This window comes from Geomonas sp. RF6, from assembly GCF_021044625.1.
Lineage (GTDB): Bacteria > Desulfobacterota > Desulfuromonadia > Geobacterales > Geobacteraceae > RF6.
This window is the reverse complement of the sequence record NZ_CP087999.1, coordinates 1,819,019-1,874,916: the sequence shown is the minus strand read 5'-3', so window position 1 is coordinate 1,874,916 and position 55,898 is coordinate 1,819,019. Positions and strand designations below refer to the sequence as shown.

Genomic DNA, 55,898 nt, shown 5'->3' with positions numbered 1-55,898 from the left:
TGTTCCGCGGCGACTTCCTGAAGGACGGCTGGCGCTCGAAAGAGGTCCTGGAGGCGCTGGAGTACTGCCTCTCCTGCAAGGGGTGCAAGGGGGAGTGCCCGGTGAACGTGGATGTGGCGACCTACAAGGCCGAGTTTCTCTCCCACTATTACCGCTCCCGCCTTCGCCCGCGCCCCGCGTACTCCATGGGGCTGATCGGGAGGTGGGGGAGGATCGGTGCGAGGATGCCGCGGATGGCGAACTTCTTCTCTCGCACCCCGGGGCTGAGCACCGTTGCGAAGGGGATAGGGGGGATCGCGCAGGAGCGCACCATCCCCCTCTTCGCCGCGGAGACCTTCACCGCCTGGTACCGGCGCACGAAGAGGGAGCCGCGCGGCAACCGCCGCGTCGTCCTCTACACCGACATATTCAACGACTCCTTCTTTCCCGAAACGCTGAAGGCCGCCCTGGAGGTCCTGGAGCGCTACGGCTACGCGGTGACCCTGCTGCCGCACTCCCCCCCCGCGGTGCGCCCCCCCATCGACTACGGCATGATCGACCTGGCGAGGCGGGAGATGCTGCGCGCAGTCGAGCTCCTGAGCCCTTTCGTGCGCCAGGGGGTCCCGGTGGTGATCCTGGAGCCGAGCACCGCGGCGGCCTTTCGCGACGAGCTCCCGGGGCTCCTCCCCCAGCACCAGGACGGGCGCCGGGTAACGGACCTCACCTTTGTGCTGAGCGAGTTCATGCTGCGGGAAGGGCTGCGGCCGCCGAAACTCTCCGGAAATGCGCTCTTGCAGACGCACTGCCATCAGAAGGCGGTCCTCGACGGGGCGGCCGGTCGAAGGCTCCTTACCGACATGGGGCTCACGGTACAGGAGCCGCAGCAGAGCTGCTGCGGCATGGCTGGGTCGTTCGGCTTTGAGTCCGGAAAGTACGAGATCTCTCAAAAGATCGCCGAGCTTGCCCTTTTCCCCGCGGTGCGCAGGGCGAGCATCACCGACTATATCGTCGCCGACGGCTTCAGCTGCCGCACCCAGATCATGGAAGGCACCAGCCGTCAGGTACTGCACAGCGCCGAGCTCCTCCTCCTCGCCTTCAGGAGCGCGGCTCAGGGCGACGAAAATGATTAGCGCCGCCAGCATAAAGAAGCACCCGCTCCACCCGATGCTGATACCACTCCCGATCGGGTTGTGGCTCTTTTCCCTCTTTTGCGACGTGATGACGCTGCGTACCGGGAGCGGCGTCTGGAAAAGCTGCGCCTTCTACACCATGGCGGGGGGGGTCGCCGGTGCGCTCCTCGCCGCCCTGCCCGGAGCGTGGGACCTGTACCGGATGCGCCCCTCGCGTGCGAAGAGGATAGGGATCTGGCACATGTGCATCAATCTCACCGTTGTCACTCTGTACGCGGTCAATCTCTGGTGGCGCTGGCGATTCTGCTCCTGGAGCATCAGGCCGCTGGAGCTGGGACTCTCGGTCCTCGCGGTCCTTCTCCTCGCCGTTTCCGGCTGGCTCGGGGGGGAGATGGTGTACGTGCACGGGGTAGCGGTCGATCCGGTCGACGAGGGTGCACAGGGGAGGAAGGAGTGAAAAGGAAAGAGGGGAAGAAGGAGACAGTGGTGGTGACGGGTGCTTCGGCCGGCGTCGGGCGTGCCGTCGCCTGCGCTTTCGGCCGCACCGGCGCCCGGGTGGCGCTTCTGGCGCGGGACCGCGAGCGTCTCGAGTCGGTGCGGCGGGAAGTGGAGGCGGCCGGGGGTGAAGGTCTTGTGGTTGTCACCGACGTCGCCGATCCCGGGCAGGTGGAGCGCGCAGCACAGGAGACGGAGGAGGCCTTCGGCCCGATCGACATCTGGGTGAACAACGCCATGACTTCCGTCTTCTCACCCTTCACCGAGATGACCCCGGAGGAGTTCCGGCGGGTGACTGAGGTGACGTATCTCGGGACGGTGTACGGCACCTGGTCGGCGCTGAAGCGGATGATGCCGCGCGACCGCGGGGTGATTGTCCAGGTCGGCTCCGCGCTGGCGGACCGGAGCATCCCGCTTCAGTCCGCCTACTGCGGCGGAAAGCACGCCATTCGCGGCTTCACCGACTCGCTCCGCTGCGAGCTCCTGCACAGCTGCTCCGGTGTGCACCTCACCATGGTGCAGCTTCCCGCCATGAACACCCCGCAGTTCGCTTGGGTGAAGTCGCGCCTCCCCTTCAAGGCGCAGCCGGTCCCTCCGATCTATCAGCCGGAGGTGGCGGCGCGCGCCATCGTCTGGGCGGCGCACCACAGGAGGCGTGAGCTCTGGGTCGGGGTGCCGACGGTGGAGTCGTTCCTCGGAAACCGTCTTTTCCCCGGACTCCTCGACCGTTACCTGGCCCGCAAGGGGTATGCGGCGCAACAGACCGATGAGCCGGAGGTACCGGATCGGCCGAACAACCTGTGGGAAACTGTTCCCGGCCCCTTCGGAGCTCGGGGCACCTTCGATGAGAGGGCGCAGGAGGGCAGCCCCGAAGTGTGGATGGCGGAGCACAAATGGCAACTGGCCCTGGCCGCCGCGGGGAGCGCCGGGCTCCTCCTCTCTCTCGCCAGGTGCCGCAGGAAGAAGCGACGCAGGTTCAGAATTTTCCGCTGAGAAAGAGTGAGGAGGGGCGATGGCATACGGGAACGGTTATGGAAGGCTGCTTGCGATTGCCCTCTCCTGGGTATGCTTTTCCGGCTGCTACCTCCTCCTTGCCGGGAGCAAAAGTCCCGAGGAAATCGTAGCTGCGGCCGCCGCTTCGTCCTTTCTCATCTTCCTCGTGCTGCATCTGAAGCACCCCTTCAAGACCCCCCTGCGGCTGAAGCCCTCCTGGCTTCTCCTTTTGCTGCGTATCCCGTGGGCGATGCTGGAGGAATCCTGGCTCCTCCTCTTCCCCCTCCTGCGACGCCTGCGGGGAGAGGAGGTAGAGGGGGTCCTCCTGGAGCATCCCTTTCCACCGCCGAGAGACTACCACGACGCCGCACGTCGCGCCTTCATGACCTTCGGGGTATGCGTCACTCCCAACAGCTACCTGCTCCTGGAAGACCGCGAGCGCGACACCGCGCTCGTCCGGCAGCTGGTGGGAAAGGAGATCTCGAAGGTAGACCGCCTTTTCCTGGAGCTCCCATGAATCCCTGGCTCCTTACCGCCGCCGTCCTTCTCCTGGCCATTCTCCCCTGCGGCTGGGTCTGCCTGAGGGGCAGGCTCATGGAGCGCTTCGCGGCCCTGCAGATGGCGCAGCTCCTCTCGGTCATCGTCCTCATCCTCCTGGCGGAGGGGTACGGCAGGGAAAACTACTTCGACCTCGCCATCATCCTTGCCATCCTCTCCTTCGCCTCGGCCCTCGTGTACATCCGGTTTCTCGAGCGCTGGCTATGAGTGCGCCCGGGAACCCGAGCACCCTCTGTCTCGTCCTCCTCGGCTTCACCGCCGTCGTCGGCGTACTGTGCGCCCTCGGCATTCTGGTGATGAAGGATTTCTACACGAAGATCCACTACCTTGCCCCTGTAGCGGTCCTCGGCACCGCAGCCGTTGCCGGCGCCGTCCTGCTGCAGGAAGGGATTGGTACCGCGGCGTTCAAGACGCTGCTCGTCCTCGTCATCATGCTGGCCAGCAACCCCGTCCTCACCTATGCCGCGGCGCGTGCCCATTACCTGAGGGAGGCCCGCATAAGGCAGGGAAAGATGAGGGAAACGGAGGGGGAGGGGTAGGGAGGGCTCTTATGGATGTGGTACAGCTTGTCAGCTTTATCCTGGTCGCCGCGGGGGGGACCGCGGTCGTGGCAACGCGTGACCCGCTGAGGCAGTCTATGGTGGCGAGCCTCTACGGGCTCCTGCTGACCGTTCTCTTTCTGGCGCTGCAGGCACCCGACGTAGCCCTGTCGGAGCTCGTGGTGGGGGCGGTTGCCTATCCTCTCATGGTGATGCTGACGGTGGCGAAGACATCCTCCGGGGGTGCGGAATGAGCGGCCGGCTCCGGGTAATTCTCTTTCTCGCCGCCGCGGCCGCCTTCGGCTGGGGGCTCCTGGATGCCCTGGCCGGCATCCCCCCCTTCGGGGATTACCGCGGGCCCTATGGGGACGTGGTGCTGCAGACCATGGGGGAGTTGCGCCACACGCAGCAGGGGGTGGCGGCGGTGACCTTCGATTACCGCGGCTTCGACACCCTTGGCGAGGAATTCATCCTCTTCGCCGCCGTTGCAGGCGCACTCCTCCTGATGCGCCGCCAGCCATCGGAAAAGGAGAGGGGGGCGCACGACCAGGCGCCGGGACACCCCGCAGCGCGGATCGGCCCGGCGTGCCGAGTGTCGGGACTCATCATGTTCCCCTTCACTCTCCTTTTGGGCATCTACGTCGTCCTGCACGGACATCTCTCCCCCGGAGGGGGATTCCAGGGTGGAGTACTTCTCGCCAGCGCCTTCTATTTCGTGTACCTCAGCGGCGAATTCGAGGACCTTGCGTCCTTTGTGAAGGAACACCCGGTCGAGCTCACAGAATCGGCCGGAGCTGCCGCCTTCGCACTCCTGGCGGCCATTCCCCTCCTTCTCGGCGAGCCGTGCATGAAAAACATCCTCCCGTTCGGGGAAAAGGGTGAGCTCCTCTCCTCGGGGATGCTCCCCCTCTTCAACATCGCCGTCGGAATCGAGGTTGGTGCCGGCTTCCTCCTTCTCGTCCACGCTTTCCTGAAGCAGGTGCTCCTGATCCGCAAGGAGGGGAAAAAATGACTCTGCTGCCATTTGCCGTGACGGTCTGGCTCTTCCTGGTGGGGCTCTACGGTGTCGCCACCAGCAGGAACACCATTCACCTGGTGAGCTGCCTCTTCGTGGCGCAGTCCTCCACCTACGTCCTTCTCCTCTCCATCGGGTACCGGAAGGGGGGGACCGCGCCGATCGTGGACAAGCTCCCGTCCGGGGCTCCCCTCGTCGACCCGGTCGTCCAGTCCCTCGCCCTCACCGATATCGTGGTGGGGGCTACCGTCTCCGCGCTCATCCTCATCTGCGCGCTCCAGGCCCACAAGAAGGGGGGAACGCTCGACCCGCGGCGCGAGACGCCGATGAGAGGGTGACGTGGAAAGCGCCGCTCCCCTCCCGGTAATAATCCCGCTCATCATGGCGGCACTGATCGTCGTCCTCGAGAAGACGCCGGCAAAGCACCGGCTCCTCGATCTCCTGGCGATAGGGGTGGCGCTGGCGGTTTTTGCCCTCGACCTCTTTCTCCTTCATGCCTCCCTGCAGCGGACCCTCGTCTACTGGTTCGGGGGGTGGACCCCCGTGCACGGCTTCACCGTCGGGATCGCCTTTGTCATAGATCCTGCCGGCGCAGGGCTCGCCTCATTCGCCGCCTTTCTGACCGTCATGGGGCTTCTCTTCTCCTGGCACTATTTCAAGATCATCGGGACCTTCTACCACACCCTCATGCTCCTCTTCCTCGCCTCCATGGAGGGTTTCTGCCTCACCGGCGACCTTTTCAACATGTTCGTCTTTTTCGAGCTCATGGGTGTCGTCGCCTACGCCCTGACCGGATACAAGATAGAGGACACCGGCCCCCTGGAGGGGGCGCTGAACTTCGCCGTCATGAACAGCATCGGCGCCTTCCTCGTCCTCATGGGGATCGGGATCCTCTACGCGAGGACCGGCGCCCTGAACCTCGCACTCATCGGGAGCTCCGTTGCTCTCCACGGCGCCGACACGACGGTGCTGGTCGCCTTCATGCTGCTGGCGACCGGCTTCCTGGTGAAGGGGGCGATCGTCCCCTTCCACTTCTGGCTCCCCGATGCACATGCGGTCGCCCCCACCCCCGCGTCGGTCCTCTTCTCCGGGGTCATGGTAGAACTCGGCCTCTACGCGGTGGCGCGGATCTACTGGGCAGCCTTCAGCGACTCGGCACCTACCGATCTCCTGCGCACGCTCTTCCTCTCCATGGGGATCGCCACCGCGGTCGTCGGCGCCTCCCTCGCATTCCTGCAGCGCCACATGAAGCGGCTCCTCGCCTATTCCACCGTCAGCCACGCCGGGATCATGCTGGCGGGAATCGCCCTCCTCGACCGCTCCGCCCTTGCCGGAACCCTTCTTTATGTCATCGGGCACGGCTGCGTCAAGGGCGCGCTTTTCATCGGGACCGGGATCGTCCTGTACCACTGCGGCTCGGTAGACGAGGAGACGCTGCGCGGCAAATGCGGACGTGCAGCCCCTGTTGTACCGCTCCTCTACCTCGTCTGCGGCCTCGCCCTGGCCGGGCTCCCCCCCTTTGCCGGGTCTGCCGGTGAATCGGCCATAGGATCGGCCGCCGCATCGTACGGATGGAGCTTCGTCTCACCCCTTTTCACCGGGTGCGCCGCCCTGACCGGCGCCGCGGTTCTGCGCAGCGGCGGCAGCGTCTTCTACGGACTCGGCTCCGCGGACTTCCTCTCCGCCTCCGCCCCCTCGACGGGAGACTCGGAACTCCCGGAGGTGCTCGGCAAGGAGAAGAGGACGCCGGCGACGATGTGGGTCCCCCTCCTTCTTCTCGTCCTTTGCGCCCTGGCGGCCGGCGTGGTCCCCGGTGCAAGCCGCCTCGCCGGCGCGGCAGCGTGGCATCTCAGCGACACGGCCGGATACCGCGCCGCGGTCCTTCGGACCGGAACGATCCGCCCGATTCCGCCGCAGGGGACGATCTCCCCCGAATTCGCCACCGGAATAGCGGGTGCTTCACTCGCTGCAATACTCGCGGCCGCAGCCCTTTTCGGTATCCCGTGCGCGGCGCCCCTGAAAAAGGGGGCACAGAGGGTGCTCATGCCGGTGGCGCGGCTCCTGCGGCGGATTCACAGCGGCTACATCGGCGACTACATGACGTGGTTCATGATCGGCGCCGCGATCCTGCTCTCGCTGGCTGTGGCGCGCGTTAACCCTCCCTTTGCAGCAGCCTGCCGTGACGCTATCATTGCAGTAGCCCCCCAGTGTGAGAAAGCCATGCTTCTGCACGAAGTCGTCACCACCTCGAAAGAACTCTCCCGCACCGCCAGTCGCCTCGCAAAGATCGCGCTCCTCTCCGGCTGCATCGCCAGATTCGCCCCGGAGGAAGTCGCCGCAGGGATCAGCTACCTCTCGGGGATGTTGCGCCAGGGGCGCATCGGGGTCGGCTTTGCCAGAGTCTTCGCGGCGCGTGTCCCCCCCGCTCACCTCCCGACCCTCACCCTTCTGGAGGTCGATTCCGTCTTCAGCCGCGTCGCCGCCACCGTCGGCTCAGGATCCGCTGCGCGCCGGGCCGAGATCCTCCAGGCACTCCTTCGTCGTGCCACGGGGGAGGAGCAGGATTTCCTGGCCCGCCTGGTCGTCGGGGAGCTGCGTCAGGGGGCGCTGGAGGGGATCATGGCAGAGGCGGTGGCCAAAGCGGCGGATGTCCCGCCAGCGCTTCTGCGCCGGGCCGCCATGTTCGCCGGGGACCTTGCCACCGTCGCCGCAGCAGCACTGCGCGAAGGGAGGGGCGGGCTCGCCCGCTTCGACATCACGCTCTTCACGCCGGTCTCTCCGATGCTCGCCCAGCCTGCCGCCGACCTCGCCGATGCCCTCGGGCGGCTCGGGAAGGCATCCTTTGAATGGAAGCTCGACGGGGCGAGGATTCAGCTGCACAAGGAAGGGGAAGAAATCCGCATCTACAGCCGTAACCTGAACGAGGTGACTGCTGCGGTCCCGGAGCTGGTCGAATCGGCGCGGCGATTCCCCCCCCGCTCGCTCATCCTGGACGGCGAGGTCCTCGTCCTGCACCGGGACGGGTCGCCGTACCCCTTCCAGACGACGATGCGGCGCTTCGGGCGAAAGCTGGAGACGGAGGGGGCGCAAAAGCTCCACCCCCTCTCCCCCTTCTTTTTCGACTGCCTCTATCTCGACGGCGAAAGCCTGATAGACCGCCCGGAGGAGGAGCGCTTTTCACTCCTTCGAGAGGCACTCCCGGGGGAAGTGGTGATCCCGCGTCTCGTGACGGGGGAGCTGGGGGAGGCAGAGCGTTTTCTCTCCGATCTCCTGGAGCGCGGGCATGAGGGGGTGATGGCGAAGGCTCTCGATTCGCCGTACGAGGCGGGGCGCAGGGGGGCGGGATGGCTGAAGGTGAAGCCGGTGCAGACGCTCGACCTGGTCGTCCTGGCGGCGGAGTGGGGGCACGGGCGCCGGAGCGGTTTCCTGAGCAACCTGCACCTCGGGGCGCGCGACCCCGCGGGGGGCTTTGTCATGCTCGGCAAGACCTTCAAGGGGATGACCGACGCCATGCTCGCCTGGCAGACAAAGCACCTGCTCGAGCTGGAGGATTACCGCGACAGCTGGACCGTGTACGTCCGTCCCGAGCTCCTGGTGGAGGTCGCCTTCAGCGACATCCAGGCGAGCCCCCGCTACCCCGGGGGATTCGCCCTGCGCTTTGCGCGGGTGAAGCGTTATCGGCCGGACAAGTCCCCTCTCGAGGCGGATACAGTGGGCACGGTGCGCGAGCTGTACGAGGAGCAGGCGAAGGGGGGCACCCGGGAGGGGAGGGGATAGCAAGAGGTGCCTCTTCAGCGCCTGCCGAAGGTCCTGTGCAGCGCGCGGTTCATCTGTACCGCGGCGATGCCGAAGACGAGGTGGCTCACCACCGCTCCCGCAACCTGCGGCGCCCTTTGCTTCGTAATCGGTGGCATGAGCCCTGTCGCCGGGAGCCAGCCGAGATACCCCGCCCCCCACGTCACCAGCCCGAGGATGGTGCCGTCGAGCGGTACGTTCACCCTTTTCACCCGTCGCCGCATGAGGGCGTACAGAATCGTGAAGGTCGTACCGTAGCCGAGGCCAAGAAGCTGTGATACACGCTCCTTCGCCCCCGCCGAAAGTTTCCCCGCAGCCTTCTCGGGAAGGAGCGCCTGCGCCTTCTCCACCATGTATTCTCCCGGGTGCTGCCTGATCGGCGGCATCTGCGAAGGTGCGAGCTTCTGACCCGCCGTCTGCATCATCTGTATGAGGAAAGAGGCGGCGACTCCCGCCACGGCCGCGCAGCAGAGCCTCTTCCCCATCCTGTTCCGTCTCATTTCTCTACCTCCCTTTCCCGAACGAAAAAGCCGCCCATCGGGGTGCGATGGGCGGCTCGGAGATGTCGCCTGTTTCTTCGGCAGCCGGGCTATCATGTTACTCGCGTAACAGATCCACGAGCTTTGTGCCTTGAAATTGCTTTCAAGTTACCTTTTCGGAAACAGGCTGACTCTTATTGTATCGCCGTCCCGGATGATGTAAACACTATTTCTGCTATTTTTTGCGAGTCACTCTTCAGCCAGGACCGTGACGTCGAAAAGCACGGTCGCCGCGCCGGCGGGTACCTCCCGAGGGGGCTTCGCCGGAGGGTGCGGTATGGTGAGAAGGACGTCGCCGCCGTCACCGGGGCCGAAGTCGTAGCCGAACCCGGGGCGCCTGTCGCGCTGCGGAGGGGGGGGAGCGGTGCGGCTGCGCAGGAAAGCGTTCACCTCCCCGGCGGGAACAGCAATCACCCGGCGCTCGCCCGGCTCCATCCCCACGACCCCCTGCTCGAGCGTGGGCAGCATCCGCTCTCCGGGGACCACCCTCAGCCTGCCGTGCTCCCCCGGATCGAACGGCGTGCCGTCCTCGAGCCTGCAGGTGAAGCCTATGGTGACGGGACTCCCTTTTTCACATCCCATTCAGCTGCCTCCTTTCCCCTGGCTTTGCCGGACATTCTGTCATACTAGAAGGATAGAGGATTGGTGTGGGCAGTCAAGAATGCATTAGCGTTGTAAATCCGGTACTTATGGGAGGGGTGGTGCGCAGCGAAGTCGTGGAGAGCTGTTACGAGAAGTCGGTGGAGCTGCTGCGGCAAAACAGCACCCCCGACGGGGTCCTCGCCTCCAGCCGGAGCAGCAGGGCCCTCGGGAGGCACTACGCCAGCATCTTCGGCAGGGATGCCTCCATCTGCGCGATCGGGATGGCGGTCTCCGGGGACGGGGAGCTCGCCGACGCCGCCCGCGACGGACTTCTCGCACTCGGGCGGCACCAGGCGCCGAACGGGCAGATCCCCAAGTACGTGAAGCCGGAGATAGGCGAGGTGGATTTCTGGTATGCCGGGTGCATCGATGCCACCCTCTGGTGGCTGATTGCGATCTCTCTCCTGGACCGCTTCCACCCCGACGGCCGCCTCGCTATCGAACTCGCTCCCCGCATCACGCTGGCGCTGCGCTGGCTGCAGTGTCAGGAGCATCAGGTGTGGTACCTGCTGCAGCAAAACGAGGCGAGCGACTGGGCGGACATCATGCCCCGCTCCGGCTTCGTCCTGTACACGAACGCGCTGTGGTACTGGACCAAACGACTCTACGACCTTCCTGGCACCCGCGACACCCGTGAGTGGGGAAACCTCCTCTTCTGGCCCTTCGGGAATGTCGTTCCAGGCCAGCGCCGGGCGCGGCTCCTCATGCACTACATCCGCAACAAGAGCAGGCCGACCCCGTTCTATCTCAGCTTCGTCAATTTCTCCCAGTGGGGGGACGAGGTGGACATCTTCGGGAACCTCCTGGCCCACCTCACGGGCCTTGCCGACCCTTCCGCCGCGTGCCGCACGGTACGGGCGATTGTCTCCATGCAGGCGAGCCTGCCGTACCCCATCAGGGTGGTGGGGGAGCCGATCTCGCGGCAAAGCCCGATGTGGCGCCGCTACATGCAGCGGCACTGCCAGAACCTCCCGTGGCAGTACCACAACGGCGGCATCTGGCCTTTCGTCGGTGGCTTCTGGGTCATGCTCCTTGGGCGGATGGGGATGGAAAAGGAGGCGAGGCTCGAACTGGAAAAGCTCGCGCTGGCAAACCGGGTGAACGACTGGGAGTTCAACGAGTGGTTCCACGGAGAGAGCGGAGAGCCGATGGGGATGCCGGGGCAGTCGTGGAACGCCGCGCTCTTCATCATGGCCTACCACGCGCTGCTGCACAAGGTGAGGTACTTCCTGTAGGGGCGGTTCCTTGACACCCCATCGGCGCGGCTTTAAACTGAAAGAGGATGTACGGGTAATTGTCTGAAATAAAAGGAGAAAAAGATGAAGCGGAAAGCGCTTTTAGCGGCAGCAGTTTTTCTCTTCGCCGGGGTCTCCGGCTGCGCCCACAAGACGGAGGTGCAGTCCTCCACGGCGCTCCCGGCCGCTTTGGGAGAGGCACAGACTTCGCTCGACGACAACGGGAACACCCGCGTTCGCCTCGTTCTCAACCATGTGGCCCCTCCGCAGAATCTGCAACCGCCGAAAAACACATATGTCGTCTGGGTGGAGACACCGGACAAGCAGATGTACAACCTCGGGCAGTTGAAGATCGACGAGGATCGCAACGGCAAGCTCACCGGGATCACCCCCCTGAAGGTCTTCCGGCTGGTGGTGACGGCAGAGGACTACGGTACGGCGCAGACGCCGAGCTCGCAGGTGGTTCTTACCACCAAGCCGATCGAGGCTAAATAGCAGGCGCTGCCACAGTGCCGGTAACAGAAAAGCCCCGGGATACCGAGGCTTTTTCGTTGCACCTTCCTTCTTTTGTTGCTGTACGTTCCCCTCCTGGACCTTCCTTTTCAGCTACTTTACGATAATCACCTCGACAGGTCCCTCCTTGCGCAGGATGTTCACCGCGATGTCGCCGTTATAGCGCTTCAGCACTGCGTCGAGGGTGGAGTCTCCCACCCTGAGCCTCCTGATGCGCACCTCGTTCAAAAATGACGGGAGCACCGGATGGGCGAAACGCACCTGGTGTTTCTCGCCGTCGACGGTAAGCCCCATGCACCCCTGCAGGAGAAAATAGACAGACGCTGCCGCCCACGCCTGCGGTGCGCAGGCGACCGGGTAGAGGATCGGCGAGAAGTCCTCCCGCCGCTTGAAGCCGCAGAAAAGCTCCGGGAGCCGGTGGAGGTCCATCGCCAGAGAAGCGTCGAAGATCCCCTCGAAAACAGTCATCGCAGCCTCGCGGAAGCCGTACTGCGCGAGCCCCATGGCGATGAGGGCGTTGTCGTGGGGCCAGATCGACCCGTTGTGGTACGACATGGGGTTGTAGCGCTTTTCCGTGGTGGCGATGGTGCGCACCCCCCAGCCGGTGAAGAAGATGTCGGAGGTAAGCTGCGCGGCGATGAGATCGGCATGTTCGGGGGCCGCAATCCGCGACATGAGGCAGTGCCCGACGTTGGAGGATCGTACCCGGCAGGGGCGCTTTGCGCCGTCGAGGGCGAGGGCGTAGGAGGAGATGTCGTCGCACCAGAACGCCTCGCAGAATTTGCGGCGCAACGCATCCGCCTCTTCACGAAGCTGCGTCCCCCGCCCCCCTTCGCCGAGAGCCTCGGCAAGGACTGCCGCCGCCACCCGTGCCGCGTACACGTACCCCTGCACCTCGCACAGTGCTATCGGTGCGTCCGCGAGGGTGCCATCGGAGTGGAAGACGGAGTCGTTCGAATCCTTCCACCCCTGCTGCACCAGCCCCTGGTGCGAGTGCTTTGCGTACTCCACGAAGCCGTCACCGTCGGCATCGCCATAGAGGTCGATCCAGTCGAGCGCGCGCAAGACGTTGTTCCAGATCGTGGAGACGAACTCCCGGTCACCGGTGCACTTGAAATACGCTTCAGCGAGGATGATGAAGAGGGGGGTGGAATCGACGCTGCCGTAATAGCGCCCGAACGGTATCTCCCGAAGGGCCGCCATCTCTCCCATGCGCGTCTCGTGGACGATCTTCCCCGGCTCCTCGTCATTTTCCGGATCGAGGCGTTCGGCCTGGGTGGAGGCGAGGAAGGAGAGGACGCCGCGGGCTATCTCCGGATTGACCCAGAGCATCTCCAGGGCTGTTATGATCCCGTCCCTGCCGAAGGTGGTGCTGAACCAGGGGACCCCGGCGTAAGGATAGAGCCCTTGTTCCGTGCAGCTCGTCATCATGATCAGGTCGGCCTGGGAGCGTTCCAGGAGGAGATTGAAGTGATCGTTGTCGGTGGAGATCTCGCAGTAGTCGCTTCTGAGCTTCCTGCTCCCTGCGCGTGCCTCTTCCAGCGCCTCCTCATAGCCGCCGCTGAAGACTGCGCCGCCGTGGCGGTGGCAGGTGACGGTCAGGCTGAGGGTAAGGGATTCCTTCGGTTGCAGCGCGATCTGGTAGTGCGCCTCGCTGTTTTTCAGCCGCTTCGGTGCGGGCTTGAAGTTTATCTTCGTGGAACGCATGACGCCGTCGAGCCCGCCGTAGGAGAGAAGAACTGTGTCGTCGGAAACCTCGGCGGGGCGATAACTGCCACGCTCTTTCCGGTGGTTGCCGCGCACCTCGAAGATGTCGGCGAAGTCGGCGGCGAAGTGGAAGGTGAAAGGGATCTCCAGCGGGTCGAGGCTGAAGTTGGTGAAGCGCAGCTGCTCGAAGCAGCACCCCTTCCAGATGAACTTGGAGCGGTATATGTGCAGGGAGTCCCGGGGAATCTGCCGGTCCCCGGCGTAAAAGTCAGGGTTCATCAGATCGACCGCCAGAAACTCGTTCTGCTTGTTCACCGTGGAGCCGAGCTGCAGGGGGCGCTCACCGGCGAAGCGCAGCTCCATCTTGGAGAGGAAGCGGGTCCCCTCGTGGAAGATCCCCTGCTCGCCGAGGCCGATCGGCTGGATGTCGCCATGGCAATCGAAGATGGCAAAGGTCTCCCCTTCCTTCAGTACCCGGGTGCACTCCGCCGCACGGTCGGAAGTCGCCTGAATGCGATAGTCGTCTGTCTGAGTCACGTCGGTCACAGTACCCTCCGCGCGAGACCAGGAAGGGCTTACGCGAGCCTCTTCTGGTTGTCGATGACCTTCTGATAGAGGGCGAGATAGTCCTCTGCCATGCGCCGGGCGAGGAAGCGCGCCTCGAAGTATTCCCGGCAACTGCGTCTGCTGATTCCCTCCACCTTTCTGACTGCCTCGATCGCCTCCGCCTCGTCCCTTACCAGGAACCCCCCCACCCCGTTCCGCACCACCTCGGGAGCGGACCCGCGGGCAAAGACTATGGCCGGGGTGCCGCAGGCCATCGCCTCGATCATGACGAGTCCGAACGGTTCGTCCCAGTGCAGTGGCAGGAGAAGGGCGAGGGCGTTTCCCAGGAACTCCTGCTTCTCCCCCTCGCTGATCTCTCCGATGAACTCGATGTCCTTGCCGTCGATGAGCGGCCGGATCACGGTAGCGAAGTACTCTTTGTCCCACGGGTCGACCTTTGCGGCGATCTTCAGCCTGATGCCGCTCCCCCGGGCGATGGCGATGGCGCTGTCCAACCCCTTCTCCGGCGAGACGCGCCCGAGGAATGCGAGATAGGCGTCACCACGATCGTTCAACTGCAGGAGCCCGGGAGGGAGGCCGTGGTACACCGTTCCCTGCCAATTCGCGAAGGGAAGGGGGGCGCGCTGCGAGTCGGAGATCGACACCACCGGCACCTCCCGATATTCCTGATACAGCGGAAAGAGGTCGGCGAGGTCGAGGCGGCTGTGCAGGGTCGTCACGTTCGGGAAGCGGTACAGGCGGGTCAGCGGGTAGTGGAGGAACTCGATGTTGAAGTGCACCACGTCGAAGTCGGAGGCGACGCGGCAGACGCGCTGGGCCATGAGGAGGTGGTAGGCAGCGGGGTCGCGGTACGTCTTGTCGAGCCGCAGCCCCTGGGGGGAGCACGGTACAAGCCGCGCCGAGGTCCGGGAGTCACCGCTGGCAAAGAGGGTGACCTCATGTCCCTGGAGCACGAGCTCCTCCACGAGGTAGGCTACGATCCGTTCCGTTCCTCCATACAGTCGTGGCGGTACGCTTTCATAAAGCGGCGAAACAAGGGCGATTCTCATCGGTGCTTCATCTCCGTTACTAAGGAAAAGCTTAACATACTTCGACCCCGGCACCACAGAGGATGCCCCTCCCCAGGAGCAGTAGCGCCCCCTTTCCTGTCGCTCCCGGAGCGGTAAAAATAAAGGCGCCGCTACCTCCTTCGAGATAGGGCGCCTTTTGAACTCATCAGGGTGGAGTGTCCGGTACGTCCCGCAGCGGCACCGGAGAGCTTCCTTCTCTAGCGAGACTTCTTCTTCGATCCGCCTCCGCCGGAGGGGGAAGGATGCAGTTTTTCCTTCTCCTGCATACACTTCATGGCGATGTCGCGCAGCTGGTCGTCGCTTATGAAATCGCTGGTGCGCTTGAAGACCTTGCTCTCCTCCTCCTTCACATGGTGCTGAACGGATTCCTTGAATTCGGAGAGTGCTGACTGGAATTCATCATCGTCGTCGATAACGTCTTCCAGCTGTACCAGCAGCTCCTTCGCCTGGGAGTGCTCTTCAAGCGCATCCTGAACGAGATCCTTCAGCTCGTTGATCTTTTTCATCTGCGGGTAGAAGAACTTCTCCTCGAGCTGGCAGTGCTCGGTGAACTCTTCCTGCAGTGTGGAGAAGAGCTCCTCACGCTGATCCTCGGACCCCCCCTCCAGCTGGGACAAGAGCTGGTCGACCTCGCGGTGGTCCTTCTTCAGAAGTTCGAAAAGTTGCGGCTGCTTTTGCTGGGCCATGGCGCTTCCTCCTTTCGGGTCGGTTGGTGTGCCTGCTGGTCAGTGCGTCGCCTGACTTGCTGCCAGGGGATTCATCACGATCTTGATGCACCCCTCTTCCTTGTGGTCGAATATCCGGTAACCCATCGGTGCGTCCTCGAGGGGGAGACGATGGGTGATGATGAAGGTGGTGTCGATCGCCCCCCTTTCCACGAGCCTCATGAGGGGAGGGACGTACTTCTGCACGTGGGTCTGTCCGGTGCGCAGAGTGAGTCCCTTGGCGAAGACGGCCCCCATCGGCATCTTGTCCACAAAACCGCTGTACACCCCCGGGATGGAGATGGTCCCCCCCTTGCGGCATGCCTTGATGAGCTGGCGCAGCGCCATGGGGCGGTCGTTCTCGATCTTCAGCGTCTGCTTCACGTTGTCGTACGCCGCCTCGATACCGGTCCCCTGCGCCTCCATCCCGACCGCGTCGATGCAGGCGTCTGGCCCGCGCCCCCCGGTCATGTTGTGCAACGTTTCCACCACGTCCGTCTCTTCGTAGTTGATGACCTCCGCCTGGCACTCGCGCGCGGCGAGCTCCAGGCGTTTCGGGAACCTGTCGATACCGACGACCTTGTGCGCCCCGAGAAGTCGCGCGCTCTTCAGCGCCAGGAGCCCGACGGGGCCGCACCCCCATACCGCAACGGTGTCCCCTTCCCTGATGCCGCACTGCTCGGCGGCCTGATAGGCGGTGGGGAAGATGTCGGTGAGAAAGATGACCTGTTCCCAGTCCAGCTGGTCCGGGATCTTCTTCAGCCCCACGTCGGCGAAGGGAACCCGCACGTACTCCGCCTGCCCGCCGGAATACCCGCCGTACAGGTGGGAGTAGCCGAAGATCCCTGCTCCCGTGTCGCCGTACATCTTTTCCATGGCCCAGGAGTTGGGGTTTGAGTTGTCGCAGAGGGAGTACATCTCCTGCTTGCAATACCAGCAGTCGCCGCAGGCGATGGGGAAGGGGACCACCACGCGGTCCCCGCGGGCGACGCCGGAGACCCCGCTGCCGATCTCGACTACCTCGCCCACGAATTCGTGTCCGAGGATGTCGCCGTCCTTCATCGACGGGATGTACCCGTTGTACAGGTGGAGGTCGGAGCCGCAGATGCAGGTGAGGGCCACCCGGACGATGGCGTCGCGAGGGTTGAGGATCTGCGGATCGGGCACTGTATCTACTTGGATGTTATGTTTTCCGTGCCAGCAAACTGCTCTCATCGATCTCTCCTTCCAGCCCCGCGCCTACATCGCCCACGACTCGGCGGTCGCTGTCACCCCGGTCTCCAGGATCTGTTTCAGGCGCTTCAGGTCCTGCTCCAGTTGCACGGCGTTCACCGTTTGCAGGAAGCGTGCTGCCGCCTTGCCGACTGCGCCACCCGGAGGGGTGTAGCTGATCAGCACGTGGACCTCCGTCCCGCGGTTCCCCGGAGCCTCCTCGAAGCGCACCGTCCCCTCGTTCGCGACGTCCGCCTCGCCGATCGACTGCCAGCTGATCTTTTGCCCGGGGATGTCCTGCACGATCTCGGCGTCCCACTCAACGGAGAGGCCGCCCGCCCCTACCGCCTTCCAGTGGGAGATCACCGGTCCCCGTACCTGTACCGACTCGAGATGGTTCATGAACTTCGGCAGGTTCTCCAGGTCGCGCCAGAAGTCGTACACCTGCTGCGGCGTCCGGTTTATGGTCACCACCTTTTCAAGGCGTATCGGGGTCTGCACGTCGCGTGCAGTGTTTACCCCCATCTTCTGGTACATGTTGCAGTGGCCGCTTTTCCCGCGGTTGTAGAACATTCCGCCGCTGGCGAGCATGAGGAGCCCCGAGAGGATATTCCCCTGGGTCAGTTTTTTCACCCCTGTTATAGCGAGGGCGGCGCCACCTATCATCGACGCCTTCCGCTCTTTGCTGCCGACGTTGATCTGTCGTCCTTTGCTGTCTTCTTCGAACGAGCTGCCGTACCGTGTCACCATTATTTACTTCCTCCTTATGGGGTAAAAGTCTCTTCACCGTAACAAAACGTTAACATTGTGGGGCGCATTTGCAATGGCGGGAGGTGCTTCTAAGGAGTTGAAAGATGGTGGCTTTTTTGTTGGGACGACGTCCTGTTTCAACACCCTCTGCGGTGTCTGTGCAGCCGGACGGGTGGCGGTGAAAGGACCGCCGGGGGGAGAGGGAAAACCATCTCCCCCCGGCGGCGGCTGGGGTCTGCGAACCGCTCCTACAGCGCCTGCATGAAGGCCACGAGGTTTGCCTTCTCCTGTGCGGTAAGCTTCAGACAGAGGACGAGATTGAAGAACTCCACGGTGTCCTCCAGAGTAAAGCAGCGACCGTCGTGCAGATACGGCGGGCTGTCCTTGATCCCCCTGAGGGTGAAGGTCTTGATCGGGCCGTCCGGCGGGTCTTTCAGGAAGCGCTCCAGCTGCAGGTCGTGCATCTGGTGGTCGAGATAGAAGGGGGGGGTGTGGCACGCGGCGCATTTTCCCTTGCCGAAGAAGAGGTCTTCACCGGCGATCTCGCTCTGGGTCGCTTTCGTGCGGTCGAGGCGCCCCATCGGATCGAGCTTCGGCGCGGGGGGGACGTCGAACATGTTCTGCATCTGTGCCATGTGGGCCACGTTGAGGCGCGGCATCTCCACCATCCCCTTTTTCGCGGCATGGATCTGGTCGCCGTTGAAGTAGGCGGTACGCTGCTCGAACTCGGTGAAGTCCTCGACGGAGCGCAGGCTTCTCTTGGAGGCATGCACCTGCTGGTTGTACATGCCCCGAAGGCTCGTCGTGTCGAGTCGGAAGCGACGCTCCTGCGGGCGAATGTCGGGGCTCAGGTGGAACTGCGCGGTGGTGTGGCCGTTAATGTGGCAGTCGAGACAGGCAACGCCGAGGCTCGGGGCGACGGTCTTGCGGTCGTCGGTGGCATTGAACTCTTCCTGCGGGATGGGGGTGAGGAGCATGCGCAGGCCGTCGAGCTGGACCGGCGTGAGGATGTCCTTGAAGAGGCGCTCGAAGTTGTTTATAGAGACGACCTCGCCGCGGGAGACGTCACCGAGCTCCGGCCGGTTCTGAAGGAAGATCGCCGGCGGGAACTCCGGAATGAAGGCGTCGGGAAGGTCGAAGTCCACATCGAAACGCTGCAGACGCGGGAACATGTCGATCTGGATCTGGGGGAATACCTGCCCGCCGGTCACCTGCTTCGGATGCGGGAGCGGAGGGTAGGGAAAGAGGTTCCCCCCCTTGATATCCTCAGGCTTCATGTCGCCCAGTTTCTCCCAGGTCACTCCGCGCAGCCGCGCAGTGGGGCCGACCGCAACCGGTTTCCCCCTGGACATCTTCACCGTGGTGGAGAGCTTGGGGGTAAGGATATACCTGCTCGACAGGAGCGCGCGCTGGTCATCCATGACCTTTCCCTTTGCCGCCACGTCAGCCTTGTAGACTTCCTCGAACGTCATCATCGGCTGTTTCGCGTTGAGCGGGTCGCGATAGAAGTCGAAGCCGGTGATCTTCCCCCCCTCGGGTTGATTGTTGATAGCATCGGATGCAGGCTGTGCCTTCGTCGCCTTGTAGACGTCGGAGAGGTCGTGATCGGTCTTTTGCTGCTCCGGCCGGGTGCGCTTCACGTCCTTCGGGGTCTGGGCGTCCAGAACGGCATCCTGCGGCGCCTTGGCGGTCTGCGTCCAGGAAGGGGAGGAAACCAGTGCGAGACCAGTGACAACAACGAGTGAGACGACAGCAAATCGTGTAGTCGCTTTCATCTGGCAAGCTCCTTTTGTGACGGTTGGTGAGAAAGATTAAATTTAGCTAATTCTGTCACAGGTGGGGGCGAAGTCAATGCACTATCCAAGCCGAAGGCGTGGCGGAAAAGGAGACAAATGGAAGAGGTGTGAGGGCTTCGGAGTACGTCATAGAAAGGTCACGGGAGAGTAGGCAGGAAGTTAGGGGAGGGGAAAGTCGGGGTGAGGTCTTGGCTGCAAGGAAAAGAAAAAGGGCACGGCGTAAAACCGTACCCTTTCCTGGTGGCGCGCTCGGAGAGATTCGAACTCCCGACCTACGGATTCGTAGTCCGTTGCTCTATCCAGCTGAGCTACGAGCGCAATCTGTATTATGCCGGCTGGTACCCGACGAGGGTGAAGCCGTACTGCGGATGCTGGAACGCATGGGTGGTGGGGAAGTTCGCGAAGAGCCACCCCTTGAAGATCTCTCTCCCCCCTTCCTCGATCCGGATCTGCACCGCAGGATTCTTCGGGTCGTTGGAGCGGGAGGTGAGGGCGGTCCCTTCCATGACGAAGTGCGGGAGGAAATCACCCACCTTGAGGAGCAGACCGGAGTTGGGAATGGGGAACTCGGAGTTCACCGGGACCGAGTAGACCGACTGCTTGCCGCTGTTCTTGTCGATAACGGCGATCTTTACGGCCTTCCACTTTCCCTTCACGTTTTCCGGAACAACGACCTGCGATTCCTTCTTCGCCTGCTGGGACTTCGGTGCTGCCTGGTTCTTCTCTTCCTTCTGGGTGCATCCGACAAACGCAATAAGCGCAAGTAGCGGCAAAAAGAGGAGTCTCATACGTCGCGTCACTCGATGCCTCCATTGCGGATACTGCTACTTCTTTGCCAGGCACAAAAGGGTGGCGGAGAGAAAGGGATTCGAACCCTTGATACCGGTTTCCCAGTATACTCGCTTAGCAGGCGAGCGCCTTCGACCTACTCGGCCATCTCTCCATTTACTCTTATATTCTATTGGCGGAGGAAGTAGGATTCGAACCCACGGAACTTTCGTTCAACGGTTTTCAAGACCGCCGCCTTCAACCACTCGGCCATTCCTCCAGAGCTTAGCTGATACGTTCCAGGCCGCCCATGTAGGGCCTGAGCACTTCGGGAATCAGTACGGAGCCATCGGCCTGCTGGTAGTTCTCCAGCACCGCCACGACCGTTCGTCCTACTGCCAGACCGGATCCGTTCAGTGTGTGAACAAATTCCGGCTTTCCCTTCTCCTCACGCCTGAACTTGATCCCGGCGCGTCGTGCCTGGAAGTCCTCAAAGCAGCTGCATGAGGAGATTTCCCGGTAGCAATTCTGTCCCGGCAGCCAGACCTCGATGTCGTACGTCTTGGCGGCAGAGAATCCGAGGTCGCCGGTGCAAAGCTCAACCACCCGGTAGTGGATCCCAAGCCGGCGCAAGACCTCCTCGGCGTTCGCCAGGAGCTTCTGCAACTCGTCGTATGATGTCTCGGGAGTAGTGAACTTGACCAGCTCGACCTTGTTGAACTGGTGCTGCCTGATCAGCCCCCGCGTGTCCTTTCCGTAGGACCCGGCTTCTTTCCTGAAGCAGGGGGTGTAGGCTGCGTAGTAGATCGGCAGATCCGTCCCCTTCAGTATATCGCTGCGGTGGACGTTGGTGATCGGCACCTCTGCGGTCGGGATCAGGAAGTAGTCAACCCCTTCCAGGTGGAACAGGTCCTCCTCGAACTTCGGGAGCTGCCCGGTCCCGGTCATGCTTTCCCTGTTTACCATAAAGGGTGGGAGCATTTCAATATAATTATGCTCTTGCGTGTGCAGGTCGAGCATAAAATTAATGAGAGCCCTTTCCAGGCGCGCGCCGGCGCCGCGGTAAAGGGTGAAACGTGCACCGGTGAGCTTCGTGCCGGTCTCGAAGTCGAGAATACCGAGCCCTTCGCCGATGTCCCAGTGCGCCTTCGCTTCGAAACCGAATTCCGGGGGGGCTCCCCAGGTGCGGTACGTCACGTTGTCGTTCTCGGAGGAGCCGACGGGAACGGAAGGGTGCGGCATGTTCGGAACGCTCAAAAGGAAGAGCTGGAGCTCCTCGTCCACCACGCGCAAAGATTCGTCGATCGACTTGATCTTCTGCGAAACCTCGCGCATCTCCGCCATCTGCCCCTGCGCCTGGCTCTTGTCCTTCAGGCGGCTGATCTCCTCGGAGACCTTGTTGCGCAGCGCCTTCAGAGTCTCGCTCTGCTGCAGGAGTTCACGGCGACGCCCGTCCAGTTCCCTGAAAAGAGCGAGGGAAACGCCAGGGCCTCTGCTTCCGAGTCTTGCCTCAACGGCATCCAGATTTTCGCGTAGGTACTTTGCGTCGAGCATTGGTGCGCCTTTACATAGCGTTGACGAAAGCTATACTCTTTAGCACCCGACAGGGGATTAGTCAAATCCTTTTGCGAATTTTTTTGTCCCCTTTAGTGTGGAGGAAGCCATGAGACTCTTTGTCGCAGCGGACCTGCCCGAATGTGCGAAGGAAGCGATCGCCGAGCTGCGCTTTGAGCTCCCGGCGGCGCGCTGGGTGCCGGTGGAACAGCTCCACCTGACGCTGCGTTTCATAGGTGAGGTGGACCCGGCGACGTTCCAGTTGATCAGGAAGGCGCTCGCGGCGGTCCCGGTCGAGGGGTTCTCCCTCACGCTGCGCGGTGTCGGCCACTTTCCACCGGGGAAACATCCGCGGGTCCTGTGGGTAGGAATGGACCCGTCTCCGCCGCTGATCCGGATGCAGCAGCACATCGAGGGGACCATGAGGGAGCTGGGGATCCCCGGTGAAGAGCGGCGCTTCTCCCCCCACATCACTCTCGCCCGCCTGCAGGATGCGCCAGTCTCTGCGGTGAACGCCTTCGAGGCGAGGCACCAGGCTTTTGCCTGCCCTCCGTTCGAGGTGCGCGAGTTCCACCTCTACTCCAGCGTCCTCAGCGGGAAAGGGGCGACCCACCGCCGGGAGGCCACCTACCACCACAAGGGGGCGTGAGCGCCCCTACACGAAATCCTCTTTCCGCAAAAACTCCAGCAGCAGCCGGTTCACCTCTTCCGCATGGGTCCAGTTCAGTCCGTGGGGACCGCCGTTCACCACCTCCAGGCGGCTCCCCTGAATTGCATCGTGGGTCCGTTTCCCCGTCACGCCAAGGGGGAGGATACGGTCGGCGTCACCGTGCAGCACCAGTGTCGGTATTTCCACACGTTTCAGATCCTCCCTGAAGTCGGTCAGCCACGCCTGCACGCAATCGAGCGTTCCCTTCGGCGAGGCGGCCGCGGCTATGTTCCAGCTCAGCCTGAGCACTTCCTCGCTCACCTTCTTCCCGTTCAGCTGATCGAAGTTGTAGAAATCCTGGAGAAATTCCGAAAGAAAGGCCGGCCGGTCCGTTTCCACACCTCTTTTAATACCCTCGAAAACAGTGCCGTCGACCCCTGCGGGATTTTCCGCCGTCTTTAGCAGGTAGGGGGTGACGGCGGCCATGAAAACCGCCTTCTCCACCCGCTCTCCCCCATGCACCCCGAGGTAGCGGGCTACCTCTCCCCCTCCCATGGAAAACCCCACGAGGATGGCGTCGCGCAGGTCGAGCCTGGAGAGGAGCTTGTGCAGGTCCTCGGAGAGGGTGAAGTAGTCGTACCCCGTGCTCGGCTTGCTCGACCTGCCGAACCCCCTGCGGTCGTAGGTAATGACGCGGTAGCCGGCATTGAGGAGGACCGGAACCTGCTTCTCCCACGAGGCGCTGCTAAGGGGCCAGCCGTGAATCAGCACCACGGGCTGCCCCGTGCCGTGGTCCTCATAGTAGAGGTTGATGTCGCAGGAATTTTCCTTTCCCACGGTGAAATAGTTCATGGCGCTTCTCCTTCGGTCTTGGCGGATCTTGAAAGGAAAGAGTCCGTGCCCGGCGCTCGGCGGCTGCTGCACGTCCTTTGATAAGTCGAAAGGGGAAAGGTCAAGGAGGCGGAACTGTCCTGATAACCTTCCGGTATACAAAAGGAAGTGTAATCTGAAACTTTCCCTATTCAATGAGGGAATGGTGAGACGGGAAAATGGTGCGGGAACGTCCCTGCCGCACAGGGTTCGGTCGCGCCGGTTATCTCGCGTAAAAGGGAGGGGAGGGGCTTGGGCGTGTCGACGTCGGTGTGGCAGAAGGGGCGCTTACGGTGCGCCGTGAGAGCCGGTCCCCTTCTGCACTTTCGCGTGCGACTTCGCGTAGTGCTGTGCGAGCACCGCGCAGACCATGAGCTGGATCTGGTGGAAAAGCATGAGAGGGAGGACGATGCTGCCGACGGCATGTCCGGTGAAGAGGACCTTCGCGATGGGGACACCGCTGGCGAGGCTCTTTTTCGAACCGCAGAAGACGATGCTGATGCGGTCCTCGCGGCAGAAGTGGAAGAGCCTGCCGCAGAGGGTGGTGATCAGCAGGAGGAGCCCGAGGAGAATGCAGCAGACCACGAAGAGCCCCGCGAGGTCCAACGGGGCGATCTGGCGCCAGAGCCCTTCATTTACCGCCTCGCTAAAGGCGGTGTAGACCACGAGGAGGATGGAGCCCTGGTCGACCGGCCGCAGCAGCGCCTTGTGCCTGTCCACCCACCCACCTATCCAGCGCCTCGACAGGTGCCCCGCCATGAACGGGATGAGGAGTTGCTGCACGATGCGCAAGACTGAAGCGGCCGAAGGATCGGGGGCATTCCCTCCCTGTGTCACGAAGAGGCCGACCAGGACCGGTGTGAGGAAGATCCCCAGGATATTCGAGGCGGAGGCGCCGCAGATCGAGGCAGGGACATTTCCTCCCGCCATGGAGGTGAAGGCGATGGAGGACTGCACAGTGGACGGGAGCATGCAGAGAAAGAGGATTCCGACGTACAGCTCGCTGGTCACCAGGGGGGAGAGGATGGGGCGCAGCGCGAGTCCGAGGAGTGGGAAGAGAACAAAAGTGCAGCAGAGGGTGACGAGGTGGAGGCGCCAGTGGGTGGCCCCCGCGACGATCGCCTCCCTTGATAGCTTCGCGCCGTGCAGGAAGAAAAGGAGCCCGATGGCGAAGTGCGTCAGGGCCTCGAATAGTGCGGCACCCTCCCCGTGGCACGGAAAGAAGGTCGCGGCGATGACGGTGATCACGAGGGCGATCGTGAAAATGTCGGGGAGGAACAAGCTCTTTTTTTTCTTCATAATTCTTCCGGAACAGCAGGAGACGGAGGTGGCAGGCGGCAAGGGGACGGATCATAACACAGCAGGGTGTTTTTGGCGACAGCTGTGGAGGTGCGGGTTGCCCTTGCGACTTTTCCAAGTCATCGGTCCATGTAGGCCGGAATAAGCGCAGCGTTTCCGGCAAAATGGCGGCATTGCGGGAGCAGTCTGCCGGGAACGCCTGCGGCTTATCCCGGCCTACATGAATACAGGCAGCATTCTGCTAAAGTCGGCAGGCGATGGTGACGATAGTGCAGAGTGGTATATCTCACATTCTCTTGAGTCAGCTAAAGCGCAACTACAGTACCCTCATGCCAATCCGCCCACGGAAAATCAGTCTTCTCGCCATCTGCCTGGTCATCTCCATTGCAGTCCATTCGCTCGCACTGTGCGCCGTAAGAATGCTCGGAAGCTACGACTTTGGCGCCCCAGTCGGTGAGAGTGCCGTACTGGTCGACCTCGTGGGGAGCAGTATCGCTGCTAAAGAGGTGGACCCGGCAGACTCCGTTTCAGACGACGGGGAAACTCCGGCTGTGGTCGATCGCACCGCCACCGCGGACGATGCGAGGGCGACCGAGGCAAAGGCGGTCGAAAGCCATGAAGCTGCGGCTAGTCCCGAGGTAGCTGAAGGAGCACCGTCGGAGGAAGAGCCGGTAGAGCCGCCCCCCCCGACGCCTCCAGGCACAGGGGGGAACGAGCCTCATGCTCTGGCTGAAGCGCCAAAGCCGCCTGCTCCCGCCGCTTCGGAGGTCACTACAGCGGAGGCATCCGCCGCCAGGCCGGCAGCCGCCCCGCCTTCCATCACCAAATCCGCCTTTCCAGCTGCCAGGGAGGAAAAGCTCACCTACCTGATATCAATGCTGGGATTGCCCATAGGAAAGGCGGAGCTGGAGGCGAAAAACAACGGGAGAGGGACCACCCTCACCCTGAGGGTCAGGTCGAATCCGGCGATGTCCGGCGTTTATCCTGTGGATGATCTGGTGGAGACGCAGCAGGTTGACGGCAGATACCTGATGACGAGGGTCCAGCAACGAGAGGGAAACTTCAGGAGCGACGAAGGCTTCAGCATCAACATTCCGCAAAGAAGCGTCTCCTGGAGCGACAACATCAACTATCGCAACAAGAAGATGACGGTACCGACCGAGGATGTGCTCGATACCCTTTCGGGGATCTACTCCCTTCGAAATCGCGCGCTCCAGGTCGGGAAAACGGAGACTCTGCACATCTTCGACAGCGAGACGTACGCTGAGGTCCCGGTCGAGGTCCTGCGCAGGGAGGAAATGCGGCTGCCGAACCTCTCCAAAGTGGACGCCCTGGTAGTGCGCCCCCTGCAAAAGAGCGCCGGTATCTTCCGGCGTACCGGCGACATCCTCATCTGGATGACGGATGACGCGAAGAAGGTGCCGGTAAAAATCGTGACGACTATCGCACTTGGCAGGGTGACGGCCGAGCTGGTCTCAGCCGAGACACACTCTCATGATGGAGAAGCGAAAGGAAAGGTCGACTGATCCTTCGGTAGAGGCGCCGCCTTCGCCCCTCCGAACCTTTTGCCGCTGCAGCGCATCCCCCTCTGGCAATCACTTGTTTTGCGGCTGCATCTTCAGTGTTCTTATCTTCTTGCTGAGGGCGGACCTTAGCACCTCCAGGTCGGCCATCAGGCTTTCACTCTGCTCCTTGTCCAGATTTCCAAGGTGCAGTAGATCGATTCTCTGGGTAAACCTCCGGACGAAATTTACATCGACCCCTTGCACGCTCCTTGTGCGCGACCTCGCTTTGAAGTGCCCGTCGGAGGCGCCGCGTACCTTGAACCTCTTGTAGAGTGCTTTCATCTTCGAGTGGGTCGCCTGTTTTGATATCTCCAGCAGGATCTTTCGGGAAGCCTTCGGGTTGCTGCGACAGTCGTCCCTGATTTCTTCCGGAAGCTTCACCAGTGAAAGAATCTCGCTGATGGTCGATTCCGCTTTCCCGAGGGCCCTGGAGAGGTCGCTCAATCTGTAATTGTGCGCCTCCTTCAGTTTTGCAATTGCTTCAGCCTCCTCAACAGCGGTTAGATCCTCGCGCAGCAGATTCTCGACTATCGCCACTTCAGCCGGGTCACCGTCGGTGATGATGGCGGGAATGGTGGTGAGCCCCGCCTTCAGCGCAGCCTGGAACCGCCTCTCCCCCGAGACGAGCACAAAACCTCCTTCCGCGGCGCGACGCACAAGAACCGGTTGCAGGACTCCATGCTTTTCTATCGACGTCTTCAGCTCCTGGAGCGCCTCTTCGTCGATGTACTTCCGCGGCTGGTTTTTGTCGACGCGCAGCTCGGAGAGGCTAAGCTCGTACAGCTTCCCTTTGAGAAACCTCTTCTGTTGAGTCATGACGCCTCCTCTTACGCAAGAATAAGCACCGCCCTCCGCGCACCCAACGGTCAATTTTATCTAATTATGAGAAGAGGGAAAGGAGACTTTAGCGAGTGTGCAGGGGGGTGGGGGGGGGCGTACACTGCCATGTCTCGTGGGGCGGAATAAGCGGTAGCGTTGCCGGCAATCGCTCCGCCTCGCTGCGTCTGTGGTGGACTGCCGGGAACGCCTGCGGCTTATCCCGGCCTACGTGGACGCTGTCTGCATGCCTCATACCATCCCCACCCTGACTAAAAAGTAACTTCTTGCAAAGGAGTGCGGCGCATGGCGGAAAAAGCAGAAGCCGCCTCCTGCTGAAGCGGCTTCTGATGCTGCCATAGTGCGACTTCCCCCCGGTGCCCTGCGCCTACAGGAAGCGTTCGAAGTGCTCCCTCTTCACCTTTTGTTTCGCCACGGCCTGTCCTACCTGCTGCAGGTCGGCGATGTGGTCGACGGAGTCGAGCTTTTGCACGTCCTTCGGCTTGATGTTGGGAAGCCCGAGCTTGTCCAGGCCATTGCGGGTAAGTTCGGCGTTGTAGCGGGCGTAGGTAAAGAGTTTCGGACCCGGGCCTCTCATGTCCATCATGTCGCCGACTTCAGAATCGAGGGGATCGCCGCAGACGCAGTCACCGAAGACACGACAGAGGAAGTCCTGCTCGTTCAACGCCGCGAACATGAGGGCGGAGGGGATGCTGCCGGCGTTGTACAGGACGTTCATGTCCGATGGCTTCAGCTTCTCGTTTTCTCCCGGGCTCGTCCCGGTGCCGATGGAGACCACCAGCATATCCTTCACACCCGCCTGCCAGTTGAGGTTGTACGGCTGCGTCGTGGCCATGAGGAAGGTCTGGAAGGCGGGGTTGTTGTACGGGGTGATGCCGCCGTCCACGAAGATGAAGCGGTGCTCTCCTACCGTGAGGACCTCGGGGGGGAAATAGACCGGCGCGGCGGTGCTCGCGCGCACCAGCTGCCAGAGCGGGAGCTTCAGGTTGCAGTCCGGGAGCGACAGGTCGTTGTACTTCGCCTTCGGATTGTTGCAGATCGGCCAGGGGGAGTCCGTGGTGGCGTTGCGCATCACCATCATGAGGAGGGTCTTCAGCTTCGCGCTCCCCAGGTATGTCACCCCCTCATCACCGTCGAAGACCTCCCGCAGCTTCCTGGCGAGCTTCTCGTCCTCGAACTTGTAACGGAGCTTGTCGAGGAGGAACGCTTCGTCGAACATCTCCTTCCCGCTGTTGATGTAGAAGGCCTCGATGTCCCGCGCCTTCATGCCGAGGGAGATGCAGGCGGCGATGATCGCTCCGGTGCTGGTGCCCGAGACGAAGTCGAAGTAGTCGGCAAGCCGGAAGCTCTCGTCCTTCTGGAGCTCCTTTCGCAGTAGATCCTCGATGGCGATGAGAACCTGGACACTCATCATCCCCCTGATCCCTCCGCCATCGAGTGCCAGAATCTTTTTCGCCCCTTTCCGCTCGATCCTTTCGGTCAGCTTCGCGTGGTTGAGTTCACCCTCCATAACTACCTCCTCTCTCGTATGATATGGGGTAGTTCAGCAACTCCACCCCCCGGCCTACCACAGCGACCGCGTCTCGATGACGTGCACGTCGCCGGAGCGCTTCCTCACGCTGTCGCACATGTGCTTCGTTCCGCCGCGCCCGTCTCCGGCCTTGCCGTCCCACAGAGCAATGAGCTGGACCTTTTCCGGACCCCAGGAGAGGGCGTAGTACAGTTGCCAGAGATTGTTCCTCTCGTACGGGTTCGCCCCGACGGGAGTCGGCCCGAGCTCCTCGGGGAGCACCAGGAGCTTGCTCTTTTTGTGCTCCTTCAGCGCCTGAAAGCGATCCACCCACTGCTCCCCTGCAAATGCGACGGATCGCTCCAGGAACTCCCCCTTTGGAAAAGGGATGCGCACGTTCACTCTCAGCCCGCGCTTCAGCGCCTCTTCGGCAAAGAGGATGTCACCGCCGCACGCACCGCCGCAGATGGCGAGATCGCTCGCCATCGCGCCCAGGCGATCGAGTTCTGCGGCGATCGCCCCCCTGGCCACCTCCTCCTTTTCGGGGGGAAAGCGCGGCTCCGCCCGCCCCGGCGCATCGATCATGTGGCCGGAAAAGAGGAAAACCTTCTGCGGGCGCCACGGCTCGACGAGCTTCTCCATCTCGCGCTCGAAGATGCGCAGCGCCGCCTCCACCTGCACGGCGCGGAAATTGAGGTCCTTCAGAAGAAGGAGCTGCTGCCTCGAGCAGTCGATGTCAAACCAGTTGCCGTCGGCGACTGCGACCGCATCGCGGTACGCCCTCTCCACGACGGAGGTGTCGCTTGCCAGAAGCTCGAGGTCGCCCAGGCTCGCCCTCGCCCAGTAATCCTTCTCCTGCACCGTCTCCCGCGACAGCGCGCTGCGGATGGCCCAGCGCACCCCCCCCTCCATGAGAGCGCACTGCTCCGGGGGCTTCTCCGTTCCGCTTACATGGGCGAGGAGATGGGACAGGGTGATGGCGTTGATCCCGGAGTAGTAATGGCAGGGGTCGTGTAGAAACGCCGCGGAGTAGGTGCATATCGCCTCCCGCAGGAGGCCGTCCTCCAGCGCCGCCTCCACGAGCATCTGCGCCGGCGCGATCCCCTCCCGCCGCCACCCGCTCACCCACGCCTCCTTACCGACCCGCCCGAGATGCGCGAGTGTCTCCGCGTCTGACGGGTCCTCCCGCAGGAGAGAGCGCAGGATTTCCTTCGCCTCGCTGTGCTTCTTCAGCCGGCCAAGGGCAAGCGCCTTGCTGCGCAGCATCTCCGCATCTTCCGGTGACGCGGCGATCCCCTTGTCGAGCTGCTCGATGCCGAGCTCGAAGTGGCCGAGGTTGATAAGCGCCTTCCCTGCCGCCAGCCGCGCCTCCCTCATCAGGGCGTGGTTTGGCGCCTCCTCTGCGAGAACCATGATGTCGGCGGGCCTACGGTTGCGGCGGGCGGTCTCGATCCGGCTCCCCCACGCCTCATGTTGCTCCCAGAACTCCCCCGACTCCTTTACATACAGCTTCTTCCATTCCGGCTCCTCGAGGTAGGGGAGGAGCTGGTATACAGGGCTAATCTTGCGGCCGTGCCAGCTGTTGAAGGTCTCCACCGCGTGGCGCGCCAGGTCGTCGCGGTCCTTTTGCAGAGCGGCGGGATCGGGGGCGCCGTCCTTTATGTGATAGGTGAGTTTCCTGTCGGTGTAGATGTCGAAAGGCTGGTACTCGCGCTTTGACTGGATGAGGATGACGCCGCGGGACCTGAGCGCATGCCTCACGCCGAGCTCGTACCACACATTGGGGTTGTCGATGGAAACGTCGGCGACCACCAGGTCGGCAAGGAGAAGCTCCTGGAACATGTCCGCCCGAATCTCGCCGGCGCGCAGTTCCTGATCTGCGCGGAACACCTCGAATCCGCGCTCCTTCAGTGCCGGCTCGATCAAGTCGTGGTAAACGGCGTCGAAGTCGATCTCTTCCTTCTTGCCGAAAGGCATGGCGACAAAGACATGTGGATTCATGGGACCTCCAGCAATAGCTCGTTAACTTTTATCCTACATTTCCACTTTTGCCAGTGCTGCCGTGCCCTTGGCCGGAGAAAAGGGATCGCCGCCGCAACTCCAGGCCGGGCAATGACCCCGTATGTGTATAAAGCAGAGTCATCCCCCGTCCTTACGGGAGGGGACGCTAGTGGCGCCGCGCTGGAGCACAGGCTTCCCAGCCTGTAGCCGCGGCGCCAGCCGCGCTCTGTGGCGGCTGCACCGCCATCGCAGGCAAGATGCCTACGTTCCAGCGCGGGGGCCCCCGCATCTTTGGAAGAACCTCCGCAAGGGGAGAGGAGATGTAAATGAGAGATTTTGACTTGCTCATAGTTATGCATTAATCTGCAAGGGATTCCCTCGGAGATCACTGTTGTCAAAGGAGGTAAGTATGAGCGCATCTGAACTACGCCCCATCGCCTTCATGGTTATGCCCTTTAGAAAACGCCCGGTTCCCGGTGCTCCGGAAGGCGCCCCGAAGGAGCTCGATTGTGACGCCCTGTGGGACCGGGCTTTCCGTCCGGTGCTGGAGGAGCTCGGTTACCTCCCGGTCCGTGCCGACATCGAAGCGGGGACTGTCATCGTGAAGGACATGCTGGAGCGCCTGGCGTTTGCGGACCTCGTCCTCGCCGACATGTCCCTCCCAAACGGCAACGTCTACTACGAAATCGGCATCCGCCACGTCGCGAAGGAAACAGACTGCGTTCTCGTCGCCGCGGAGTGGTCGTCGCAGCTTTTCGACGTCGACCAGATGCGCACGGTGCGCTATCCGTTGAAAGACGGTGCGGTTCCTGACGAGGCAGCACAGGCTGTCAGAGAGGTGCTGAAGGAGAAGCTCCCGAAGGTGCGGAGCTCGAGGACGCCGTATTACGAGCTCATCAAGGAGAAGAGCGAGGCGAGCTGTTTCCGGGAGCAGCTGGAAACTATCAGCGCCTTTCAGGCGAGCGTGCGGGAAGCGCGCCTGATGCCGACCGCAGAGGGGCGAAAGGGAGCGGTCGAGGCTCTTGTCGCCAAATACACCGGAGCCGCATTCTGTATCCCGGAGGTCGCTTTCGAACTCCTCACCCTCGTGAGGGACTGCGTTTCGTGGCAGGCGATGCTCGATTTCGTGAAGCAGCTGCCGGATTCGGTGCAAAAGGACGGGTACACGAAGGAGCAAACGCTCCTGGCTGAAGCAAAGACCGGGAACGACGCCGCCGCTATCGCAGGGCTGGAGGAACTGATCAGGTTGCGCGGGGACACCCCTGAGCGGCGTGGGCTGCTGGGGGGGCGCTACAAGAATCTGTGGCGGCAGATGCGGGACCAGAGGACCGGCGCAGGCGATGCCACCGCGAGCCTGAAGGAGCAGGGGTATCTTGATGAGGCGATAGAAAACTATCGGAAAGGAATGTGCCTCGACCTCAATGAGTACTACTGCGTTTGCAACCTCCCGGGACTCTTGCGGGCGCGGAGTGGCCCCGGTGACGAGGAGGAGGCTGCGTTTTTCGACCGGCTGACGGTGCTCGCGACCGAGGTGAAGATGGACAAGGGGGAAGAGGACGAGTGGGCTCGCCCGACCCTCCTTGGCGCTGCCTTCCGTAGTGGCGATGTAAAGGAGGTGAGCCGTCTGGTGCGCGACGTGGCGCGGGAAGGGGCCTCTGCATGGAAGCTCGGCACAACGCTGCGAGACATAGAGGACGCTGTCGCCGCACTGCCGGCTACGGATGTCCGAAAACAGATGGAGAAGTACCGGGATCAGCTGGCGACGCTGGTTTAGCGCGCGGTACCTGCCGGCGGGCTGACCCAGTGCCCCGCCCGTTTCACTCCTTCCGTTTGTCTTTTGCTCCCTTCGAGGTTGATCCGGGAATCCCGGGGAAGATCGCTACAGAGATGCGGGTGTCCACGCGCTGGAGCGTAGGCATCTTGCCTGCCATGGCGGCGCAGCCGCCACAGACCGCGCGGCCGGCACCGCGGCTACAGGCTGGGAAGCCTGTGCTCCAGCGAGGCGCCACCAGCGCGGCAGCGAGAAGCATTTCTGACTTGTCCCTGGGGAAGAGTTGGCTTAAAGTGCCCTGTTTGCACGCCCGGGAGGCGAAGCGGGGGCTCCCGCCCGGAGATAAATGCAGGAGCTAAATATGATTTTGACAGGAACGATCGTAAACGCCGCTGCAATCTGCGCGGGAGCCGTCATCGGCAGGTATGCCGGGCGCTTCGTCCCTAACAGGATGAGGCAGACCGTCATGGTCGGGCTCGGACTGGCGGTGCTCCTTATCGGCCTGCAGATGGCGCTGAAAAGCCAGCAGACAATGATCGTGATCGGCAGCCTGATCGTCGGCGGCATCCTGGGGGAGATCCTGCAGATCGAGGCGCGCCTCGAGTCGTTCGGGCTTTGGCTGCAGGGGCGCTTTTCCGGGGCGGGAAACATCGCGGAAGGGTTCGTTGCCGCAAGCCTCCTCTTTTGTGTCGGCGCCATGGCGATCATGGGCTCGTTGCAGGACGGGTTCGGCGCAGAGCCGACGATACTCTATGCAAAGGCAGCTCTGGACGGCATCGCCTCCATCGCGCTCACCTCCACTCTGGGAGTCGGCGTTCTCTTTTCGGCGGTTCCCGTTGCTCTCTATCAGGGAGGGATAACGCTCGCCGCCGATTCCGCAAAGGTGCTCCTAACCGATCCGGTGGTGGTGGAAATGAATGCGGTAGGGGGGCTTTTGATCGCGGCCATCGGACTCGATCTCATGGGGTACAAACGCCTGCCGGTCGGCAACATGCTTCCGGCCGTTTTCGTTGCTGTGGGGCTCATGTGGGTACTTGGGATGGCCTAATCACGTCCCTCCGGCCAATCCTCTAGTTAAACATTCGAAGCGGCGCCAGCCGCCCTCTACTCAAAGTGTTAACTCCCCCTGCCTAAAACGATCTCTCCCTTCCCACCCTTGAATGGCTTACACTTAGTAGATAGGGGTCTTAAAGAGGGGGAGAGGGGATGATCAAGGGCATTCTGCTCGATCTTGCCGGCACCATTCATGTGGGGGACGCGCCGCTTCCCGGTGCCATTTCCGCGGTGCGCGCCCTGGCGGCGTCCGGCCTGCCTCTGCGCTTTGTGACCAATACTTCCCGCAGGACGAGAGCGGCTCTGCATGAAGACCTGCGCCGGATCGGCTTCGACATCGCGGCCGAAGAAATTTTCACCGCCCCGCTTGCGGTGCGCCGCTACCTCGAGGAGCACCGGCTGCGCCCGTACCTTCTGGTTCACCAACACCTCCTTCCGGAGTACGATGGACTCTGCTGTGACAACCCCGATGCCGTCGTCGTAGGAGACGCCGAGGAGGGGTTCAGCTTTCGCAACATGAATACCGCCTTCCGGCTCCTCAAAGGCGGTGCCAGGCTCCTGGCCGCCGGCCGCACCCGCTACTTTGAAGGGGGCGGGGGGCTGGAGCTTGACGTCGGCCCTTTCGTCGCCGCACTGGAGTATGCAGCGGAGACGACCGCAGTTGTCCTTGGAAAACCCTCTCCTGATTTCTTCCTGGAAGCCGCTGCGGAAGTGGGTGTGGAGCCTTCAGACTGCATCATGGTAGGGGACGACGCGGAGACTGACATCGCTGCCGCTCTTGCCGCGGGGGTGCAGGGGGCGCTGGTTCAAACCGGAAAATACCGCGAAGGGGATGAACGACGGATAGGCGGGGACTTCATTCTTGCCAGGAACATCGCCTCGGCAGTTGAGGAGATCGTTGGGAGGGTGAAGCGAGGCGGGTAAAAATCGTGAGTCGAGGCGCATTTGTAGCTTTGTGAGGGAAATACGCTGTAGTATAGTTCGCCTATGAAAAAGTCACTCCTAGAAAGCAACCCGCACCTGAAGGACGCGTCAAAGCGCAGCAAAGCGCTGGCACGAAATGTCGAGTCCTCCTCCGCCATCGAGGGGATTCGCGTGAAACGCGATGCCGATACCGGGCATTTTGTCGCCGAAAAGAAGAAGGACGCTGCGCCCCCCCCTGACAAGCCTGCCCCTACAAAGAAGAGTCGATGACTATCTCGAAGAGCTGTTTCATCGGGACGTAATTCCTGTCCAGCCCCTCCCGCACCGCCGCAAAGTACTCCTCCCGAAGGCTGTCGAGTTCGCCGAAATCGAGCAGCGGCAGTCCCGCCTGCAACGCCATCAGGGTGGCGAGCAGGCGCCCCAGTCGGCCGTTCCCTTCACGGAAGGGGTGAATCAGCATCAGTTCCACATGCACTTCGGCCAGCGCATCGGTCACTGCGTCAGCATCGTTGAACACACAGGGGGTGTACACTCGCAACTGCGTCCGCTCAAATTCCGCCATGAGGGCCGGAATGGCGTGTGCCATGGCGAACTGGAAGTTTCCCTTGCTCATGTTGACCTGCCGGTACACTCCAGCCCACGGATAGATACCTCCGAGCCACTGCCGGTGAATGGTTTGTATGTCCCTCTCCGTGAAGGAATGTCCCACCACCACCTCGCCGATCAGTTGTTCCTGCACGCGCCAGAGCGCGGCCGTCTCCGCAATTCCCATGTCGTCCGGGTGCTTTATGCCGAGGAGGTTGCGCAGCACCTTGAAGTTTGATCCTTCTTCGTACTGGTCTTCCGGCAGCGTAGATGTGTCATAACGATCGTGCATGGCGGTGCCTTCGTCTGTGACGGATCAAGAACGGTTGTGCTGGAAAAGAACTGTCTCAGCCGATAGTTTGTCGCGCACTCTGCAAAAGTGCAAACTAAAAAGCCTCCAGAGAAGGGTGCGAGGGGAGGCGAAATGTCTTCAGAATAAAAGAAAAGGGAAAAACAGCCGCCTGTTTCTCCCTTTTCAACCCATCACCGCGGTGACTCATATTTAAAGCGGGCCTTGATCGTGAGGTCCCGCCTGCTCAACATTCACCTAATGAAATGAATCATGCACTACTTGATCACCCTCATTTTTTTGCTTTCACAAACTCACCACGCCTAATCTGCTCGCTTAGTTCCATATACTCCTGATGGATAGCTTCTGCTCTTTCTCGCCATTCGTCGGCTTCGCGTTGCGCCTGGATTACCTTTTCGGCGAGGTCCCGGATCTTCTTTTGCTGATGCAGTAGCAACATGTTATCCATGGGAAATCCTCCATCTATAGACCCTCCTGCTGTTACCCTCGTTCATTTGGGGGCACATTTTCTCCCGCTCTCCCTTTTCGGTCTGCCATTACCGGGAGATGGTTTTCGCATCCCGCAGGGGTGTTGTCGATAACGTAGCAGGCATCACAGAAGTCCCTGTCGCACTGTGGACAATGAATGCTGTTTTCAGCCCGATCTACCTGCATTCCGCACCCCACGCATCTCTTGTCTTCATGGCTCAACTCCATATCCTCCGTCATGCCCTCCATGGTTTCAAAACATGCTGGTGTCCGCAGCGGCGGCTTCAGACAGAATAAGATGCTGAAAAACCGCAACTTGTTAGTAAAGGGTATCGAGTCGGAGGGAGGTATCAACCCAAAAAAGATCCGATAAGATTTCCCCGACGAGGTAAAAGTGGCCGAAGACTTCAAAGTACGACCAACCCCCCTGAAACGGTGGAATCCTCAGAAAACCCGCTTAAACTATTACGAGACATGAAGTTTACCAACAGGAAGGAGATCATATGGAAAGTGTCGAGACGCAACTGATGGCAGAGTTTACGCTGGGCTCTCGTTCATGGCAGACCGTGTTCGTCGCCCGGAAGGAACCGGCTCCTCCCGGCTGCGAGTGCACGAGTCCTGATTGTTCTTGCGGGAAAAAGAAGGCGGAGGCTGACAACTGCCGGATCAGCTTTGTAAAGCTAACGAAGATTCGCAGCCTCGATTCCACCCTGCATCCGGAACTTCACGATTCGGAGGCCATTGAAGTAAAGAGGCATCTGCACGCGATTCTAAATGACACGCACCGGCCAGTGTATCTCTGCACGGAATGCTACCCCCACCGCTTGCATGACCTCCTGAACAAGCCCCACGTGAAGTAGCCGCCAAGCTTCCTGCAGGACGAAAGACAAGAAAGCCTCTTCGGAAGAAGGGGCTTTCTGCTACCGTATCCGCACTGTCCCTTGTACAGAAGGAGACGTCAGGGTGAGGCGGTGCCATTTGTAGGCCGGAATAAGCGTAGCGTTTCCGGCATTCGCTGGTACGCAGCGTGGACTGCCGGGAACGCCTGGCGGCTTATCCCGGCCCACATTGGGAGGCTACCTCATCCCCACTCTGTCCCTCGAGTCTGCTATCCCTTATTTCCGGCCGATCCGGAAGAGCTGGTCGAGGAGGAGAGCTGCCACCACCCCGACTACGAAGCCGTTCCCGGCGACGGAGCGAAAAAGTGGAGGGAAGGCCGCCACGACGGAAGGGGGCAGGTGCGCCACCACGGTTCCCGCCAGCAGGGGAAGCGCGACGACCAGCCCGTCCTCAAAGGTGAACCTGCCGCCCACAAAGGCGAGGCCGAATCCCGCGGCGGCCTGTCCTGCGAGGGTGTAGATCAGGATGCTGGCGATGACGGTCGGCGGGATCGCCCCGGCGAGCCCCAGGAGGAGCGGCGAGAATGATGCCGCGACGAGGATCAGCGCCGCCGGGATCAGCGGGTAGCGCGAGCCGCATCCGGTGGCGGCGATCACTCCCGGGCTGACGGAGAAGTCGATCGGTCCGATGACCCCAAGAAAGCCCGCGACGGCGTTCACCATTCCCGCTACCGTCATACCTCTCTGCACGCGCCGCTCCATGCCGTCCGGTTGCAGGAACGGTGCAACCGCCTGAATCGATCCTATTTCATTGAGGGCGAGGGCGAGAAAGCAGAAGAGAAAGGAAAGGACAGTGCCCGCGTCGAAGACGGGGGAGGTGAACCCGCTGAAAAATGAGGCAACGGGGGCGTAGCTCCCGAGGCTTGGGCTTCCGCCGAAGATCCCGTAGTAGAGGAAGCTTCCGGCCGCCATGCCGGCGACGATCAGAAGGGAGCGACCGGCGGCTGAAAGAAAGCGGTGGGCGACAAAAAGGGTGGCGGTGAAAAAGGCGGCGAAGAGGAGCCGGTCAGGAGCACCGTCCGTTGCGCCGGCCGTAATAAGCCGGACGATGATCGGCGTCATGGTGAAGGCGATCAGGAGAAGGACGGTGGCGGTGACGCGTGCGGTGAAGACCGTGCGGATCCACCCGAAGAGACCGGCGGCGGATACCAGGGCCAGGAGGACTCCGCAGAGCCCCATGGCGGTGTAGGTCGCGTCGGGGTTCGCGCCGCTGCCGACGATGCCGAGGAGTAGCGCGGTCGCCGATCCCGAGATCAGTGTCAGGCGGTGCCCGATGAACGCCTGGGCGAGGAGCATGAGGGCAGTGACGAAGGTGGCCTTCTGCAGGTAAAGGGTGCGCAGCCCCGGGTCGGAAAAGTGGTGCCCTGCGGCAAGCGTTCCCGCGATAATGACGAAGGGGAGCGATACCGCGATCCACTGAACTGCATATATGGTCGATTTGCCGGCGGAGAGGCGGTCCTCCAGCCCGTAGCGGAGATTCATCGGCACATCCTGTAAGGCAGCATCACCAGCACCAGACCAGGTAGTCGTCGGACATGAAGTCGATGACGTTCAGGTACTTGATCTCCACGTCGCGCTGGCCGAAGAAGTTGCGGAAGCGCTCTTCGGTCTGCTCCCGCTCCACGCGCTGCCTTTCGTTCTGAATTTCGGAGTCGGGGGGGAAGAGTACCACCCTGAGCGCGACTTTGCTATTGCTAATCACCGCCTTTAAAAGGGTATAGCGGAACTCGAAGTCAGCGAGGGGGAGTGAGTAGCCGAGAAAGACGATGCGCTTCGCCTCCTGGAGGTCGCGCTGGATGTTGTGCCAGACGAGCTTCAGGTGGGTCTGCCCGATGTCCTTCACGAAGGTCGGAGTGATCATCACGTTCTCGAGATCGACCTTTGTGCAGAACCGGCACTTGTACTCCTGGGGGAAGAGGATGGGGATGCAGTCGGTGCAGTTCTTGGAGAAGATGCGGTTGCAGCTCGGGCACTTGGCCCAGTTGAGGGAACCGTGGGGCTTCAGGAGCTTGATGTTGAAAAGCCCCTTCGCCTTGCGCAGGATCGACGGGGTGTGGTTGGTGTCCTCTTCGATGTCGTAGTCATAACAGGTGTAGTCGATGCCGCTCTCCTCGTCGCTCGCCTGCATGATCAGGTGGTCCGGTATCGTATCCCAGTTGAAGGAGACGAGGGAAAATGGGTCGTCCTGCTGTGCCCTTACGCTCCCGTCCCCCTTTCTGCACCGCACCAGCGCCTCGAAAAAAGGGCGGTAACGGCTGAGGTCGCACTTCAGAAGTTTTTTCTGGAAGTCGTCGGTGATCGCCTGGACCAGCGCCACCAGGGAGTCGCGGATTTCCCGGTGGCCAAAGCCGGGGATGACCTCGCCGTAGTGGTTGGCGCGGTCGAGCATGGTGAAGACGTCTTCGAGGGGCACCGTCCGCATCGCTTCCGGATCGACGATGTTGAAAAGGATGGCGTAGATGCGGCGCGTCGTCTCCTGCACCGGCTGGGAGTAGGATCTCAGCACATCGAACATGATCTCCGATTGCAGCGGCATTCCCGCGGGAGCGGAAAAGCCTGCGCCGAGTACGAAAACCGTCTTGCTCACGGTTATTTCCCCAATCGCTCCACAGCCCCATGCCGTGGCCGATGCAGCACGGATCCACCCTGCGCAGCATCACTTCTCTAGGGTATAACAACCGCACAAAGACGTCAGCATTATCGTGAACTCATGGTGTTGCCGCTTTCACCCGAGCTTTATGCCGCCGATCTGGGTGGCGGGGTCCGCCTTTTCCAGCGCCTGCTGGGCGAACTCCAGCAGCCGCTCGAGCGGTATGTCCTTCTTCGTCTTGTCTCCCACAAAGCCGACGATCCCGTAGAGGGGGGATGCCTTCACGGTGGTGTCTTTCACCTCGATCGCTATCTGGTTCATGCGGACTTTCAGCCGCTTCGCGACGGTGCAGGCGTCGTTCACCTCGGTTTCCGGGAGGAGCACCAGAAAGTGGTACTCGTTCCAGCGCGCCACCCAGTCAACCTCCTGGCGGACAGACTCCTTCAAAAGGGCGGCTGTCGCCTGGAGCAGCTTTTCTGTGGCGAAGATACCGTTGTCTTTGCGGAACTTGTCGATCCCGTTGAAGCCGATCAGCATGACGGAGAGCGGGCGCTGGTACCTGTTCGTCCGCTTGATCTCCAGGGGGAGCCGCTCCTCCATGAACTTGCGGTTGTGGACACCGGTGAGCACATCCACGAGGGACGCTGCGTAGACCTGCTGGAGGTGCGCCTCCCTGATCGCCTCGAGCTCGATGATGCGCATGGCGGTCCTGATCCTCGCCTGCAGTTCGGGCTTGTGGACCGGCTTTGTGAGGTATTCGTCGGCCCCGGCGTCGAGAGCGGTGATCGTGTCGTTCTTGCTGTCCTGGGAGGTAAGCATGATGATGTAGGTGTAGCCGAGATGAGGCCGGGCGCTGCTGTCGGCGCGGATCGCCTGGCAGAGCTCCAGTCCCGTCATCCTGGGCATCACCCAGTCTGTGACGACGATGTGAAACCGTTTTGACTGGTACGCCTCGAGGGCCTGCGCCCCATCCTCCGCTTCGCACACCTCGAAACCCATCGTCTTCAACATGTCGACCACGATATTGCGGATCAGTATGTTGTCGTCCGCAACGAGAACTGAATGTTTTGCCTGGCCGTCCAAACGTCCCTCCATCGAAGTTCAACTGGATGTGAACTTCGAGATGCAGATAGCGCAGCCATTGAAGGCGGCTCTTCTGGTAGTGCGACTTATCGGCAAAGGGGAGGTTTCTGTTGAAGAGAAAATTGAGGGCGTTAGCGGGCAAAAGAAAAGGCCAGGCTAAAGTGCCTGGCCCTCTGATGATCCCTTGTGACCTGCAGATGCGTCAGTGCATCGCCTTGGAGCGGAGCCCGAAGAGCTTTAGATAGGAATCGGGGAGCTGGCCTATGAAATGCGAAAGGCCGCGCGATTGCGGCCTTCTCAACTATTACAGGTTAGCACTTGTGCAGCTCTCCCCATAAGCCGGTGTTGCTGTCGGGACCGCTAGGGGACTGGTTCCTCGGCGCTCACCTCCATTTCGGCAGCATCTGCGCCGGAAAGGTCACTCGTCTCCTGTTTGCGCAACTGTTTTTCCTCTTTTTTCTTCTGGCGCTCCAGCTCTTTTTGACGCTTCTGGAATTTGTAATTCACCTTTGCCATATCTGCAGCCTCCCTTATTTTCGGTCGTTGCGCAGTTTGTATCTCCTCCATCCGGCTGCCGCCAGAAAATGCTCACCGACGAAACGGTTTACAGAGGATGCACCGTGTTATGAATAAAAGCAAGGGGGACTATAAAAAATGGATTCTGCTCAGAACATTTCTGATTTAACCATGCGCTTCCATTGAAGTTATCCCCGGACAAACTCTATCACTGCGCAGGGAAATTGTGAGGCATTTTGGGCAGGAATAACTCCTCCGGAACCGGGATCTGGAAAAAGATTAGCAATTGGCTTGCGTTATGTGCAGTAACCTGTTACGGTTAGATAGTCCGTAGCAGTTACGGCATAAAACCTAGAGCAGCACCAATTGGAGAAAGAAAGTACATGGCAAATGGAACGGTAAAATGGTTTAACGACAGCAAGGGTTTTGGATTTCTTGAGCAGGAGAATGGCGAGGACGTTTTTTGCCACTTTTCCGCCATCACCGGTGACGGGTTCAAGTCCCTTGCTGAAGGCGATAAGGTAACGTTCGATGTGGTCAAGGGGCCGAAGGGCCTCCAGGCTGCGAACGTGAAAAGGATCTAAGGGCGACCCCTTGATTCACGCAGAAGGCCCCGGAGAGATCCGGGGCTTTTTTGTGGCCGGCGTCCGGAAAAGGCGCTCACCCTTCAGTCTCTCTGATCGATAAACCGCCGCTCCTGGAGCGAAGCGCGCTGGAGAGGATCCCTGATCTCTCCGCAGAAATGTTTAGGTACAGGTCGATTGATCGTTGACTGATGCTTCTGGCTCTCCGGGATCGGCAGCGTTTGCCAATTGAGCACGAGAAGCCGGGTTGCATCAAATCCAACAGAAAGGGAGAGAGCGCATGATCATCAAGCGGGGTAGCGTAATCAGTCACACCGTCGCGAAAGAGTGGGGCGTTGGCAAAGTCATCGAGGTAAACGATCTCAGAGCCGTGATCCAGTTCAACGACGGCAGCGTCAGGAAGATTATTTCTTCCCACTTCTTCAAGCTGGAAGCTGCAGACAATTCCCTCTATCACCCGCCCACCGATACTTCCATCCCGCTGGCGGTAGCTGCACCGAAGAGACCGAAAAAAGTGAAGGCCGTCGTGTAACCATCCGGCCATCCGCACGCGCTGCTGCAAGCAGAAACGAAAAAAGCCGCCCCCAAAGGGACGGCTTTTCTGTTTCGTGCTGTCGGATTCTGCTTGAGGTGCCCCCTCCCTTGACGGGAGGGGGGCAGGGGGTGGGTGAAGCTGCCATAGGCTGAAATGGTGGCACCTTCCCCCCCACCCTGTCCCTCCCCCGCAAGGGGGGAGGGGATTCCTGCCACCTCTCCCTGAAACTCGGAAGTTAGAAATTGTACTGCAGCGTCAAGCGATTCTGCCAGAACGGGTTGTCGTACACAGGCGAGGTCTGGAGAGCCATGAAGTCGCTGATGCTGAATCCTTTCAGTTTCCCGCCGAAGTCGTAAATCGCATAGACCAGGTACTCGGACTGGTTCCAGCTCTTGGCCGACGCGGACGGCTTCAGATCCATGAAGGAGTAGCGCCCTCCGACGAAGAGGTTCTCGCGCGCCGCGCCGCTGATGTCGATAGCGTAGGCGCTTCCCGCACCCAGGTCCTGCGTGCTGGAGAGGTACGGCTGCGCGAAGAAGGGGCCGGACGACACATTGTGCGCGTACGGGGTGACCAGCGAGCCGTTCAGGTAAGAGTCGGAATGCGGCGTGATGTAGTCATAGCCAACCGATGCGGTGATGGAATTGCGCTTCACGCCGAGCTGCAGGCCGTACACCTCGCTCTGCACCTTCCCCAGGAGTTCCTTGCCGTCACCGTCCTCGTGCATGAACTGGAACGCGGCAAACGGCTTCACAATCCCTTCCTTCGCGGAGACCTGCCCCTCGAGATAGGTCATACGCGCGTAGTCGAGATAATCGACGAACCACGCCTGCCCCTTCAGCACGACGGAATCGAGGTCGGCGGTGCGGGCTCCCCCCACCCCCCAGAATCCGTCCGTGGCCTCGGTCCCGATGGTGCCGAACGGGTCGATCTTCTGGTTGTAGGTCGTCTGCCTCGTAAAGGAGTTGTCGATGTACGACTTGAAGCGGTTGATGCCGAAGGCGGTGATGGAGTTGTTGCTGTCGCCGTACCGGGCTGTCACCCCCTGGTAGAGGGGGGGCACCATGCGCCAGTCGTTGCTGTTGGCGAACGGAACCTCGAGCTGCTGGTTTCCGACGGTGATCCGGAACCTTTCGTTCTCCCACTGCCCGTATGCTTCGCCGAGCCCCAGCAGATTGGGGTGCAGGTAGCTGTCCACCTTGGCGAGATTGTTGTTGTGCGCGATCCCCTGCTGCCAAAAGCCGCTCAGCCCAAGGGAGAAGCCGTGATACCTGGCGGTCTTGTAGAAGACGTTGCCGCCGATGCTCACGGTGTCCTGGTCAAAGCCGGAGAAGTAGTTGTTGCGCGACGAGAAGTAGATGGTCTTCGCGTTGCCGAAGATCTTCCCTTTGGTGAACATTTCCAGGACGGAAGTCGGTTCTGCGGGGGGGGTAGCGCCATCCTGGGCGAGAGCCAGGGCCGGCAGAGACAGTGATGCAGCAATGGCGACCGCGGCGGACGCTTTTCCTACCGTGATACTCCGGCTCCTGATGACTTTTGCGCAGTGGAAGAACAGATCCTTCATGTAACCCTCATTTTCTCTTTGTAATGAATGTTGCTAATGTCTTACTTCAAAACATCTACCATCGTGGCTGCAATATCGGCAAAAGAGGTGTGAATATGCAGAAATAGCGTCTGCCTCAGATCCTGGTACTTTTCGGACAAGGCGAATCGGCTACTCCAGAATGAAGTGTAGCTAATTCAATTGTTACAGGGGCTTTACCGGATAAACGCTTGTGAATAGAGAAAGGGGCCAGCGCAATCGGAATAGAGACAGTGTCTTATACAGTTTAGTTGGATCAAAATCAATAAAAACAGTGGGAGTGCCCGGTTTTTCTGGTATTTCTTTGGCTTGTGTGGAGTGGTGCGAGGGGGGAGATTGGTGGGAGTTTAATGTGCCGAAACTTTCTGACGGCAGGGGGGGAGCAAGAAGGGGTTGAACACATCTCTGCGTCAACCCCTTCTTGCTGCTACATCTTGGTTACCCTTTGGCGCCGAAGACGAAGTAGGAAAGGGAAAGGAGTGCGAGCACCCACATGCCGTTTTTCATCTCGCCGAGGCGGCCGGTAGCTGCCTTCATGAGGGGGTAGGCGATGAAGCCTGCCGTCATGCCGACGCCGATGTTGTAGGTGAAGATCATGAGCACGACCGTGAGAAAAGCCGGGACGAGCTCGGTGAAGTCGTCGAAGTCGATCTTTGCCAGCGGGCTGATCATGAAGGAGCCGATGATGATGAGCGCGATCCCGTAAGCGTGCGGCGGCACGATGGTGAAGAGCGGCGCGAGGAAGAGGGCGAGGAGGAAAAGGACCGCAGTGACCAGGGAGGCGAAGCCGGTGCGGCCACCTTCCTCTATCCCCGCCGCCGACTCGATGTAGGCGCCGGTGGTGGTGGTCCCCAGAAGCGGCGCCACCACGGTGGCAAGCGCGTCAGCCAGCATCGGTTTCTCTATCTCCGGGAGGTTTCCGTTCTTGTCCAGGAGGTCGGCGCGCATGGAGAGGCCGATGAGGGTCCCGACGGTGTCGAGGAAAGCCATGATGAAGATCGTCAGGATGATCGGGAAGAACGCAGGCTGCAGCGCCCCGTGGAAGTCGAGCTTGAAGAGGATCGGCGTGAGGTCCGGCGGCATGCTGACGTACCCGGTCGGAAGGGGGGTCACCTTCAGCACGATGGAGAGGACGGTGGTGACCACGATGCCGATCATGATGGAGCCAAGGACCTTGCGCGACATCAGCACCGCAGTGAAGAGAAGGCCGAAGATCGCAAGGAGCACCGAGGGGTGGGAGAGGTCACCGAGCTTCACCGGTGCGCCGGCAACGCCGAGGGTGACGATGCCGGTCTCGTTCAGGCCGATAAAGGTGAGAAAGAGGCCGATCCCGGTGGCAAAGGCGCATTTGAGCGAAAGGGGGATAGCCTCCGCGAGCCAGCTGCGCACCTTGAACAGGGTAAGGAGCGTGAAGACGACACCGGCAAAGAAGACGGCGGCAAGAGCGGTCTGCCAGGAGTATCCCATGACCTTCACAACCACAAAGGCGATGAAGGCGTTTTCGCTCATGTATGGCGCGATGGCAAAGGGGCGGTTGGCGAAAAAGGCCATGAGGACGGTGCCGAAGACGGCAGCGATGATCGTCGCAGTGGTGGAGGGTCCGCGCGGGATGCCGGCGTTTTCGAGGATGGCCGGGTTGACGATGATGATGTACGCCATGGTGAGGAAGGTGGTGAGACCGGCAATGATCTCCCTCCGGAAGTTCGTTCCGTAGCGCTGGAATTGGAAATAAGAGGCGATGCGAGAGGTCATTTCTGCTCCTTCATGGCGTAGAGGGCCGGGAGGTTGCGCCAGTATCCTGCGATGTCCATGCCGCAGCCGAAAAGGAAGCGGTCCTCCACCTGAAGTCCCACGAAGTCGGCCTTGACCCCGGGAGCCTTGCGGTCGTGCATCTTCTCCACGAGGACGGCGGTGTACACCTTCTCCGCTCCCTCGTCCTCGCAGTACTTGATGATTTCCGCGAGCGTCACACCTTCATCGAGGATGTCGTCCATGAGAAGGACGGTGCGCCCTTTCAGGGAGCGTTCCGGGCGGACCTTCCAGTTGAGGGCGCCGCCGGTCGTTTCCGCGCCGTACCGGGTGGCGTGCATGTAGTCGAGCTCCAGCGCAAAGGGGAGCTTGTCCACCAGCCTGCCGGTCATGAACAGGCCGCCGTTCATGATGCAAAACCCGACCGGGACGGTTCCATCCATGGCCTCGGTGATCTCCTGTGCCATGCGTGTCAGTGCTTCTTCCACTTCTGCCGCCGACCGGAGGCAGTCAGCCTCCTGCCGGATGTCGTTCATGTCTTTCAGTACCATCACCGCTCCTTCAGGAAAATAATTGTCGGAGGGTAACAAAGAAACGACGCAAATTCAATACATTATGGTTTCATTAACTCTATCTATCGCCAACTCTGTTCGGTGTGCGCAAACATTTGTATTTGCATGTGAAATAGCAGGGCGTCGTCGATTCGGGCGACTGCAGTTTTTGCGTCAGTCACAAATTTGCACCCGGCGCTGTCGCACAGGATCGAAAAAGTTAAGGCTCAGTAGAGTAAGTTCATATGTCTTACTACGTTAACAGCTGTCCACATTTTGCGTTGACGCCAACGGAGTACTGCTATACATTCTGCGCCGTGGCGACTTGTACTTCAGACCGGCCACAGGCAGCGTTCACTGGAGACTGGAGGGAAGATCAGCTATGACAGATGTCAGCCGCATCGGAGGGAAACTCACCACCATACGAGAAGCACTCGGCGTCACCCGTGAACAGCTGGCCGAACGGTGCGACTGCAGCGAGACGGTCATCGCCGCACTGGAAGGAGGGGAGCTAGCGCCCTCGCTCACCCCCCTCATAAAGATCACCCGCGCGCTCGGTGTGCGACTCGGCACGCTCTTGGACGACGACACCCGCCTCGGCCCGGTCGTCACCCGCTCCGGCGAGAGTAACGGGGTGTCACGGGTAAAGTCCCTGGAAATCGCCAGCAACGCCGGGGCGCTCGACTTCTTCTCCCTGGCGATGAACAAGACCTCGCGCCACATGGAGCCGTTCATCATCACCGTGAAGCCCGCCTCGGAGGGGGAGACGCCGCTGTCGAGCCACGAGGGGGAAGAGTTCATCTACGTCCTCGATGGTGCGGTGGAGATCGCCTACGGCAAGGAACTGTACCTGCTGGAGGTGGGGGACAGCATCTACTACGACTCCATCGTGCCGCACCAGGTGCGCAGCCGCGGCGGCGACCCCGCCCGCATACTCGCGGTCGTATTCGCGCCGTTTTAGGAGGGTGCGGTGAAAGAAAAGATCAGCGGACCCTTTACCGACCTCACCATCGGCCAGTATTTCGACACCGTCGTGGCCTCCCAGCCGGAGCATGAATTCATCGTCTACCCCGACCGTGACCTGCGCTGGACCTGGGGGGAATTCAACAGGCGCGTCGATGCCCTGGCGAAGGGGCTCCTCGCCCTCGGTCTCAAGAAGGGGGACCACCTGGGGATGTGGGCCCGCAACGTGCCGGACTGGCTCACCTTCATGTTCGCGACCGCAAAGATCGGTGTCGTCTTTGTGACCGTGAACCCGGTGTACAAGAGCCACGAGCTCGCCTACGTCCTCACCCAGTCGGACATGAAGGCGCTGTGCATCATAGACAGCTTCCGCGACGTGGACTACGTGAGCATCGTGCGGGGGCTCGTGCCCGAGGCCGCCACGCAGCAGAGGGGGCACCTCGATTCGGAGCGCTTCCCCTTCCTGAAAAAGCTGATCTACATGGGTGCGGAGAAGCACCGCGGCTTCTACACGGTTCCGGAGTTGCTCCTCCTCGGCGAGCACTACAGCGACGCCGACTATGCAGCCGCCCGCGAGGGGCTCTCGGCGGACGACGTCATCAACATGCAGTACACCTCCGGGACGACCGGATTCCCAAAAGGGGTCATGCTCTCCAGCCGCAACATCCTGAACAACGGCTACTACATCGGGGAGCGCCAGAAATTCACCAAGATGGACCGCCTCTGCCTGCCGGTCCCCCTTTTCCACTGCTTCGGGTGCGTGCTCGGCGTGATGGCGGTGCTGACCCACGGCAGCACACTCGTCATGCTGGAGAGCTTCGACCCGCTTCTGGCGCTCGCCGCTGTCCAGAAGGAGAAGTGCACCGCGATCTACGGCGTGCCGACCATGTTCATCGCGGAGCTCACCCACCCCATGTTCTCCCTCTTCGACACGAGTTCGCTGCGCACCGGTATCATGGCCGGTTCCCCCTGCCCGATCGAGACGATGAAGCAGGTAATGAGCAGGATGCACGCCTCCGAGATCACCATCGCCTACGGTCTCACCGAGGCAAGCCCCGTCTTCATCCAGACCTCCACCGACGACACGGTGGAGCGGCGCTGCGAGACGATCGGCACCGCAATGCCGGAGATCGAGGTGCGGGTGGTCGATCCGGAAACGGGAGAGGACTGCCCGCCGGGAGTGCCCGGCGAGTTTCTGTGCCGCGGCTACAACGTGATGAAGGGGTACTACAAGATGCCGGAGCAGACCGCCGCCGCCATCGACCGCGACGGCTGGCTCCACTCCGGCGATTTGGGGACGGTGGACGAGGACGGCTACTACCGGGTCACCGGGCGCCTGAAGGACATGATCATCCGCGGCGGCGAAAACATCTACCCACGGGAGATCGAGGAGTTCCTCTACACCATGCCCGGGGTGAAGGACGTGCAGATCGTCGGCGTGCCGGATCAGAAATACGGCGAGGTGGTCGGCGCCTTTGTGATGCGCGCCGCCGGCAGCGACATCACCGAGGAGGATGTGCGGGAATTCGCCCAGAGCCGCATCGCGCGCTACAAGTGCCCGAAGCACGTCTGGTTCGTGGAGGAATTCCCCATGACCGCCTCCAACAAGATCCAGAAGTACAAGTTGCGCCAGATGGCGGCGGACTCTCTCGGGGTCGCCGATGTGAAGGTTTTTGCCAGCGAGGCCGCAGAGGGAGAGAGTGCGGCAGTTGGCACTATCCCATTGACCTGATCTCATGGATGTTGTATACGAAATGGCGCAGCGCCGGCAGTGGAAGGTGCTCATTAACAGCACAGAGGCTTGATATGCACGAGATACGCTGGCACGGGCGTGGCGGGCAGGGTGCCGTCACCAGCTCGAAGATACTTGCCGCCGCGGCCTACCGCAGCGGGTTTGCCGGAGTCACCGCCGCACCTACCTTCGGGGCGGAACGGCGCGGAGCTCCGATCACTGCGTCGACCCGCTTCGACAACGCACCGATCCGCATGTACTCGCAGGTGGTGGAGCCGAGCGTCGTGGTAGTTTTGGACGAGTCGCTCCTTCGCGTCGCCAACGCCACCGCCGGTCTGCGGCCAAACGGCGTGGTCATCGTCAACACCGCCCGATCGAAGGGGGAACTGGGACTGCCTGAAGGTGTGCGGGTGGTTGCCGCCGACGTGACCGGCGCCGCCGAGGCGGTGGGACTCATCGTCGGCGGGGAGCCGATGGTCAATACCGCCATCCTCGGGTCGATCGCAAAGGCGACTGGGCTCATCAGCATGGAAAGCATCCGGGAGGCCATCTCCGACGCCTTCTCCGGCGCGGCCGCGGCGAAAAACATCGAGGCTGCGCAGATAGCGTACGACCGCACGGAAGGAGGGGAGCTCCCATGAGCAGGCATTGCGAAATAGCGCAGTCGACGCCGAGCATAGGCGAGGGGGGGCACACCGGAGACTGGCGCAGCAGCCGGCCGGTCATCGGGGAGAAAGGGTGTCTCGCGGTGAAGCAGGGAAAGATCGCCTGCCAGATCTGCTGGGTGTACTGCCCCGACGCCTGCATCGCCCAGGGGGCGCCCCCCTCGATCGACCTCGACTACTGCAAGGGGTGCGGCATCTGTTCCCAGGTCTGCCCGGCGGGCGCCATAGCGATGGAGCCGGAGTCCCGCCATCGCTGAAAGGCGGCGGCTGCCCCCACGGAAAGCCGCGCACGGGAGAAGCACCAGGAGTTTCAGGAGAGAAGTCCATGTCCAGTACCGTCGTAATCACCGGCAATGAAGCCGCCGCCACCGCTGCAAAGCTTGCCCGCGTACAGGTGGTGGCAGCGTACCCCATAACCCCGCAGTCTTCCGTTGTGGAGACGCTCTCCAGGTGGGTCGAGTCGGGGGAGCTCGCTGCCGAGTTCGTGACGGTGGAGTCGGAGCATTCCGCCCTCACCGTCTGCCTCGCCGCCTCCACGGTCGGCGCGCGCACCTTCACCGCCACCAGCTCCAACGGCCTCGCCTATATGACCGAGCAGGTCTGGTGGACGGCCGGGGCACGCCTTCCCGTGGTGATGGGGTGCGTGAACAGGTCGCTGGCGGCGCCGTGGAACGTGCTGAACGACCAGCAGGACTCCATGTCGGTGCGCGACTCCGGGTGGATCCAGCTCTACTGCCGCGACAACCAGGAGATCCTCGACACCTTCCTGCAGGCTTTCCGCATAGCCGAGGAGCTCAGCCTCCCGGTGATGGTGTGCTACGACGGCTTCCTTCTGTCGCATACCGTCATGCCTGTGCACGTTCCGAGCGCGGAGGAGGCGGATGCCTTCCTCCCCCCCCGTCCGGCGGGGCTGCAGATCGTCGACCTGAACGACCCGCGCAACATCGGACCGGTGACGCTGGCGGATCCGCGCCGCGACGCCAGCGGTGTACTGCACGGCGGCTACATGGAAATACGCCACGCCCACCAGCAGGCGCTGGCCGAGGCGCTGGATGTCATTCCCGCGGTCGATGCAGAGTTTGCCGACGTTTTCAGACGGAGTTGGGGGGGGCTCACCTGGGAGCATCGGCTGGAGGATGCCGAGGTGGTGCTGGTGGCGGCAGGGTCGCTGGGTATGGAGCTCACCCTGGCGGCGGACGAGCTGCGGGGCGAGGGGATCCGGGCCGGCGTGCTCGGGATCCGCGCCTATCGTCCCTTTCCCGTTGAGCACCTGTGCGGGAAGCTGGTGGGTCGCACGCTGGCGATCGTGTTCGACAAGGCGCTCAGCTACGGCTATGGAGGGCCGATCTGCACCGACCTGCGCGCCGCCCTCTCAGGACGGGAAAAGATGCCGACCGTCTTTGGCACCATCACCGGCCTCGGGGGGCGCGATGTGACCGCCGCCCAGCTCGCCGAAGAGGCCAGAGCCGCCATCAGCGACGCCGAAGCGGGGATGAGCCAGCGTCGGACGGTGTGGGTCAACCTGCAGGATGTCGCCGCCGACGGAAAGACGATGTGCGGCGTCAGGGAGTAATGAGTATGTCCACGAAGATCCTCGACCTACCTACCACCGAATACATGCTCCCCGGCAACCGCGCCTGCGCCGGGTGCGCCATAGGGATTGGACTGCGCTCCATTACGAAGGCGCTGGATGGAAAAATGGTGCTGGTGAATCCTGCAAGTTGCCTCACCGTGCTGGGGGGGATGTACCCGGTCTCTTCCATGCGCATACCGTGGATCAACGTCTCCTTCCCGAGCACCGCTGCAGCAGCGGCTGGAGTCGTGGCAGGACTGCGCGCCCAGGGACGGGCCGACGAGATGACCGTTCTGGCGATGGCGGGGGACGGCGGCACCGGCGACATCGGCATCCAGGCGCTCTCCGGCGCTGCCGAGCGCAACGACGACTTCATCTATATGTGCTACGACAACGAAGCGTACATGAACACGGGGACGCAGCGATCCGGCCTCACGCCGCACGGAGCACGGACCACCACGACGAGCCGCGGCAAGAAGGAGAACCCGAAGGACCTGCCGCGCATCATGGAAGCTCACGGCATCCCCTACATCGCGTCAACCTCCGCCGTCTACCCCACCGACGTCTACGACAAGATGGTGAAGGCGCGCGGCATCAAAGGGTTGCGCTACCTGCACATGAACGTCCCCTGTCCCAACGGCTGGGGGTTTGACCCGAAGGACACGGTAAAGCTCGGAAAGCTGGCGGTGGAGACAGGGCTCGTTGCCCTCTATGAAATTGACGGCGGCATCTTCCGCCTCACCGACCGGAGCGCAATGCTGGCTGCGGGAGGAAAGCCGCTGGTACCGGTCGCCGAGTTCTTCGCCACACAGGCGCGCTTCAAGAGCCTTCCCCCGCAGAGCGTGGCGGATGTGCAGACGTGGGTGGACCGGCGCTGGAAAGAGTACGTCTCGCGTCATCAGGCGGAGTAAGGCGCGGCCGAGGCGAAGCCTCGCGAGCAAGTACATTCCCAAGCCGGAGCTTGGGAACGAGGGGCCAGAAACAAGGCGTCGCGGGAACTACCCGCGAGATGTAAATCCACCTCAGCCACCGGCAGTTGGTCCCTCCCCTTTCAAGGGGGAGGACAGGAGGGGGATGGGTCGGCACTCACCAACTCTACTGAACCTGACACCTTCTACCCCATCCCCACCCTGACCCTCCCCTTGAAAGGGAGGGGGCTGTAAGCTCCTGTTGTGGCAGAGATTGACCGTCACACAAACAGCGGCACGCTGGCACCCAGCCCATGAACCACGCTGGTGAAGGCGTTCCTCTGCTCGAGCTTCGCCGCGCCGAAACGCTCCTCGAAAAGACTGCGGATAAAGGGGATCCTTGAGGTCCCGCCGGTGAGAAAGACGGTGTCGATCCCCTCGTGTGTCACGCCGGACTTTGCGACGACCTCATCGATGCAGGCGGCGATCTTCCTCACATTCTCCCGATTTATCGTTTCAAACTCCTCCCTGGAAACATCCTCCCGTATGGTCAGGTCACGCTCGGTGAAGCTCACGGTGGCGAGATCGTGCTGCGACAGCTCGCACTTTGCCTTTTCGATGCACTGAAAGAGGAAAAAGCCGTAATTGTCGCCTATCAGATGCTCCAGGTTTTCGATCGCCTTCCTGTCCGTGGCCGCATTCTTGATGAGCCTGATCTGCTCCCTGATCTTTCTCGCCCGCAGCAGTGGGATCCTGTGCCACTGGCATAGCGTGTAGATTATGCTGTGCGGGATGTCGAACAGCTCGTCCTTTCCCATCCCCTTGTATTTGACGCCGCGGCCGAAGTATCTGGCGATCTTTTCCCACATGATCTGCGAATCGAACTTGTCCCCCGCCGTGTACACCCCACCGAGCGACAGCACATCGCTGCGCCGGTCCGCGCGGGCGAAGGCACCCCCCTTCACCCGGATCACCGTGAAGTCCGATGTTCCCCCGCCGAAGTCGCCGATGAAGACCACCTTCTCCGCACCTGCGGGGAGAGACTCCTCGTAGGAGAGCGCCGCAGCCACCGGCTCGAACTGGAAGAAGATCTCCTTGAATCCCGCCTTGCGCGCCGCCTTCTCGAGCCTCACCTGCGCCAGGGCGTCCTTCTCCGCGTCTTCGGAGAAGAGCACCGGACGCCCGAGCACGACGCTGTCCACGGCGGTGCCGACGTGCGCCTCCCCCCTGGCCTTGATCTTTTTGAGGATGATGGCGACCAGGTCGTCGATGCCGTACTTCCTGCCGAACACTTCGGTCCCTTCGAAGCTGCGGTTCGGCAGAAAATTCTTTATGGACTGCATGAACCGGCCGGCTGCACCGTCGCTCACGTACTGGTTGATTGCCTCCTGGCCGGTGAAGATCTGGTGGTCCTCGTCAAAGTAGAGGACCGAGCGCATCAGGGAGCCGCTGGGGCTGAGAGCGTCGACGTCGACGATGTCGACCTTGCCGTTGCGGTACACCGAAAGAGCCGAGTTGGTGGTGCCGAAATCGACTCCGAAAACAATGGACATGAAAACTCCTGGGATAGAAATGGCAAAGGGCGGACGCAGGCCCGCCTGTAATGATGGAATGTGGCGCTATGAATTCGGACAGCCGGCAGTAAATATCAGGAAGCAGAATCGGAGGGCGGCGCAGCGAAGTAGCAACATGATCCAGCGAAGATACGTCCTGTTTAGCAGAAAGGGGAGGGGGCCTGCAACCTCTAATCGCACCCCGTACCAACACCCGGGGTCAGAGCTGCCCCCGGGGCAACCCGCACTTCTTGACTTTGGTCATTGAATCCCCGAGCGATATTGCTACTGTAGTGCCATTTTTTGGGTGCCACCGTCCTTCCCGGCGCCCCGCAATTACCTGCTTTAGGGCGCGAGCCCTCACCACGAAAATGAGGAGAAAACGATGCTGAAGAGAAAGGTGTTGGTGGCAGCGACTCTGGCCGCCGGTGCGCTCGCCGCGATGTCGCTGCCGAGCCTGACGACGGCGGCGAAGACGAAGCCGGCGCCCAAGATGGTGAACGACGGACGGGCCAAATGTTACGAGTGCCACGAGGAGGTCAAGGCGCTCAAGGAAGGGTCGAAGCACGCGAAGCTGTCGTGCAAGACCTGCCACGACAGGATCGACGAGCACCTGAAGGATTCCTCCACGGTTCCCGGCACCCGTGTAGATCACGAGGTGTGCGGCAAATGTCACAAGAGCCAGTACGACAGCTTCTTTGAGGTGCACTACGACCCGAGCGGCGCCCGCAAGGACAAGGGGATGCCCGGCGGCCGTTCTCCCATGCAGGACAAACTCCTCGCGGGGCACGGCTTCACCTTCGAGCACACCGAGCCGCGCGGGCACGCCCACATGGTGGTGGATCAGTTCGCCTCCGATCGGTTCCAGGGTGGGCGCTACCAGTTCAAGGGGGGGTGGGCCAACTACGACAAGACAGGGAAGACCTGGGATATCCTGGAGGACAAGGGCGCCGGCACGAAGCTCCCCGAGACCGCCATGGCGGGGAACCCCACCTGCATGCAGTGCAAGAGCAGCGACCTGATCCTCAAGTGGAAATTCATGGGGGAGAAGGGGGGGAAGTTCGACCGCACCTCCAACGTGAATGATGTTGCAAAGGAAGTACAAAACCCGCTCGGGTGCATCTTCTGCCACGACCCGCACGGTACGCAGCCGCGCGTGATCCGCGACGCCCTCATCCAGGGGGTGCAGCAGAATGCCGGCGGAAACATCTTCTCCAAGGGGGGGAAGACCGACCTGAAGGCCGTCGACTTCCGCGGCTTCCGCAAGATCGGGATCATGGAGAAGACGGACTCACGGATGATGTGCGCCCAGTGCCACGTCGAGTACAACTGCAATGCCGGCACGCAGTGGAGCGACGGGAAGGCCGTGAAGGGAGACGATCCGCGCACCAACCACTTCCCGCTGAAGTCGGCGAAGGATCTTCTGGAGCACTACAAGAAGCTCGACTTCTACGACTTCAAGCACGCCGTCACCGGCGCGCGGCTTGTGAAGCTTCAGCACCCCGAGGCGGAGACCTACGCCGGCAGCGTGCACGACAAGGCGGGTGTCCAGTGCCACCAGTGCCACATGCCGAAGCAGAAGGGGAAGGACGGCAAGATCTTTTCCAGCCACTCGGTGGTGAGGCCGGCCCACGCTGTGCAGGAGGCTTGCCTCGGGTGCCACCCGAAGGATGGCGCCGCGAAGAAGAAGTACCAGATCGAGACGATCCGCAACTACACAAAGGGTAAGATGCGGAAGGCTGAGTACTGGCTGGGGAGCCTGATTGACACTTATGCCGCGGCGCAGCGCCTCGGCGTGGCTGAGACGGTGCTGGCGCAGGCGCGCGAGAAGCATGAAGAGGCCCACGTGCTGTGGGAGTACTGGACGGCGGAGAACAGCGACGGCTTCCACAACCCGCAGCTGGCCCGTGAAAGCCTCACCGCCTCCATCTCCGCCTCAAAAGCAGGGGTGAAGATCCTGAACGACGCCATGCTGGCGAAGAAGGACGAGAAGAAGTAGGTAACGGAGAAGTGTCGACAAAAAAAGGCGCCCCGGCAGATAGTTGCCGCGGCGCCTTTTTTCCGTTTCATCCACATTTTCGTGCCCCCTGGAGGTGTGTTCCTTCAACGGAACGGGAGCCTCACGTTCCCCCTTAGCGAAGGGGGGACAGGGGGGATTTGCCTTTGGCGATGCCAGGACATCGCCCAGTTGAACCCGTCTCCGCCGGCTACCCAGCCTACCCCATCGCCTGCTGCAAATCCGCTATCAGATCCTCCGTGTCCTCCAGGCCGCACGACATACGCACCAGTCCGTCCACGATCCCCCGCCGTTCCCTCTCCTCCCGTGCCATGCCGTGATGCGTCGAGGTGATCGGCTGGGTGACCAGGCTCTCGGTGCCCCCGAGACTGGCGGCGATGGTGAAGATCCCCAGTCGGTCGACCATCGCGGAGGTAGCCGCTGCGTCACCGTCGTACACAAAACTCACCATTCCGCCGAATCCCCGCATCTGACGCGCGGCGACGGCGTGACCGGGAAAATCGGGCAGCCCCGGGTAGTTCACCTTGAGCACCTTGGGATGTTTGGACAGGAACTCGGCTACGGCAAGGGCGGTGGCGTTCTGCTGGCGCACCCGTACCGTCAGCGTACGCAGGCTGCGGGCAAGGAGGTATGCCACCTCTGGAGCCATGATCTGCCCGAGATTCTTGCGCCACGGCCAGATCGGCTCCACGCGCGCCTTCGGCCCGATCACCACGCCCCCCGTGAGATCGCTGTGACCGCCAAGGTACTTGGTGGTGCTGTGGAGGACGATGTCCGCTCCCAACGCCAGCGGGTTCTGGTTGGCCGGCGAGGCAAAGGTGTTGTCGACCACCGTCAGGACCCCCGCTCCCCGGGCCGTCTCCGCGACCGCACCGATGTCGAATATCTCCATATTGGGATTGGTGGGGGTTTCAAAGAAAACGATGCGGGTACGTTCCGTCATTGCCTCGCGCAGGCGATCCACCTCATTTCCGAGGAGAAAGGTGGTCTCGATG

53 protein-coding genes, 3 tRNA genes and 1 riboswitch (2 of these 57 running past the window's edge) are annotated in these 55,898 nt (G+C 61.7%); of the genes, 27 read left to right on the top strand and 29 right to left on the bottom strand.

Annotated elements, in window-relative coordinates:
• The 10 genes in view from LPW11_RS08060 to LPW11_RS08015 are tightly spaced (at most 19 nt apart) and all read left to right on the top strand, a layout consistent with a single transcriptional unit that may run on beyond the window.
• Positions 1-1,109, top strand: partial view of an FAD-binding and (Fe-S)-binding domain-containing protein gene (locus LPW11_RS08060; protein ID WP_230997609.1) — the 3' end only. The gene continues 1,813 nt to the left of window position 1, outside the view; the window shows 1,109 of its 2,922 coding nt (coding positions 1,814-2,922); its start codon lies beyond the left edge, outside the window; it ends in the stop codon at positions 1,107-1,109.
• The gene (locus LPW11_RS08055; protein ID WP_230997608.1) at positions 1,102-1,566 is read left to right on the top strand and encodes a DUF2231 domain-containing protein; all 465 of its coding nucleotides are present in this window, start codon (positions 1,102-1,104) and stop codon (positions 1,564-1,566) included. Before LPW11_RS08060 ends, LPW11_RS08055 begins: the two co-directional genes overlap by 8 nt.
• A complete protein-coding gene (locus LPW11_RS08050) occupies positions 1,563-2,597 on the top strand; it encodes an SDR family oxidoreductase (protein ID WP_230997607.1) in 1,035 nt (344 codons plus the stop codon). The genes LPW11_RS08055 and LPW11_RS08050 overlap by 4 nt, the downstream gene beginning before the upstream one ends.
• A gap of 19 nt (positions 2,598-2,616) precedes the next feature.
• Positions 2,617-3,114 carry a hypothetical protein gene (locus LPW11_RS08045; RefSeq protein ID WP_230997606.1) on the top strand — a complete coding sequence of 166 codons (498 nt, stop codon included), beginning with the start codon at positions 2,617-2,619 and terminating at the stop codon, positions 3,112-3,114.
• Positions 3,111-3,362, top strand: a complete 252-nt coding sequence (locus LPW11_RS08040) for an MrpF/PhaF family protein (protein WP_230997605.1) — start codon at positions 3,111-3,113, stop codon at positions 3,360-3,362. Before LPW11_RS08045 ends, LPW11_RS08040 begins: the two co-directional genes overlap by 4 nt.
• A complete protein-coding gene (locus LPW11_RS08035; protein ID WP_230997604.1) occupies positions 3,359-3,694 on the top strand; it encodes a cation:proton antiporter in 336 nt (111 codons plus the stop codon). The genes LPW11_RS08040 and LPW11_RS08035 overlap by 4 nt, the downstream gene beginning before the upstream one ends.
• Before the next feature lie 11 nt (positions 3,695-3,705).
• Complete coding sequence (locus tag LPW11_RS08030; RefSeq protein WP_230997603.1) at positions 3,706-3,948, top strand: DUF4040 domain-containing protein; 243 nt, start codon at positions 3,706-3,708, stop codon at positions 3,946-3,948.
• Positions 3,945-4,706, top strand: a complete 762-nt coding sequence (locus LPW11_RS08025; RefSeq protein WP_230997602.1) for an MnhB domain-containing protein — start codon at positions 3,945-3,947, stop codon at positions 4,704-4,706. The genes LPW11_RS08030 and LPW11_RS08025 overlap by 4 nt, the downstream gene beginning before the upstream one ends.
• Positions 4,703-5,047 (top strand): sodium:proton antiporter, encoded by a 345-nt coding sequence (locus tag LPW11_RS08020; protein ID WP_230997601.1) that lies wholly within the window; start codon positions 4,703-4,705, stop codon positions 5,045-5,047. Before LPW11_RS08025 ends, LPW11_RS08020 begins: the two co-directional genes overlap by 4 nt.
• 1 nt (position 5,048) lies before the next feature.
• On the top strand, positions 5,049-8,486 hold the full coding sequence (locus LPW11_RS08015) for an ATP-dependent DNA ligase (RefSeq protein WP_230997600.1): 3,438 nt from the start codon (positions 5,049-5,051) through the stop codon (positions 8,484-8,486).
• Between the two features lie 14 nt (positions 8,487-8,500).
• Here the strand turns inward: LPW11_RS08015 and LPW11_RS08010 are convergent, their stop codons facing one another.
• Both LPW11_RS08010 and LPW11_RS08005 read right to left on the bottom strand, forming a co-directional pair.
• Positions 8,501-9,004, bottom strand: coding sequence for a hypothetical protein (locus tag LPW11_RS08010; RefSeq protein ID WP_230997599.1), 504 nt, complete (start codon positions 9,002-9,004; stop codon positions 8,501-8,503).
• 76 nt (positions 9,005-9,080) lie between these two features.
• Positions 9,081-9,166: riboswitch (cyclic di-GMP riboswitch) on the bottom strand.
• Positions 9,167-9,232: 66 nt separating this feature from the next.
• Positions 9,233-9,625: an FKBP-type peptidyl-prolyl cis-trans isomerase gene (locus LPW11_RS08005; protein ID WP_230997598.1), complete on the bottom strand. Its 393-nt coding sequence runs from the start codon at positions 9,623-9,625 to the stop codon at positions 9,233-9,235.
• A gap of 65 nt (positions 9,626-9,690) precedes the next feature.
• On the opposite strand from LPW11_RS08005, the gene LPW11_RS08000 reads away from it, so the two are divergent.
• Entirely contained in the window at positions 9,691-10,920 is a 1,230-nt protein-coding gene (locus LPW11_RS08000; RefSeq protein ID WP_230997597.1) for an amylo-alpha-1,6-glucosidase, read from the top strand.
• Positions 10,921-11,004: 84 nt separating this feature from the next.
• Complete coding sequence (locus LPW11_RS07995) at positions 11,005-11,415, top strand: hypothetical protein (RefSeq protein WP_230997596.1); 411 nt, start codon at positions 11,005-11,007, stop codon at positions 11,413-11,415.
• A 111-nt stretch (positions 11,416-11,526) separates the two neighbouring features.
• On the opposite strand, the gene LPW11_RS07990 is transcribed toward LPW11_RS07995, so the two are convergent.
• The 11 genes from LPW11_RS07990 to serS form a co-directional block, all read right to left on the bottom strand.
• A complete protein-coding gene (locus LPW11_RS07990; RefSeq protein ID WP_230997595.1) occupies positions 11,527-13,686 on the bottom strand; it encodes an amylo-alpha-1,6-glucosidase in 2,160 nt (719 codons plus the stop codon).
• Between the two features lie 29 nt (positions 13,687-13,715).
• On the bottom strand, positions 13,716-14,756 hold the full coding sequence (locus LPW11_RS07985) for a glycosyltransferase family 4 protein (RefSeq protein ID WP_230997594.1): 1,041 nt from the start codon (positions 14,754-14,756) through the stop codon (positions 13,716-13,718).
• A 218-nt stretch (positions 14,757-14,974) separates the two neighbouring features.
• Positions 14,975-15,463, bottom strand: coding sequence for a hemerythrin domain-containing protein (locus LPW11_RS07980; RefSeq protein WP_230997593.1), 489 nt, complete (start codon positions 15,461-15,463; stop codon positions 14,975-14,977).
• 39 nt (positions 15,464-15,502) lie between these two features.
• A complete protein-coding gene (locus LPW11_RS07975) occupies positions 15,503-16,696 on the bottom strand; it encodes a zinc-dependent alcohol dehydrogenase (RefSeq protein ID WP_230997592.1) in 1,194 nt (397 codons plus the stop codon).
• Between the two features lie 24 nt (positions 16,697-16,720).
• Positions 16,721-17,443: an SRPBCC family protein gene (locus LPW11_RS07970; protein ID WP_230997591.1), complete on the bottom strand. Its 723-nt coding sequence runs from the start codon at positions 17,441-17,443 to the stop codon at positions 16,721-16,723.
• 248 nt (positions 17,444-17,691) lie between these two features.
• Positions 17,692-19,218, bottom strand: coding sequence for a cytochrome B6 (locus tag LPW11_RS07965; RefSeq protein WP_230997590.1), 1,527 nt, complete (start codon positions 19,216-19,218; stop codon positions 17,692-17,694).
• 262 nt (positions 19,219-19,480) lie between these two features.
• A tRNA-Arg gene (locus tag LPW11_RS07960) sits at positions 19,481-19,557 on the bottom strand.
• Positions 19,558-19,565: 8 nt separating this feature from the next.
• Positions 19,566-20,039, bottom strand: coding sequence for a DUF2155 domain-containing protein (locus LPW11_RS07955; RefSeq protein ID WP_230997589.1), 474 nt, complete (start codon positions 20,037-20,039; stop codon positions 19,566-19,568).
• A gap of 50 nt (positions 20,040-20,089) precedes the next feature.
• Positions 20,090-20,182 (bottom strand) — tRNA-Ser (locus LPW11_RS07950).
• A 19-nt stretch (positions 20,183-20,201) separates the two neighbouring features.
• Positions 20,202-20,287: transfer RNA gene (locus LPW11_RS07945), tRNA-Ser, on the bottom strand.
• A gap of 5 nt (positions 20,288-20,292) precedes the next feature.
• Positions 20,293-21,561 (bottom strand): serine--tRNA ligase, encoded by a 1,269-nt coding sequence (gene serS / locus LPW11_RS07940; protein ID WP_230997588.1) that lies wholly within the window; start codon positions 21,559-21,561, stop codon positions 20,293-20,295.
• Positions 21,562-21,670: 109 nt separating this feature from the next.
• Here serS and thpR point away from each other — a divergent pair, with 109 nt between their 5' ends.
• Positions 21,671-22,210, top strand: a complete 540-nt coding sequence (gene thpR / locus LPW11_RS07935; protein ID WP_230997587.1) for an RNA 2',3'-cyclic phosphodiesterase — start codon at positions 21,671-21,673, stop codon at positions 22,208-22,210.
• A 6-nt stretch (positions 22,211-22,216) separates the two neighbouring features.
• On the opposite strand, the gene LPW11_RS07930 is transcribed toward thpR, so the two are convergent.
• Positions 22,217-23,062 (bottom strand): alpha/beta fold hydrolase, encoded by an 846-nt coding sequence (locus LPW11_RS07930; protein WP_230997586.1) that lies wholly within the window; start codon positions 23,060-23,062, stop codon positions 22,217-22,219.
• 306 nt (positions 23,063-23,368) lie between these two features.
• Positions 23,369-24,379, bottom strand: a complete 1,011-nt coding sequence (locus LPW11_RS07925; protein WP_230997585.1) for a bile acid:sodium symporter family protein — start codon at positions 24,377-24,379, stop codon at positions 23,369-23,371.
• 329 nt (positions 24,380-24,708) lie between these two features.
• On the opposite strand from LPW11_RS07925, the gene LPW11_RS07920 reads away from it, so the two are divergent.
• Complete coding sequence (locus LPW11_RS07920; protein ID WP_230997584.1) at positions 24,709-25,905, top strand: DUF3108 domain-containing protein; 1,197 nt, start codon at positions 24,709-24,711, stop codon at positions 25,903-25,905.
• Positions 25,906-25,974: 69 nt separating this feature from the next.
• Here LPW11_RS07920 and LPW11_RS07915 read toward each other — a convergent pair whose 3' ends face one another.
• The 3 genes from LPW11_RS07915 to LPW11_RS07905 form a co-directional block, all read right to left on the bottom strand.
• The gene (locus LPW11_RS07915) at positions 25,975-26,760 is read right to left on the bottom strand and encodes a ParB/RepB/Spo0J family partition protein (protein WP_230997583.1); all 786 of its coding nucleotides are present in this window, start codon (positions 26,758-26,760) and stop codon (positions 25,975-25,977) included.
• A gap of 388 nt (positions 26,761-27,148) precedes the next feature.
• On the bottom strand, positions 27,149-28,291 hold the full coding sequence (locus LPW11_RS07910; protein ID WP_230997582.1) for a patatin-like phospholipase family protein: 1,143 nt from the start codon (positions 28,289-28,291) through the stop codon (positions 27,149-27,151).
• Between the two features lie 54 nt (positions 28,292-28,345).
• Positions 28,346-30,292 carry a tetratricopeptide repeat-containing protein gene (locus LPW11_RS07905; protein ID WP_230997581.1) on the bottom strand — a complete coding sequence of 649 codons (1,947 nt, stop codon included), beginning with the start codon at positions 30,290-30,292 and terminating at the stop codon, positions 28,346-28,348.
• A gap of 409 nt (positions 30,293-30,701) precedes the next feature.
• On the opposite strand from LPW11_RS07905, the gene LPW11_RS07900 reads away from it, so the two are divergent.
• From LPW11_RS07900 to LPW11_RS07890, 3 genes are all read left to right on the top strand, one after another.
• The gene (locus LPW11_RS07900) at positions 30,702-32,066 is read left to right on the top strand and encodes a TRAFs-binding domain-containing protein (RefSeq protein ID WP_230997580.1); all 1,365 of its coding nucleotides are present in this window, start codon (positions 30,702-30,704) and stop codon (positions 32,064-32,066) included.
• 358 nt (positions 32,067-32,424) lie between these two features.
• Positions 32,425-33,111, top strand: a complete 687-nt coding sequence (locus LPW11_RS07895; protein WP_230997579.1) for a DUF554 domain-containing protein — start codon at positions 32,425-32,427, stop codon at positions 33,109-33,111.
• Between the two features lie 158 nt (positions 33,112-33,269).
• Positions 33,270-34,040 (top strand): TIGR01458 family HAD-type hydrolase, encoded by a 771-nt coding sequence (locus LPW11_RS07890; protein WP_230997578.1) that lies wholly within the window; start codon positions 33,270-33,272, stop codon positions 34,038-34,040.
• A 250-nt stretch (positions 34,041-34,290) separates the two neighbouring features.
• Here LPW11_RS07890 and LPW11_RS07885 read toward each other — a convergent pair whose 3' ends face one another.
• Together LPW11_RS07885 and LPW11_RS07880 are read right to left on the bottom strand one after the other, a co-directional pair.
• Positions 34,291-34,917: a Fic/DOC family protein gene (locus LPW11_RS07885; RefSeq protein WP_230997577.1), complete on the bottom strand. Its 627-nt coding sequence runs from the start codon at positions 34,915-34,917 to the stop codon at positions 34,291-34,293.
• A 289-nt stretch (positions 34,918-35,206) separates the two neighbouring features.
• Complete coding sequence (locus LPW11_RS07880; RefSeq protein ID WP_230997576.1) at positions 35,207-35,383, bottom strand: hypothetical protein; 177 nt, start codon at positions 35,381-35,383, stop codon at positions 35,207-35,209.
• Positions 35,384-35,906: 523 nt separating this feature from the next.
• Here LPW11_RS07880 and LPW11_RS07875 point away from each other — a divergent pair.
• A complete protein-coding gene (locus tag LPW11_RS07875; RefSeq protein ID WP_230997575.1) occupies positions 35,907-36,263 on the top strand; it encodes a hypothetical protein in 357 nt (118 codons plus the stop codon).
• A 255-nt stretch (positions 36,264-36,518) separates the two neighbouring features.
• Here the strand turns inward: LPW11_RS07875 and LPW11_RS07870 are convergent, their stop codons facing one another.
• The 4 genes from LPW11_RS07870 to LPW11_RS07855 all read right to left on the bottom strand — a co-directional run bounded on the left by LPW11_RS07870 (position 36,519) and on the right by LPW11_RS07855 (position 40,542).
• On the bottom strand, positions 36,519-37,784 hold the full coding sequence (locus tag LPW11_RS07870) for a uracil-xanthine permease family protein (RefSeq protein ID WP_230997574.1): 1,266 nt from the start codon (positions 37,782-37,784) through the stop codon (positions 36,519-36,521).
• Positions 37,785-37,806: 22 nt separating this feature from the next.
• Complete coding sequence (locus LPW11_RS07865; protein WP_230997573.1) at positions 37,807-38,889, bottom strand: hypothetical protein; 1,083 nt, start codon at positions 38,887-38,889, stop codon at positions 37,807-37,809.
• A 138-nt stretch (positions 38,890-39,027) separates the two neighbouring features.
• Entirely contained in the window at positions 39,028-39,975 is a 948-nt protein-coding gene (locus LPW11_RS07860) for a GGDEF domain-containing response regulator (RefSeq protein WP_230997572.1), read from the bottom strand.
• A gap of 360 nt (positions 39,976-40,335) precedes the next feature.
• Positions 40,336-40,542: a hypothetical protein gene (locus tag LPW11_RS07855; protein ID WP_230998354.1), complete on the bottom strand. Its 207-nt coding sequence runs from the start codon at positions 40,540-40,542 to the stop codon at positions 40,336-40,338.
• A 332-nt stretch (positions 40,543-40,874) separates the two neighbouring features.
• Here LPW11_RS07855 and LPW11_RS07850 point away from each other — a divergent pair, with 332 nt between their 5' ends.
• The gene (locus tag LPW11_RS07850) at positions 40,875-41,075 is read left to right on the top strand and encodes a cold-shock protein (RefSeq protein ID WP_230997571.1); all 201 of its coding nucleotides are present in this window, start codon (positions 40,875-40,877) and stop codon (positions 41,073-41,075) included.
• 280 nt (positions 41,076-41,355) lie between these two features.
• Positions 41,356-41,607, top strand: coding sequence for a DUF3553 domain-containing protein (locus LPW11_RS07845; RefSeq protein ID WP_230997570.1), 252 nt, complete (start codon positions 41,356-41,358; stop codon positions 41,605-41,607).
• Positions 41,608-41,845: 238 nt separating this feature from the next.
• Here LPW11_RS07845 and LPW11_RS07840 read toward each other — a convergent pair whose 3' ends face one another.
• From LPW11_RS07840 to LPW11_RS07830, 3 genes are all read right to left on the bottom strand, one after another.
• Complete coding sequence (locus LPW11_RS07840) at positions 41,846-43,174, bottom strand: OprD family outer membrane porin (RefSeq protein WP_230997569.1); 1,329 nt, start codon at positions 43,172-43,174, stop codon at positions 41,846-41,848.
• Between the two features lie 456 nt (positions 43,175-43,630).
• Entirely contained in the window at positions 43,631-44,944 is a 1,314-nt protein-coding gene (locus LPW11_RS07835) for an NCS2 family permease (protein ID WP_230997568.1), read from the bottom strand.
• The gene (locus tag LPW11_RS07830; protein ID WP_230997567.1) at positions 44,941-45,492 is read right to left on the bottom strand and encodes a hypoxanthine-guanine phosphoribosyltransferase; all 552 of its coding nucleotides are present in this window, start codon (positions 45,490-45,492) and stop codon (positions 44,941-44,943) included. Before LPW11_RS07830 ends, LPW11_RS07835 begins: the two co-directional genes overlap by 4 nt.
• A gap of 382 nt (positions 45,493-45,874) precedes the next feature.
• Here LPW11_RS07830 and LPW11_RS07825 point away from each other — a divergent pair, with 382 nt between their 5' ends.
• From LPW11_RS07825 to LPW11_RS07800, 6 genes are all read left to right on the top strand, one after another.
• Complete coding sequence (locus tag LPW11_RS07825; RefSeq protein WP_230997566.1) at positions 45,875-46,453, top strand: helix-turn-helix domain-containing protein; 579 nt, start codon at positions 45,875-45,877, stop codon at positions 46,451-46,453.
• Positions 46,454-46,462: 9 nt separating this feature from the next.
• Positions 46,463-48,187 (top strand): AMP-binding protein, encoded by a 1,725-nt coding sequence (locus tag LPW11_RS07820; RefSeq protein WP_331001606.1) that lies wholly within the window; start codon positions 46,463-46,465, stop codon positions 48,185-48,187.
• 74 nt (positions 48,188-48,261) lie between these two features.
• Positions 48,262-48,828 carry a 2-oxoacid:acceptor oxidoreductase family protein gene (locus LPW11_RS07815; RefSeq protein ID WP_230997565.1) on the top strand — a complete coding sequence of 189 codons (567 nt, stop codon included), beginning with the start codon at positions 48,262-48,264 and terminating at the stop codon, positions 48,826-48,828.
• Positions 48,825-49,109 (top strand): 4Fe-4S binding protein, encoded by a 285-nt coding sequence (locus LPW11_RS07810; protein ID WP_230997564.1) that lies wholly within the window; start codon positions 48,825-48,827, stop codon positions 49,107-49,109. The genes LPW11_RS07815 and LPW11_RS07810 overlap by 4 nt, the downstream gene beginning before the upstream one ends.
• A 68-nt stretch (positions 49,110-49,177) precedes the next feature.
• Positions 49,178-50,425: a pyruvate ferredoxin oxidoreductase gene (locus LPW11_RS07805; protein WP_230997563.1), complete on the top strand. Its 1,248-nt coding sequence runs from the start codon at positions 49,178-49,180 to the stop codon at positions 50,423-50,425.
• 5 nt (positions 50,426-50,430) lie between these two features.
• A complete protein-coding gene (locus tag LPW11_RS07800) occupies positions 50,431-51,336 on the top strand; it encodes a thiamine pyrophosphate-dependent enzyme (protein ID WP_230997562.1) in 906 nt (301 codons plus the stop codon).
• Between the two features lie 278 nt (positions 51,337-51,614).
• Here LPW11_RS07800 and LPW11_RS07795 read toward each other — a convergent pair whose 3' ends face one another.
• Positions 51,615-52,886: an Hsp70 family protein gene (locus LPW11_RS07795; protein WP_230997561.1), complete on the bottom strand. Its 1,272-nt coding sequence runs from the start codon at positions 52,884-52,886 to the stop codon at positions 51,615-51,617.
• Positions 52,887-53,271: 385 nt separating this feature from the next.
• On the opposite strand from LPW11_RS07795, the gene LPW11_RS07790 reads away from it, so the two are divergent.
• Positions 53,272-54,885: an ammonia-forming cytochrome c nitrite reductase subunit c552 gene (locus tag LPW11_RS07790; protein ID WP_230997560.1), complete on the top strand. Its 1,614-nt coding sequence runs from the start codon at positions 53,272-53,274 to the stop codon at positions 54,883-54,885.
• Between the two features lie 217 nt (positions 54,886-55,102).
• Here LPW11_RS07790 and LPW11_RS07785 read toward each other — a convergent pair whose 3' ends face one another.
• Positions 55,103-55,898, bottom strand: the 3' portion of a protein-coding gene (locus tag LPW11_RS07785) for a trans-sulfuration enzyme family protein (protein ID WP_230997559.1). It continues 380 nt past the right edge of the window; only the last 796 of its 1,176 coding nucleotides appear in the window; the start codon falls outside the window, past its right edge; its stop codon occupies positions 55,103-55,105.

Excerpts from the sequence above, each read along its gene's own strand:
- LPW11_RS08055 (WP_230997608.1), top strand. The coding sequence starts at position 1,102 with ATGATTAGCGCCGCCAGCATAAAGAAGCACCCGCTCCACCCGATGCTG.
- LPW11_RS08045 (WP_230997606.1), top strand. The coding sequence starts at position 2,617 with ATGGCATACGGGAACGGTTATGGAAGGCTGCTTGCGATTGCCCTCTCC.
- LPW11_RS08040 (WP_230997605.1), top strand. The coding sequence starts at position 3,111 with ATGAATCCCTGGCTCCTTACCGCCGCCGTCCTTCTCCTGGCCATTCTC.
- LPW11_RS08035 (WP_230997604.1), top strand. The coding sequence starts at position 3,359 with ATGAGTGCGCCCGGGAACCCGAGCACCCTCTGTCTCGTCCTCCTCGGC.
- LPW11_RS08030 (WP_230997603.1), top strand. The coding sequence starts at position 3,706 with ATGGATGTGGTACAGCTTGTCAGCTTTATCCTGGTCGCCGCGGGGGGG.
- LPW11_RS08025 (WP_230997602.1), top strand. The coding sequence starts at position 3,945 with ATGAGCGGCCGGCTCCGGGTAATTCTCTTTCTCGCCGCCGCGGCCGCC.
- LPW11_RS08020 (WP_230997601.1), top strand. The coding sequence starts at position 4,703 with ATGACTCTGCTGCCATTTGCCGTGACGGTCTGGCTCTTCCTGGTGGGG.
- LPW11_RS08010 (WP_230997599.1), bottom strand. The coding sequence starts at position 9,004 with ATGAGACGGAACAGGATGGGGAAGAGGCTCTGCTGCGCGGCCGTGGCG.
- LPW11_RS08005 (WP_230997598.1), bottom strand. The coding sequence starts at position 9,625 with ATGGGATGTGAAAAAGGGAGTCCCGTCACCATAGGCTTCACCTGCAGG.
- LPW11_RS07995 (WP_230997596.1), top strand. The coding sequence starts at position 11,005 with ATGAAGCGGAAAGCGCTTTTAGCGGCAGCAGTTTTTCTCTTCGCCGGG.
- LPW11_RS07985 (WP_230997594.1), bottom strand. The coding sequence starts at position 14,756 with ATGAGAATCGCCCTTGTTTCGCCGCTTTATGAAAGCGTACCGCCACGA.
- LPW11_RS07980 (WP_230997593.1), bottom strand. The coding sequence starts at position 15,463 with ATGGCCCAGCAAAAGCAGCCGCAACTTTTCGAACTTCTGAAGAAGGAC.
- LPW11_RS07975 (WP_230997592.1), bottom strand. The coding sequence starts at position 16,696 with ATGAGAGCAGTTTGCTGGCACGGAAAACATAACATCCAAGTAGATACA.
- LPW11_RS07970 (WP_230997591.1), bottom strand. The coding sequence starts at position 17,443 with ATGGTGACACGGTACGGCAGCTCGTTCGAAGAAGACAGCAAAGGACGA.
- LPW11_RS07965 (WP_230997590.1), bottom strand. The coding sequence starts at position 19,218 with ATGAAAGCGACTACACGATTTGCTGTCGTCTCACTCGTTGTTGTCACT.
- serS (WP_230997588.1), bottom strand. The coding sequence starts at position 21,561 with ATGCTCGACGCAAAGTACCTACGCGAAAATCTGGATGCCGTTGAGGCA.
- thpR (WP_230997587.1), top strand. The coding sequence starts at position 21,671 with ATGAGACTCTTTGTCGCAGCGGACCTGCCCGAATGTGCGAAGGAAGCG.
- LPW11_RS07930 (WP_230997586.1), bottom strand. The coding sequence starts at position 23,062 with ATGAACTATTTCACCGTGGGAAAGGAAAATTCCTGCGACATCAACCTC.
- LPW11_RS07925 (WP_230997585.1), bottom strand. The coding sequence starts at position 24,379 with ATGAAGAAAAAAAAGAGCTTGTTCCTCCCCGACATTTTCACGATCGCC.
- LPW11_RS07920 (WP_230997584.1), top strand. The coding sequence starts at position 24,709 with ATGCCAATCCGCCCACGGAAAATCAGTCTTCTCGCCATCTGCCTGGTC.
- LPW11_RS07915 (WP_230997583.1), bottom strand. The coding sequence starts at position 26,760 with ATGACTCAACAGAAGAGGTTTCTCAAAGGGAAGCTGTACGAGCTTAGC.
- LPW11_RS07910 (WP_230997582.1), bottom strand. The coding sequence starts at position 28,291 with ATGGAGGGTGAACTCAACCACGCGAAGCTGACCGAAAGGATCGAGCGG.
- LPW11_RS07905 (WP_230997581.1), bottom strand. The coding sequence starts at position 30,292 with ATGAATCCACATGTCTTTGTCGCCATGCCTTTCGGCAAGAAGGAAGAG.
- LPW11_RS07900 (WP_230997580.1), top strand. The coding sequence starts at position 30,702 with ATGAGCGCATCTGAACTACGCCCCATCGCCTTCATGGTTATGCCCTTT.
- LPW11_RS07895 (WP_230997579.1), top strand. The coding sequence starts at position 32,425 with ATGATTTTGACAGGAACGATCGTAAACGCCGCTGCAATCTGCGCGGGA.
- LPW11_RS07890 (WP_230997578.1), top strand. The coding sequence starts at position 33,270 with ATGATCAAGGGCATTCTGCTCGATCTTGCCGGCACCATTCATGTGGGG.
- LPW11_RS07885 (WP_230997577.1), bottom strand. The coding sequence starts at position 34,917 with ATGCACGATCGTTATGACACATCTACGCTGCCGGAAGACCAGTACGAA.
- LPW11_RS07880 (WP_230997576.1), bottom strand. The coding sequence starts at position 35,383 with ATGGATAACATGTTGCTACTGCATCAGCAAAAGAAGATCCGGGACCTC.
- LPW11_RS07875 (WP_230997575.1), top strand. The coding sequence starts at position 35,907 with ATGGAAAGTGTCGAGACGCAACTGATGGCAGAGTTTACGCTGGGCTCT.
- LPW11_RS07870 (WP_230997574.1), bottom strand. The coding sequence starts at position 37,784 with ATGAATCTCCGCTACGGGCTGGAGGACCGCCTCTCCGCCGGCAAATCG.
- LPW11_RS07855 (WP_230998354.1), bottom strand. The coding sequence starts at position 40,542 with ATGGAGGAGATACAAACTGCGCAACGACCGAAAATAAGGGAGGCTGCA.
- LPW11_RS07850 (WP_230997571.1), top strand. The coding sequence starts at position 40,875 with ATGGCAAATGGAACGGTAAAATGGTTTAACGACAGCAAGGGTTTTGGA.
- LPW11_RS07845 (WP_230997570.1), top strand. The coding sequence starts at position 41,356 with ATGATCATCAAGCGGGGTAGCGTAATCAGTCACACCGTCGCGAAAGAG.
- LPW11_RS07840 (WP_230997569.1), bottom strand. The coding sequence starts at position 43,174 with ATGAAGGATCTGTTCTTCCACTGCGCAAAAGTCATCAGGAGCCGGAGT.
- LPW11_RS07835 (WP_230997568.1), bottom strand. The coding sequence starts at position 44,944 with ATGACCTCTCGCATCGCCTCTTATTTCCAATTCCAGCGCTACGGAACG.
- LPW11_RS07830 (WP_230997567.1), bottom strand. The coding sequence starts at position 45,492 with ATGGTACTGAAAGACATGAACGACATCCGGCAGGAGGCTGACTGCCTC.
- LPW11_RS07825 (WP_230997566.1), top strand. The coding sequence starts at position 45,875 with ATGACAGATGTCAGCCGCATCGGAGGGAAACTCACCACCATACGAGAA.
- LPW11_RS07815 (WP_230997565.1), top strand. The coding sequence starts at position 48,262 with ATGCACGAGATACGCTGGCACGGGCGTGGCGGGCAGGGTGCCGTCACC.
- LPW11_RS07810 (WP_230997564.1), top strand. The coding sequence starts at position 48,825 with ATGAGCAGGCATTGCGAAATAGCGCAGTCGACGCCGAGCATAGGCGAG.
- LPW11_RS07805 (WP_230997563.1), top strand. The coding sequence starts at position 49,178 with ATGTCCAGTACCGTCGTAATCACCGGCAATGAAGCCGCCGCCACCGCT.
- LPW11_RS07800 (WP_230997562.1), top strand. The coding sequence starts at position 50,431 with ATGTCCACGAAGATCCTCGACCTACCTACCACCGAATACATGCTCCCC.
- LPW11_RS07795 (WP_230997561.1), bottom strand. The coding sequence starts at position 52,886 with ATGTCCATTGTTTTCGGAGTCGATTTCGGCACCACCAACTCGGCTCTT.
- LPW11_RS07790 (WP_230997560.1), top strand. The coding sequence starts at position 53,272 with ATGCTGAAGAGAAAGGTGTTGGTGGCAGCGACTCTGGCCGCCGGTGCG.